This window comes from Nocardioides luteus, assembly GCF_015752315.1.
In the GTDB taxonomy this organism is placed as follows: Bacteria; Actinomycetota; Actinomycetes; order Propionibacteriales; family Nocardioidaceae; genus Nocardioides.
The window spans coordinates 5,752,672-5,807,900 of record NZ_JADOVJ010000001.1; the positions used below are offsets into that span (position 1 = coordinate 5,752,672).

Annotated in this window: 55 protein-coding genes (2 of these 55 only partly in view); 24 read left to right on the top strand and 31 right to left on the bottom strand. The window is 70.6% G+C overall.

The window, feature by feature from the left end:
- On the bottom strand, positions 1-559 hold the 5' portion of the coding sequence (locus HD557_RS27590) for a CE1759 family FMN reductase (RefSeq protein WP_231380485.1). The gene continues 128 nt to the left of window position 1, outside the view; 559 of the gene's 687 nt are visible here — the first part of the coding sequence; it begins with the start codon at positions 557-559; its stop codon lies beyond the left edge, outside the window.
- Entirely contained in the window at positions 559-1,746 is a 1,188-nt protein-coding gene (locus tag HD557_RS27595) for a CE1758 family FMN-dependent luciferase-like monooxygenase (protein WP_196876203.1), read from the bottom strand. The genes HD557_RS27590 and HD557_RS27595 overlap by 1 nt, the downstream gene beginning before the upstream one ends.
- 135 nt (positions 1,747-1,881) lie before the next feature.
- Between HD557_RS27595 and HD557_RS27600 the strand changes: the two genes are divergently transcribed.
- Genes HD557_RS27600 through HD557_RS27610 form a run of 3 tightly spaced genes read left to right on the top strand, consistent with a single transcriptional unit; the run spans position 1,882 to position 3,048 of the window.
- Positions 1,882-2,199 carry a GNAT family N-acetyltransferase gene (locus HD557_RS27600; protein WP_008355219.1) on the top strand — a complete coding sequence of 106 codons (318 nt, stop codon included), beginning with the start codon at positions 1,882-1,884 and terminating at the stop codon, positions 2,197-2,199.
- A gap of 2 nt (positions 2,200-2,201) precedes the next feature.
- Positions 2,202-2,438, top strand: coding sequence for a (4Fe-4S)-binding protein (locus HD557_RS27605; protein WP_008355218.1), 237 nt, complete (start codon positions 2,202-2,204; stop codon positions 2,436-2,438).
- 55 nt (positions 2,439-2,493) lie between these two features.
- Positions 2,494-3,048 (top strand): hypothetical protein, encoded by a 555-nt coding sequence (locus HD557_RS27610; protein WP_196876204.1) that lies wholly within the window; start codon positions 2,494-2,496, stop codon positions 3,046-3,048.
- Between the two features lie 62 nt (positions 3,049-3,110).
- Here HD557_RS27610 and HD557_RS27615 read toward each other — a convergent pair whose 3' ends face one another.
- A complete protein-coding gene (locus HD557_RS27615; RefSeq protein ID WP_040754820.1) occupies positions 3,111-3,863 on the bottom strand; it encodes an SDR family NAD(P)-dependent oxidoreductase in 753 nt (250 codons plus the stop codon).
- Positions 3,864-4,021: 158 nt separating this feature from the next.
- Here HD557_RS27615 and HD557_RS27620 point away from each other — a divergent pair, with 158 nt between their 5' ends.
- Both HD557_RS27620 and HD557_RS27625 read left to right on the top strand, forming a co-directional pair.
- Positions 4,022-4,960 carry an AraC family transcriptional regulator gene (locus tag HD557_RS27620; RefSeq protein ID WP_307785726.1) on the top strand — a complete coding sequence of 313 codons (939 nt, stop codon included), beginning with the start codon at positions 4,022-4,024 and terminating at the stop codon, positions 4,958-4,960.
- 22 nt (positions 4,961-4,982) lie between these two features.
- On the top strand, positions 4,983-6,305 hold the full coding sequence (locus HD557_RS27625) for a serine/threonine-protein kinase (RefSeq protein ID WP_196876206.1): 1,323 nt from the start codon (positions 4,983-4,985) through the stop codon (positions 6,303-6,305).
- On the opposite strand, the gene HD557_RS27630 is transcribed toward HD557_RS27625, so the two are convergent.
- Positions 6,302-6,730, bottom strand: coding sequence for an anthrone oxygenase family protein (locus tag HD557_RS27630; protein ID WP_196876207.1), 429 nt, complete (start codon positions 6,728-6,730; stop codon positions 6,302-6,304). The genes HD557_RS27625 and HD557_RS27630 overlap by 4 nt on opposite strands.
- Positions 6,727-7,515, bottom strand: coding sequence for an NAD(P)H-binding protein (locus HD557_RS27635; RefSeq protein WP_196876208.1), 789 nt, complete (start codon positions 7,513-7,515; stop codon positions 6,727-6,729). The genes HD557_RS27630 and HD557_RS27635 overlap by 4 nt, the downstream gene beginning before the upstream one ends.
- Before the next feature lie 73 nt (positions 7,516-7,588).
- On the opposite strand from HD557_RS27635, the gene HD557_RS27640 reads away from it, so the two are divergent.
- Entirely contained in the window at positions 7,589-8,500 is a 912-nt protein-coding gene (locus HD557_RS27640; RefSeq protein ID WP_196876209.1) for an AraC family transcriptional regulator, read from the top strand.
- A gap of 3 nt (positions 8,501-8,503) precedes the next feature.
- Here HD557_RS27640 and HD557_RS27645 read toward each other — a convergent pair whose 3' ends face one another.
- Both HD557_RS27645 and HD557_RS27650 read right to left on the bottom strand, forming a co-directional pair.
- A complete protein-coding gene (locus tag HD557_RS27645; RefSeq protein WP_008355202.1) occupies positions 8,504-9,730 on the bottom strand; it encodes a TerC family protein in 1,227 nt (408 codons plus the stop codon).
- A 47-nt stretch (positions 9,731-9,777) separates the two neighbouring features.
- A complete protein-coding gene (locus tag HD557_RS27650) occupies positions 9,778-10,398 on the bottom strand; it encodes a TetR/AcrR family transcriptional regulator (protein WP_008355201.1) in 621 nt (206 codons plus the stop codon).
- A gap of 61 nt (positions 10,399-10,459) precedes the next feature.
- On the opposite strand from HD557_RS27650, the gene HD557_RS27655 reads away from it, so the two are divergent.
- Together HD557_RS27655 and HD557_RS27660 are read left to right on the top strand one after the other, a co-directional pair.
- Positions 10,460-13,153: an MMPL family transporter gene (locus tag HD557_RS27655; protein WP_196876210.1), complete on the top strand. Its 2,694-nt coding sequence runs from the start codon at positions 10,460-10,462 to the stop codon at positions 13,151-13,153.
- The gene (locus HD557_RS27660) at positions 13,150-15,243 is read left to right on the top strand and encodes a YhgE/Pip domain-containing protein (protein ID WP_196876211.1); all 2,094 of its coding nucleotides are present in this window, start codon (positions 13,150-13,152) and stop codon (positions 15,241-15,243) included. The genes HD557_RS27655 and HD557_RS27660 overlap by 4 nt, the downstream gene beginning before the upstream one ends.
- Before the next feature lie 111 nt (positions 15,244-15,354).
- Here HD557_RS27660 and HD557_RS27665 read toward each other — a convergent pair whose 3' ends face one another.
- Positions 15,355-16,047 carry a nitroreductase gene (locus tag HD557_RS27665; RefSeq protein ID WP_008355195.1) on the bottom strand — a complete coding sequence of 231 codons (693 nt, stop codon included), beginning with the start codon at positions 16,045-16,047 and terminating at the stop codon, positions 15,355-15,357.
- 217 nt (positions 16,048-16,264) lie between these two features.
- Here HD557_RS27665 and HD557_RS27670 point away from each other — a divergent pair, with 217 nt between their 5' ends.
- The 3 genes from HD557_RS27670 to HD557_RS27680 all read left to right on the top strand — a co-directional run bounded on the left by HD557_RS27670 (position 16,265) and on the right by HD557_RS27680 (position 19,227).
- Positions 16,265-17,152, top strand: coding sequence for a hypothetical protein (locus HD557_RS27670; protein WP_008355193.1), 888 nt, complete (start codon positions 16,265-16,267; stop codon positions 17,150-17,152).
- Between the two features lie 80 nt (positions 17,153-17,232).
- Positions 17,233-18,000, top strand: a complete 768-nt coding sequence (locus tag HD557_RS27675; RefSeq protein WP_196876213.1) for an SDR family oxidoreductase — start codon at positions 17,233-17,235, stop codon at positions 17,998-18,000.
- 9 nt (positions 18,001-18,009) lie between these two features.
- Complete coding sequence (locus tag HD557_RS27680; RefSeq protein ID WP_196876214.1) at positions 18,010-19,227, top strand: acetyl-CoA C-acetyltransferase; 1,218 nt, start codon at positions 18,010-18,012, stop codon at positions 19,225-19,227.
- A gap of 27 nt (positions 19,228-19,254) precedes the next feature.
- On the opposite strand, the gene HD557_RS27685 is transcribed toward HD557_RS27680, so the two are convergent.
- Both HD557_RS27685 and HD557_RS27690 read right to left on the bottom strand, forming a co-directional pair.
- Entirely contained in the window at positions 19,255-19,506 is a 252-nt protein-coding gene (locus HD557_RS27685) for a type II toxin-antitoxin system RelE family toxin (protein WP_008355188.1), read from the bottom strand.
- A complete protein-coding gene (locus HD557_RS27690) occupies positions 19,503-19,763 on the bottom strand; it encodes a ribbon-helix-helix protein, CopG family (protein WP_040754613.1) in 261 nt (86 codons plus the stop codon). The genes HD557_RS27685 and HD557_RS27690 overlap by 4 nt, the downstream gene beginning before the upstream one ends.
- An 83-nt stretch (positions 19,764-19,846) precedes the next feature.
- Between HD557_RS27690 and HD557_RS27695 the strand changes: the two genes are divergently transcribed.
- Entirely contained in the window at positions 19,847-21,439 is a 1,593-nt protein-coding gene (locus HD557_RS27695; protein WP_040754612.1) for a cation:proton antiporter family protein, read from the top strand.
- Positions 21,440-21,490: 51 nt separating this feature from the next.
- Here the strand turns inward: HD557_RS27695 and HD557_RS27700 are convergent, their stop codons facing one another.
- Positions 21,491-24,313 (bottom strand): FG-GAP-like repeat-containing protein, encoded by a 2,823-nt coding sequence (locus HD557_RS27700; protein ID WP_196876215.1) that lies wholly within the window; start codon positions 24,311-24,313, stop codon positions 21,491-21,493.
- Between the two features lie 71 nt (positions 24,314-24,384).
- Positions 24,385-25,920 (bottom strand): AMP-binding protein, encoded by a 1,536-nt coding sequence (locus HD557_RS27705; RefSeq protein ID WP_307785727.1) that lies wholly within the window; start codon positions 25,918-25,920, stop codon positions 24,385-24,387.
- A gap of 46 nt (positions 25,921-25,966) precedes the next feature.
- Here HD557_RS27705 and HD557_RS27710 point away from each other — a divergent pair, with 46 nt between their 5' ends.
- Positions 25,967-26,584, top strand: a complete 618-nt coding sequence (locus HD557_RS27710; RefSeq protein WP_008355178.1) for a TetR/AcrR family transcriptional regulator — start codon at positions 25,967-25,969, stop codon at positions 26,582-26,584.
- A 178-nt stretch (positions 26,585-26,762) separates the two neighbouring features.
- Here HD557_RS27710 and HD557_RS27715 read toward each other — a convergent pair whose 3' ends face one another.
- From HD557_RS27715 to HD557_RS27740, 6 genes are read right to left on the bottom strand one after another with little or no spacing between them, the layout of a single operon-like run.
- Positions 26,763-27,512, bottom strand: a complete 750-nt coding sequence (locus HD557_RS27715) for a CoA-transferase subunit beta (protein WP_008355176.1) — start codon at positions 27,510-27,512, stop codon at positions 26,763-26,765.
- The gene (locus HD557_RS27720) at positions 27,509-28,333 is read right to left on the bottom strand and encodes a CoA transferase subunit A (protein WP_196876217.1); all 825 of its coding nucleotides are present in this window, start codon (positions 28,331-28,333) and stop codon (positions 27,509-27,511) included. Before HD557_RS27720 ends, HD557_RS27715 begins: the two co-directional genes overlap by 4 nt.
- Entirely contained in the window at positions 28,330-29,283 is a 954-nt protein-coding gene (locus HD557_RS27725; RefSeq protein ID WP_196876218.1) for an acyl-CoA dehydrogenase family protein, read from the bottom strand. Before HD557_RS27725 ends, HD557_RS27720 begins: the two co-directional genes overlap by 4 nt.
- Positions 29,280-30,242: an acyl-CoA dehydrogenase family protein gene (locus tag HD557_RS27730; protein ID WP_196876219.1), complete on the bottom strand. Its 963-nt coding sequence runs from the start codon at positions 30,240-30,242 to the stop codon at positions 29,280-29,282. Before HD557_RS27730 ends, HD557_RS27725 begins: the two co-directional genes overlap by 4 nt.
- A complete protein-coding gene (locus HD557_RS27735; RefSeq protein WP_196876220.1) occupies positions 30,239-31,366 on the bottom strand; it encodes an acyl-CoA dehydrogenase family protein in 1,128 nt (375 codons plus the stop codon). The genes HD557_RS27730 and HD557_RS27735 overlap by 4 nt, the downstream gene beginning before the upstream one ends.
- A complete protein-coding gene (locus HD557_RS27740; RefSeq protein WP_196876221.1) occupies positions 31,363-32,193 on the bottom strand; it encodes an enoyl-CoA hydratase in 831 nt (276 codons plus the stop codon). The genes HD557_RS27735 and HD557_RS27740 overlap by 4 nt, the downstream gene beginning before the upstream one ends.
- Positions 32,194-32,240: 47 nt before the next feature.
- Here HD557_RS27740 and HD557_RS27745 point away from each other — a divergent pair, with 47 nt between their 5' ends.
- From HD557_RS27745 to HD557_RS27755, 3 genes are read left to right on the top strand one after another with little or no spacing between them, the layout of a single operon-like run.
- Positions 32,241-33,419, top strand: coding sequence for an acyl-CoA dehydrogenase family protein (locus tag HD557_RS27745; protein ID WP_196876222.1), 1,179 nt, complete (start codon positions 32,241-32,243; stop codon positions 33,417-33,419).
- Positions 33,416-34,225 (top strand): SDR family oxidoreductase, encoded by an 810-nt coding sequence (locus HD557_RS27750; RefSeq protein ID WP_196876223.1) that lies wholly within the window; start codon positions 33,416-33,418, stop codon positions 34,223-34,225. Before HD557_RS27745 ends, HD557_RS27750 begins: the two co-directional genes overlap by 4 nt.
- A gap of 15 nt (positions 34,226-34,240) precedes the next feature.
- Complete coding sequence (locus tag HD557_RS27755) at positions 34,241-35,389, top strand: acetyl-CoA C-acetyltransferase (RefSeq protein ID WP_196876224.1); 1,149 nt, start codon at positions 34,241-34,243, stop codon at positions 35,387-35,389.
- Positions 35,390-35,459: 70 nt separating this feature from the next.
- Here the strand turns inward: HD557_RS27755 and yidC are convergent, their stop codons facing one another.
- Genes yidC through HD557_RS27780 form a run of 5 tightly spaced genes read right to left on the bottom strand, consistent with a single transcriptional unit; the run spans position 35,460 to position 39,048 of the window.
- Positions 35,460-36,272, bottom strand: coding sequence for a membrane protein insertase YidC (gene yidC / locus HD557_RS27760; RefSeq protein WP_196876225.1), 813 nt, complete (start codon positions 36,270-36,272; stop codon positions 35,460-35,462).
- A 56-nt stretch (positions 36,273-36,328) separates the two neighbouring features.
- Positions 36,329-36,616: a hypothetical protein gene (locus HD557_RS27765; RefSeq protein ID WP_196876226.1), complete on the bottom strand. Its 288-nt coding sequence runs from the start codon at positions 36,614-36,616 to the stop codon at positions 36,329-36,331.
- A 35-nt stretch (positions 36,617-36,651) separates the two neighbouring features.
- Entirely contained in the window at positions 36,652-37,221 is a 570-nt protein-coding gene (locus HD557_RS27770; RefSeq protein ID WP_196876227.1) for a GNAT family N-acetyltransferase, read from the bottom strand.
- A 16-nt stretch (positions 37,222-37,237) separates the two neighbouring features.
- Entirely contained in the window at positions 37,238-38,308 is a 1,071-nt protein-coding gene (locus HD557_RS27775; RefSeq protein ID WP_196876228.1) for an NAD(P)H-dependent flavin oxidoreductase, read from the bottom strand.
- The gene (locus HD557_RS27780; RefSeq protein ID WP_196876229.1) at positions 38,305-39,048 is read right to left on the bottom strand and encodes an enoyl-CoA hydratase family protein; all 744 of its coding nucleotides are present in this window, start codon (positions 39,046-39,048) and stop codon (positions 38,305-38,307) included. Before HD557_RS27780 ends, HD557_RS27775 begins: the two co-directional genes overlap by 4 nt.
- A gap of 112 nt (positions 39,049-39,160) precedes the next feature.
- Between HD557_RS27780 and HD557_RS27785 the strand changes: the two genes are divergently transcribed.
- Positions 39,161-40,042 (top strand): SDR family oxidoreductase, encoded by an 882-nt coding sequence (locus HD557_RS27785; protein ID WP_196876230.1) that lies wholly within the window; start codon positions 39,161-39,163, stop codon positions 40,040-40,042.
- Between the two features lie 111 nt (positions 40,043-40,153).
- Here the strand turns inward: HD557_RS27785 and bla are convergent, their stop codons facing one another.
- Complete coding sequence (bla, locus tag HD557_RS27790) at positions 40,154-41,032, bottom strand: class A beta-lactamase (RefSeq protein WP_196876231.1); 879 nt, start codon at positions 41,030-41,032, stop codon at positions 40,154-40,156.
- A 107-nt stretch (positions 41,033-41,139) separates the two neighbouring features.
- Between bla and HD557_RS27795 the strand changes: the two genes are divergently transcribed.
- The 3 genes from HD557_RS27795 to HD557_RS27805 all read left to right on the top strand — a co-directional run bounded on the left by HD557_RS27795 (position 41,140) and on the right by HD557_RS27805 (position 44,393).
- Positions 41,140-42,018, top strand: a complete 879-nt coding sequence (locus HD557_RS27795; RefSeq protein ID WP_196876232.1) for a LysR family transcriptional regulator — start codon at positions 41,140-41,142, stop codon at positions 42,016-42,018.
- On the top strand, positions 42,015-42,938 hold the full coding sequence (locus tag HD557_RS27800; RefSeq protein WP_196876233.1) for a serine hydrolase: 924 nt from the start codon (positions 42,015-42,017) through the stop codon (positions 42,936-42,938). Before HD557_RS27795 ends, HD557_RS27800 begins: the two co-directional genes overlap by 4 nt.
- A gap of 159 nt (positions 42,939-43,097) precedes the next feature.
- Entirely contained in the window at positions 43,098-44,393 is a 1,296-nt protein-coding gene (locus tag HD557_RS27805) for an MFS transporter (protein WP_307785729.1), read from the top strand.
- On the opposite strand, the gene HD557_RS27810 is transcribed toward HD557_RS27805, so the two are convergent.
- Positions 44,390-46,450 carry an acyltransferase family protein gene (locus HD557_RS27810; RefSeq protein ID WP_196876235.1) on the bottom strand — a complete coding sequence of 687 codons (2,061 nt, stop codon included), beginning with the start codon at positions 46,448-46,450 and terminating at the stop codon, positions 44,390-44,392. The two genes, HD557_RS27805 and HD557_RS27810, sit on opposite strands and share 4 nt — an antisense overlap.
- 45 nt (positions 46,451-46,495) lie before the next feature.
- A complete protein-coding gene (locus tag HD557_RS27815; protein WP_196876236.1) occupies positions 46,496-47,803 on the bottom strand; it encodes a D-arabinono-1,4-lactone oxidase in 1,308 nt (435 codons plus the stop codon).
- 128 nt (positions 47,804-47,931) lie between these two features.
- Between HD557_RS27815 and HD557_RS27820 the strand changes: the two genes are divergently transcribed.
- The gene (locus HD557_RS27820; protein ID WP_196876237.1) at positions 47,932-49,140 is read left to right on the top strand and encodes an amino acid deaminase/aldolase; all 1,209 of its coding nucleotides are present in this window, start codon (positions 47,932-47,934) and stop codon (positions 49,138-49,140) included.
- A gap of 9 nt (positions 49,141-49,149) precedes the next feature.
- On the opposite strand, the gene HD557_RS27825 is transcribed toward HD557_RS27820, so the two are convergent.
- The gene (locus HD557_RS27825) at positions 49,150-49,755 is read right to left on the bottom strand and encodes a TetR/AcrR family transcriptional regulator (RefSeq protein ID WP_196876238.1); all 606 of its coding nucleotides are present in this window, start codon (positions 49,753-49,755) and stop codon (positions 49,150-49,152) included.
- Between the two features lie 97 nt (positions 49,756-49,852).
- On the opposite strand from HD557_RS27825, the gene HD557_RS27830 reads away from it, so the two are divergent.
- Positions 49,853-51,076: an alanine racemase gene (locus tag HD557_RS27830; RefSeq protein WP_196876239.1), complete on the top strand. Its 1,224-nt coding sequence runs from the start codon at positions 49,853-49,855 to the stop codon at positions 51,074-51,076.
- Positions 51,077-51,080: 4 nt separating this feature from the next.
- On the opposite strand, the gene HD557_RS27835 is transcribed toward HD557_RS27830, so the two are convergent.
- Entirely contained in the window at positions 51,081-51,983 is a 903-nt protein-coding gene (locus HD557_RS27835; RefSeq protein ID WP_196876240.1) for an endonuclease/exonuclease/phosphatase family protein, read from the bottom strand.
- Between the two features lie 120 nt (positions 51,984-52,103).
- On the bottom strand, positions 52,104-52,874 hold the full coding sequence (locus HD557_RS27840; RefSeq protein WP_196876241.1) for a hypothetical protein: 771 nt from the start codon (positions 52,872-52,874) through the stop codon (positions 52,104-52,106).
- Positions 52,875-53,076: 202 nt separating this feature from the next.
- Here HD557_RS27840 and HD557_RS27845 point away from each other — a divergent pair, with 202 nt between their 5' ends.
- Positions 53,077-53,259 (top strand): hypothetical protein, encoded by a 183-nt coding sequence (locus tag HD557_RS27845; RefSeq protein WP_008355133.1) that lies wholly within the window; start codon positions 53,077-53,079, stop codon positions 53,257-53,259.
- A gap of 74 nt (positions 53,260-53,333) precedes the next feature.
- Here HD557_RS27845 and HD557_RS27850 read toward each other — a convergent pair whose 3' ends face one another.
- Entirely contained in the window at positions 53,334-53,786 is a 453-nt protein-coding gene (locus HD557_RS27850; protein ID WP_008355131.1) for a carboxymuconolactone decarboxylase family protein, read from the bottom strand.
- A gap of 139 nt (positions 53,787-53,925) precedes the next feature.
- Between HD557_RS27850 and sigJ the strand changes: the two genes are divergently transcribed.
- Positions 53,926-54,807, top strand: a complete 882-nt coding sequence (gene sigJ, locus HD557_RS27855; RefSeq protein WP_196876242.1) for an RNA polymerase sigma factor SigJ — start codon at positions 53,926-53,928, stop codon at positions 54,805-54,807.
- 12 nt (positions 54,808-54,819) lie between these two features.
- On the opposite strand, the gene HD557_RS27860 is transcribed toward sigJ, so the two are convergent.
- Positions 54,820-55,229 carry the 3' portion of a maleylpyruvate isomerase family mycothiol-dependent enzyme gene (locus HD557_RS27860; RefSeq protein WP_196876243.1) on the bottom strand. The gene runs 250 nt beyond the window's last position, so only the last 410 of its 660 coding nucleotides appear in the window; its start codon lies off the right edge, out of view; the stop codon is at positions 54,820-54,822.

The window sequence follows — 55,229 nt, forward strand, 5'->3', positions numbered from 1 at the left end:
TCTGCTCGGCGATCTGCGGGCCGGTCCCGTTGCGTACGAAGACGGCCAGCTCGCCGGCGGCTCGGGCGATCCGATCGCCGAGCTCTGGTGAGCTCCAGTCGTCGGGGGCGGCGTACAGGGATGTCGGCATCGGGATCGCCCGCAGGAACGCGAACAGTGGTCGGAGCTGCTCGTCGACGACCATGGCGTGCCGGTCAGTGCCTCCGGTGGCGGCCAGGATGACCGGCTTGGCGATGAGCAGATCGTTGTCGAGAAGGTCCACGAAGGACTTGAACAGTCCGCTGATCCCCGCCTTGTAGACCGGGGTGCTCGCGATGATCGCGTCGGCGTCGGCGAGGTTCTCGATGGCGGCGCTGACCTGTCGGCTCGGCATGCCTGAGACCAGCGCCTGGGCGACGTCGACCGCGATCGTCGACAGATCGATCGAACGGAACGTCGCCCGCAGGTCGTACGCGCTCAGGGCGTCGGCCGTGCGTTGGGCTGCTCGGTCGGCGAGGAGCCGGGTGGAGGACGGGTCGCTGACACCGGCGGTGAGGACCGCGATGGTCACCTCGCTCATCACAGGGCCGCCGGGAACTGTGCTGCGATGTTCGGGTCGCTGTCGTGGTAGGGGGAGGGGCCGGACAGGTTGTCGCCACGATTCGGGTTCGGCCGGGGCTGGCGGGGTTCGCCGTCGCCGTACTTGGCGGCGACCAACGAGGCATGGGTCGGTGCCTCGGGGACGCCGGGTGCGCGGCGCGCCGCCATCTCCTTGCGCAGGACCGGGACCACCTCGGTGCCGAGGATCTCGACCTGCTCCAGTGCGACCTCGACCGGGAGGCCGAGGCCGTCGACGGAGAAGAGTTGGCGCTGATAGTCGCCGAAGCCCTCCTGGAACGTCAGGGTCTTGTCGATGACCTCCTGGGGGCTGCCGACCGTCAGCGGCGTACCCGTCATCCAGTCCTCCAGCCTCGCTCCGCGGAAGATGGGGAAGGCCTCGAAGTACGGACGGAACCTCTCGACCGCGTCCTGCGACCGGCGGGCGATGAAGGCCTGGCCGCCGAGGCCGACGATCGCCTGCGCCGCGGTGCCGTGGCCGTAGTGCTCGAAGCGCTGGCGGTAGAGGTCGACGAGCGGTTTGAAGGCGAGATTGGGAGCGAGGATGTGGTTGGCGAAGAAGCCGTTGCCGTAGTACGCCGCCTGCTCGGCGATCTCCGGAGTCCGGATCGAGCCGTGCCAGACGAACGGCGGGACGTCGTCGAGAGGTCGCGGCGTCGCGGTGAACCCCTGCAGCGCGGTCCTGAACTTGCCCTCCCAGTCCACGACGTCCTCACGCCAGAGCCGGTGGAGGAGGTTGTAGTTCTCCAGCGCCAGGGCAACGCCCTGGCGGATGTCCTTCCCGAACCAGGGATAGACCGGGACGGTGTTGCCCCGCCCGAGCATCACGTCGAGCCGGCCGCCTGCGAGGTGCTGGAGCATCGCGTAGTCCTCGGCGACCTTGACGGGGTCGTTGGTCGTCATCAGTGTCACCGACGTGCTGAGGATGATCCGCTCCGTGAGTGCCGCGATGTGACCGAGCAGGGTCGTGGGCGAGGAGGGGATGAACGGCGGGTTGTGGTGCTCGCCGATGGCGAAGACGTCCAGGCCCACCTCGTCAGCTCGCTGCGCGATGCGGACGAGGTTGCGGATGCGCTCGGCCTCGCTCTGGGTGTAGCCGGTGGTCGGGTCGCGGGTGACGTCCCCGACGCTGAAGATCCCGAACTGCATGCGTGGTCCTAACGATGGAAGGGAGTCTGCAGCTAATCTACTTGTGCGTGCAAACAAATAGATAGTAGCGTTGCGGGTGCTGGCACGTCGGCGCGCTGACCGACACCGATCCGAGACTTCGAGCAAGGACACGAGATGACAGACATCGACCTCGAGGTCGTACATGCGCCTGAGCGCCTGCGCTACGAGGCGCGGGTGGATGGATCCGTGGTGGGGTTCGCGGAGTACATCCTCGCCACCGACCTGATCGTGTTCACCCACACCGAGGTCGACCCTGCGTACGAGGGGAAGGGCGTCGGCTCCGCGATCGCGAGGTTCGCGCTCGACGACGTCCGCGACGGCAGCCAGCGCAAGGTGATGCCGCTGTGCCCGTTCATCAAGGGCTGGATCGCGAACCACCGCGAGTACGTCCCGCTCGTGAAGCGTGTGCCCGCGTCGACGGCGAAGGACTGACCATGGCACGCAAGACCTACACCGGGCCAGTGGTCGACGTCTCCTTCGACGGGGATGTGTGCCAGCACGCGGCCGAGTGCGTACGTGGGATGCCCACCGTCTTCGACACCGCCGCGCGGCCGTGGATCGACCCGGCCCGCGCCGATTCGGAGGGGACCGCTCAGATCTTGCGAGACGTGATCGGGCGCTGCCCCTCCGGCGCACTTCTCGTTCTCGAGCATTCAGGAGAGGAATCATGAGTCACAGGATTTCCGGCATCGCGCCGGCGTACGGCGAGGTTCGGACGTGGTCGGCATGAAGATCACCGTGATCGGCCGCGGCAACATCGGCGGTGGACTGGCGGATCTGTGGGAGCGCGCCGGCCACGACGTGAACAGGCTCGGGCGGGCCGGTGGCGACGCCGGCGGCTCCGAAGCGGTTCTGCTCGCCGTACCGGGAGCCGCGGTGGAGGCAGCGCTGTCGTCGGTTGCCGGGCTCGAGGGCAAGACCGTGCTCGACGCCACCAACCTCTACGGCGGTGCCCGCCCGCCGGCCGGGTTCGCCTCCAACGCCGAGTACGTCAAGTCGGTCACCGGCGGGGCCACGGCCAAGGTGTTCAGCACCAATTTCGCCTCGCTGTTCGGCCGGGTCGCCGACGCCCGCGTACGACCGAGCAACCTGTGGTCCGGCGACGACCAGGCCGAGAGCGTCGTCGGTCAGCTGAGCCACGATGCCGGATACGAGGCGGTCCGTCTCGGCGACCTGAGCATGGCCGCCACCCAGGAGGGCCTCGCGGGTGCGATCTTCGCGATCTCGCAGTCCGGCCTCGGCGAGTTCGTCTACCGGATGGCTCCACCCGAACAGCTCTGACCTACGGGTCAGCCGTGGCGACCACGTCCAGGGCGTCGTCGGCGGAAGGATTCGTGACCCTCTCAGATCTGGTTCGCTCCGCCGTCGACATAGAGGTTCGAGCCGACGACATAGCTGCTCTGCTCCGAGGCCAGGAACGCCACCACGGCGGCAGCCTCCTCGGGCCGTCCCATGCGGCCCTTGGCCACGGTCGCTTCGACGTGCTCCTTGATGGCCCGGGCGGTCTCCTCGTCGCCGAAGGCCGCGGTGCCGCCAGGGGTCTCGATCCACGCCGGCGAGACCACGTTGACGCGGATGCCGCGGTGCTTGAGCTCGGCGGACCAGGTCCGGGCGAACGAGCGCAGTGCCGCTTTCGACGCTGCGTACGCACCGAACGCCTCCATGCCACGGTCGGCCGCCGTGGAGCCGATCAGGATGACCGAGGCGCCGTCGTTGAGCAGTGGGAGCGCCTTCTGGACCGTGAACAGGGTGCCACGGGTGTTGATCCCGAAGATCTGGTCGAAGTGCTCCTCGGTGGTCTCCTCCAACGTCACGAACGTGCCGACCGCCGCGTTCGCCACGAGCACGTCCAGACCTCTCCCGCGGGCTCGGACCGCGTCGTAGAGCCGGTCGAGGTCGGCCAGCTCGGAGATGTCGCCGGTCACGCCCGTCGCCCGCTCCGGTCCGATGGCCGTGACGGCCGCCTCCAGCTCTGCCTCTCGCCGCCCGGTGACGAAGACGTACGCTCCTTCGTCCGCCAGCCGCAGTGCGGTGGCGAGACCGATTCCGCTGCTGCCGCCGGTGACCACCGCGGTCTTGCCGTCCAACTGTCCGATGTGGCTCTTCTCCATCGCTTCTCTCTCGATTCGTGTGCAGGTGATCTACCTACGAGATCGATACTGCGTCCGCTTCGGAGTAATATCCATAATTCAGAGTCCGCCATTCTTTATCGATCGTCCAGGAGGCGCCCTCGATGATCGGCTTTCGGGATCCCGTGGCTGACGCGATCGGACTGCTCAGGCCCCACACGGTGATCGGCCCCAGCCTTCGGGCCGTCGGTGAGTGGGCGTTGAGCTTCGACGCGTTCCTGCACGTGCGGATCGGCGGCCTCGTACGCGGCGAGTGCTGGCTGATCCTCGACGGGCGCGAGCCGGTGCTCCTGCAGGAAGGTGACACCTTCATGCTGGGCAACCCGCCACCGTACGTCCTGGCGAGCTCGCCCGACGCCGGCCGGCGACCAGAGGAGGCGGAGGCGGTGTGGGCGGGCGCCGAGGACGGGTTCGTCCGGATCGGTCCGGAGTCCGAGGACGATCTCTACCTCTGCGCCGGACACATCGGGTTCGACGAGGAGAACGCGGCCCTGCTGACCAATCTCCTCCCGACGCTCGTGATCGTCCGGGCGGGCGATCCTCATGGAGCGCGGCTCGCGCAGCTGATCGAGCACCTGGCCACCGAGGTGGGGATGGTCGCCGCCGGCGGACCGCTGGTGCAGAACCACCTCGCGCAGGTCCTGCTCGTGCACATGCTGCGCGCTCACGCCGGTCAGGCCGGCTGGGCCCGTGGCTGGCTGGGCGCCCTGAACGACGACGGCATCGGGGCCGCCCTGCGCGCCGTACACTCGGACCTGGCCCACTCCTGGAGCCTTCAGGAGCTCGCCGACATCAGCCACATGTCGCGCTCCGCGTTCGCCCAGGCATTCAAGGCGCACGTCGGGGTTCCGCCCTTGGAGTACCTCATCAACTGGCGCATGAGCCTGGCTCGCGACGCCCTCGTTCGCGACACACTGTCGATCTCCGACCTCGCACGAGCCACCGGCTACCAGTCGGAGAGTGCGTTCAGCACCGCGTTCCGCCGCGTGGTCGGCTCATCGCCCTCCAAGTTCCGTGCCGAGGCCCGCCGGCGCGCAGTCAGCGGTACGCGCCAACCCGCCTGACGATCGCCCCCATAATGTCCCGGTGACCCTTCCCCAGACCCTCGGGCGCCTGCGCCAGGTCAAGCCCCTCGGTTCCGGCGGTTTCGCGGAAGTGTGGCTCTATCACGACCCGGATCTCGACTCGCCTGTCGCCGTGAAGGTGCTCAGTGCGCAGTGGACCCAGGCGGCCGACATCAGGGAGCGGTTCCTGCAGGAGGCCCGGTTCCTCCGGTCGGTCGACTCGAGCCACGTCGTGTCGGTGCATGACATCGGCGAGACTCCGGAGGGTGCGCCCTACTTCGTGATGGCGTACGCCGACGCGGGCAGCGTCGCGGAGCTGATCGCCCAGCACCCGCAGGGCATGCCGCCGCAGCTGGTGGCCGATCTGGTGGCCCAGGCCGCATCCGGTCTCGATGCGCTGCACGTGCGCTCGGTCATCCACCGCGACGTGAAGCCGGCCAACATCCTGCTGGCCGGCGGGTCCGACGGCAGGCTGCGTGCGATGGTCGCCGACCTCGGCGTCGCACGTGCCCTCGACCAGCACACCGAGGTGACCAGGCAGATCGGGACGCCCGCCTACATGGCGCCCGAGCAGTTCGACGAGACGCTGCCGATCGACCATCGTGCCGACGTACGCAGCCTGGGTGCTGTCGCGTGGGCGATGTTCGCCGGCCGCTCGCCCGCGCCGGCGCTGACGGTCGCCTCCCGGGTGCCCGAGCTCGGCTCGGTCGCGCCCGTGCCGGCCACGGTGTCGGCGGTGATCATGCGCGCCCTCGAGCCGCGGGCCGAGGACCGCTGGCCGGACGCGGGCAGCTTCGCCGCGGCACTCACCGCTGCCGCTGAGGGACGGGCGGTCGCCGTACCTCCTCCTGCGGATGCTCAGACCGTGCTCCGTTCGCCGGGTCCGACCCCGCAGCCGGCGCGTCGCCGGCGCAACGTCGCCCTCGTCGCGGCCGCCGTCGGTGCCGCGCTGGTGCTGGGCGGCGCCGCGACCTGGTTCGTGGTGCGTGGCGGCCCGGCCGAGGTGCCGGCCGACGGCGGGGAGACCGCTGCGGGGCAGCCGGTCAGCGGAGCGGAGACCGCGGCCGTACGGTTCGTCGACGCGCTCCAGGCCGGTGACTGCGAGGCCGCGGGTCTCTACATGCCCGACCTTGACGACCCGGCCGCCTGGGACTGCACCGATGACGCCAACGGTGGCGACGGCTTCTACTTCCACATCCTCGAAGACCTCGACGCCGGCGGTGAGAGGCGGGTCGAGGACCTCGGGGACGGGCTCTTCCGAGTGGTCTGGGTCGATCAGGGCTACGTCAACATGCAGCGCCAGGAGGACAGCCTGTTCAAGGTGCAGCAGGTCGTCTGCTGCTAGGTCCGGGCGACCGCGGGCAGGCTGAGCAGGACGAAGGCGCTGGTGGCGGTGAGGGTTCGCAGGGTGTGGAAGATCAGCCACGGCCTCTCGAACGCGGCCACGGTGCCGCCGTTCGCCAGGGCGTCGTTCAGCGGCAGGTTCGCTGCGAAGGTGATGACGACGGCGGCGACGGCCAGGCAGGCGGCGGTGACGGAGAGCGGCGTCCGGTGCCAGCCGAGGAGGATCAGGGCGAAGAGCGGGGCACCGAGGAAGAAGGCCAGGAATGCCGGGTTGACGATGACCGCGTTGAGCCGGTTCATGACCCGTGCGTAGACCTCGTCGGGCTGGCCGTGCAGCGCGGGCATGAACGCGACGAGGAAGGCGATGTAGATCCCGGCGGTGACGCCGTTGAGCAGCCTCGCGCTCGTGAGCAGGACCTCGCTCATCGCCGCTCACCCCTGTGGAGATCGTCGACGCTTCGCGCAGGGCGGCCCAGGACCGACTCGACGTCGCGGGTCACGTAGGCGTTGCGTCCGTCGAGCACCTCCTCGAAGAGGTACGCCAGTCCGGCCGCGTCCGCTGCCGGCAACCCCGCCGCGATCAGAGTCGCGATGTAGTCCTCGGTCGGCACGGAGCGGTAGGTGACGGTCGGCCCGCCGATGGCCTGGGCCGCCTCTTCGAAGGTGACCAGCCGTGGTCCGGTGAGGTCCAGGACCCGGCCGACGTAGCCGGGGTCGAGCAGGGCCGCGACGGCGACCGCGGCGATGTCGTCGACGTCGACGAACGGCTCGGCGGCGGTGTGCTCGACCATGGTGAGCGACCCGGCGGCCAGCTCGTTCGTGAACACACCCTCGGTGAAGTTCTGCAGGAAGAAGGCCGAGCGCAGGATCGTCCAGTCGGCGCCCGAGGCCATCATGGCCTTCTCGGCACGCTCGGCACCGTCCTCGCCGCGACCGGAGAGCAGCACCAGCCGCGTGCAGCCCGCGGCGACCGCCTCGGCGGCGAACGCGCCGATGATCTCGTCCGCGTCCGGCAGGCCGAGATCGGGCTGGAAGGTCAGGTAGGCCGACTCGCAGCCGGCGACGGCCTCGGCCCAGGTGGTCCGGTCGTGCCAGTCGAACCGCGGGGTGGAGTGTCGGGTGACGCCGCGTACGTCGTGGTCGAGGGCTCGGAGACGGTGGACGACGCGCTGGCCGGTCTTGCCGGTGGCGCCGGTGATGAGAGTTGTCATGCCTCTAATCTGCTCGGGTACGAGCGACGATGGAATACGTGCGACTCCAGACAGGATGCGTTATCGTCTCACCATGTCGTCGCTGGATCTGCTGCTGGACGGTCCGCGGGCCCAGCGCGCGTTCCTGTTGAAGGCCGTGTTCGCCGGGGAGTGGTCGATCACGACCGAGGACGAGGCGCCGCTCACGGTCATCGCGATCGCGCGCGGCGACGCGGTCTTCACCGGCGGAGAGGGGCCGCAGGAGGTGGGCGCCGGCGACGTGATCGTGTGCCGCGGGCCGGCGAAGTACGTCGTCGCCGACTCGGCCGATCGCCCCACCGACATCCGGATCCTTCCCGGCCAGGTCTGCATCGACCCGAGCGGGGCGCTGCTGGACGAGGAGCTGGCGCTGGGCGTACGCACCTGGGGAAACAGCCGCTCGCCGGACTCGACCGTGATGCTGATCGGCACCTACGAGCGCGAGACGTCGGTCGGCTCGCTGCTGCTCTCCCGGCTGCCGAGGAGTGTGGTGCTGCGCGGCTTCGACACCGCCGTCGTGGACCTGCTGTCGACGGAGCTGGCGCGGGACGAGGCCGGCCAGACGGCCCTGCTCGACCGGCTGCTCGACGTACTCGTGGTCAAGGCGGTGCGTGAGGTGCTCTCCGCCTCCCCGGCTCTTCCCGCCGACGACGCGGTGGCCGCGGTGCTGCGCGCGATGGAACAGCACCCCGAGCTGCCCTGGACGGTGGCGGGCCTCGGCGAACAGGTCGGCCTCTCCCGCGCCGCCCTGGCCCGGCGCTTCACCGAGCAGGTCGGCGAGCCGCCGCTGGCGTACCTGACCCGGTGGCGGCTCGCCCTGGCCGCCGACCTGCTGGTCGGCACCGACATGACCCTGTCGGCGATCGCTTCCCGGGTCGGCTACGCCAGCCCGTTCGCCCTCAGCGCTGCCTTCAAGCGCCTCCACGGCACCTCGCCGGCCACCTTCCGGAGCCGCCACGCCGCCTGACGGCTACTCCTCGCGGAGGATCTTCGGCGGTCCCGCGGGAGTGGCCTCGCCGCGGTCCACGGCGGCGGAATGACTGGCGAGAGCGCGTTCGAGCAGCTCCATGAGCGGGGTCTCCTCGCGGGCGATCTGCAGGTACTTCGGGCCGAGGGCGACGATGATGTCGCGCTCGGCGAGGAGGGCGTTGTGGATGCGCTCGCGCTCGGCGGGGTCGGCGGTGTACTCCGAGTCGAGGTAGGCGGCGGCGTGCCGGCGGGCGTTGGCGATGGCGTTCTTCGCGCGGCCGCGCTTGCTGAAGAGGGAGGCGACGATGGTGACGACGAGTACGCCGAGGATGACGCTCAGGGACAGGCCGGTGCTGATCTCGACGACGTGCACGGGATCGCCGTCGTTGACGAACGGGATGTTGTTCTCGTGGAGCGCGTGCAGGATCAGCTTCACGCCGATGAAGGCGAGGATCGCGGCCAGGCCGTAGGACAGGAAGATGAGCCGGTCGAGCAGGCCGTCGAGCAGGAAGTAGAGCTGGCGCAGGCCCAGCAGCGAGAACGCGGTCGCGGTGAAGACGAGATAGACGTTCTGGGTGAGGCCGAAGATCGCCGGGATGGAGTCGAGGGCGAAGAGGATGTCGGTGCCGCCGATGGCCACCATCACGAGCAGCATCGGGGTCAGGATGCGCTTGCCGTCCTCGACCGTGAAGAGCTTGTCGCCGTCGTAGTGCTCGCTGACGTGGAACAGCCGCCGGGCCAGCCGGACGACGAAGTTCTCCCCGTGGGAGTCGTCGTCGGGCTTCAGCATGTTGCCGGCCGTCATCAGCAGGATCAGCCCGAACAGGTAGAAGACCCAGGCGAAGGTGTTGATCAGCGCGGCGCCGACGAAGATGAATCCGGTGCGGGCGATCAGCGAGAACGTGATCCCGAAGAGGAGCACCTTCTGCTGGTCCTCGCGGGGCACCCGGAAGCTGGTCATGATGATCAGGAAGACGAACAGGTTGTCGACCGAGAGCGCCTTCTCGGTGATGTAGCCGGCGAAGTACTCCCCGCCCATCGTGCCGCCGCCGAAGACCAGCACGCCGATGCCGAACAGCAGCGCGATCGCGACGTAGATCGCCGACCACGTGGCCGCTTCCTTGAGCGTCGGCGTGTGGGCCTTGCGTACGTGGAAGATGTAGTCGAACCCGAGCAGACCGACGATCGCGACGACGGTGACCAGCCACACCCATGTCGGTGCGCCCATAGCGAGAACCCCCTGAGAGTCGACCCGAGAGTGGGATCTGCCTCAGCCTAGGCGGAGGTCCTCGGGATGGACAGCCCATCGATGATCTGCGGGAGCGCGTCGTCGAGAAGCCGGTCGGCCCGAGGGTCGTCGGGGTGGATCGTACGCATCGTGAGGCTGTGCAGGAACACACCCATCAGCGTCTGGGCGAGAAGGTCCGTCGGCATCGTGGACGTGCGGTCGAGGCGGTCGAGGGCGAGCCCGACGACCTCGACGAGCTGCTCGCTGAGCGTCGTGAACGTCGCCGAGATGATGTCCCGCGCGTCGGGGTCGCGCAGGCTCTGCAGCACGACCTCGCTCTGCAGGACGAACCAGCGGTCCTGCATGGGGCCGACGGCGTCGAAGGCGGCGCCGATCAGCGATCCGCTCGACTCCGCGTCGGTCTGCTCGCCGACGGCGGTGCGTACGGCCTCGATCAGCCTCTCGGACTCCTCCTTGAACGCCTCGAGGAGCACCTCGTCGACGGTGTTGAAGTTGGAGTAGAAGGCGCCCCGTGTGTAGCCCGCGGCGCTGACCAGGTCGTCGACGGTGACCCGGCGCGCACCCCGCTCGACGAAGACGTCGACGGCGGCGGCCAGCAGTCGCGCGCGGGTGTTCGTACGTCGTCGGGGGGCCTTCACCTCGGTCATGTAGCCATCCTCACATACCCGGAAGATACATTTTTGTATTGAATGCATTATTGTATCGAACATGTCCTCCTACCTCTACCGGCTCGGCCGCCTGGTCGCGCGCCGCGCCAAGACCGTGCTGGCGCTCTGGCTCCTGCTCGCCGTGCTGCTGGGTGCGCTGACCATCTCGCTCGGCGGCAAGCTGCAGGACGACTTCACGATCCCGGGCACCGAGTCCCAGCAGGGGCTGGATGCGCTCACCCAGCGCTTCCCGGAGGTCTCCGGGACCTCGGCCCAGCTCGTCTTCGTCGCTCCCGAGGGCGAGAAGATCGAGGACCACCGCACGGAGGTCCGGGAGGTGCTCGACGCGGTCGAGAAGGTCGACCACGTCGCGACGGTCACCGATCCTCTGGCGAAGGACAGCAGGACGGTCAGCGACAACGGCCGGGACGCACTGGCGACCGTGCAGTTCGACCTCGACCTGGACGAGCTCCCGGAGGGCGTGACCGAGGATCTGGAGAAGGCCGCGGAGCTGCCGTCGGGATCGTCGCTGGAGCTGCACGTCGGCGGCGATGCGTACTCCGTCACCGGGGTGCACGTCAGCGCGACCGAGGGGATCGGGGTCCTCATCGCCCTGCTGGTCCTGGCGATCACGTTCGGGTCGCTGCTGGCCGCCGGTCTGCCGATCCTGACCGCGCTGCTCGGGGTCGGGATCGCGATGGCGGGGATCTTCTCGGTCGCCTCGGTCACCGACATCTCGGCGACCACCCCGACCCTCGCGCTGATGATCGGTCTCGCAGTCGGGATCGACTACGCGCTGTTCGTGATCGCCCGGCACCGCAGCCAGCTCGCTCACGGCCTGGAGGTGGAGGAGTCGATCGCCCGGGCGGTCGCCACCGCCGGCAGCGCGGTCATCTTCGCGGGTGTCACGGTCATCATCGCGCTGTGCGGCCTCGTCGTCGCGGGCATCCCGTTCCTCGCGGTCATGGGGTACGCAGCGGCCTCGGCCGTCCTGGTCGCCGTGCTCGTCGCGCTCACCGCCGTGCCGGCGCTGCTCGCGCTCGCGGGTGAGCGGCTCCGGCCGAAGCCCGGGTCTCGGGCCCACCGGCGTGAGGCTGTCGCGGAGGGACGGCCTCACGCCACCACTCTCGGGGCGCGCTGGGTGCGGCTGGTGACCAAGGTGCCGGTCCTCACCGTCGTGGTCTCGCTGCTGGTCATCGCCGTCCTGGCGATCCCGGCGCGCGATCTCGCACTGGGCCTCAACGACAACGGCAGCGCCGATCCGGGGTCGGCTCCGCGGGAGACGTACGACCTGATCAGCCGTGACTTCGGGCCCGGCTACAACGCGCCGCTGTTCGTGACCGCGGACATCATCGACACCACCGACCCGATCGGGGTGATGGACTCCCTGGGCAAGGCGCTGGGCGGCTATGACGGGGTGCAGAAGGTCGCGCTGGCCACGCCGAACCGGACCGCCGACCTCGGGCTCGTGGTGATCTACCCGACCACCGAGAAGAGCGACCCCGCGACCGCCGCGCTGGTCAAGGAGATCCGCGCGGACTCGGCCGACCTGGAGAAGCGGTTCGGGATCGAGGACGTCCGGGTCACCGGGCAGACCGCGGTCGCGATCGATGTGAGCGCGCGGCTCTCCGGGGCGATCCTGCCCTTCGGGGCCGTCGTCGTCGGGCTCTCCCTGATCCTGCTGACGATCGTGTTCCGCTCGATCGCGGTCCCGCTGAAGGCGACGCTGGGCTACGTGCTGTCGGTGGCGGCCTCGTTCGGAGTGGTCGCCGCGGTCTTCGAGTGGGGCTGGGGCGCCGACCTGTTCAACGTCGCCAAGGTCGGGCCGGTGATCGCGTTCTTCCCGATCATCCTGATGGGCGTGCTCTTCGGGCTCGCGATGGACTACGAGGTGTTCCTGGTCTCCCGGATGCGGGAGGACTTCGTACACACCGGCGACGCCCGACGCTCCGTGGACACCGGGTTCGCCGCCAGCGCCCGCGTCGTCACCGCCGCCGCGGTCATCATGATCGGCGTCTTCGCGGCCTTCGTGCCCCACGGCGACCCGATCGTGAAGCCGATGGCTCTCGGTCTGACCGTGGGTGTCCTGGTGGACGCGTTCCTGGTGCGGATGACGCTGGTGCCGGCGGTGCTCGCCCTGCTCGGGCGGGGTGCCTGGTGGCTGCCGCGCTGGCTGGACCGGCGGCTGCCGGTCCTCGACATCGAGGGTGAGGCGCTCGTCCACCACCTCGAGCACGCCGACTACGTCGCAGCTCACGGCGAGGTCGCGGTGCGGGCGCACGAGGTCGAGGTGCCGGGGGCGCTCGCGCCGCTCACGCTCGACCTTCGCCCGGGCGGGCTCGGGATCGTCCACGGGTCCGACCCGGTGGCGCGCTCCGCTGCGCTCGCCGCGATCACCGGGCGGCTCGGGTTCTCCGGGCAGCTGGTCGTGCTCGACCGGCTGCTGCCGGAGGAGGCGGGAGCCGTCCGCGCCCGGGCCGCGCTCGTCGACGACGTCGCGGCCGCGCTCCGGCTCGGGGGTGCGCGCCGTGTCCCGGCGCTGGTCGCGATCGACAGCCCCACCACGCTCGACCCCGGTCAGCTCGCGGCCCTGTCCGCGCTGACCTCGCGGGGCACGACGGTGCTGCTCGGCATGCCGTCGCTGCCCGCCGTACCGCAGGTCGCGGACGCCCTCGCGTGCGCCGAGCCTGCCCGCGCGCTTCCTGCGCTCACCGACCCCGCGGCTTCGGCCGCCGATCTGGAGACAGTCCGATGACACGTACGAAATCATGGTGGGGCGCTCGCCGCCTGGTGGCCGCCGCGATCCTGCTGCCGGTCGTCGTGACGGCGCTCGCGCTCGTCGCGCTCGGCGACCGCACCGACAACCTCGACAAGGTCCCCGCCGCGGTGGTGAACCTCGACAAGCCGGTGACGACGGGGAGCGGGAAGGACAAGCAGACGATCTACGCCGGGCGGGCGCTCGCCGCGGACCTGGTCTCCTCCTCGGGCTCCGGCTCGTCCGGGCCGACGCTCGGCTGGGAGCTCACCGACGAGGAGGACGCGCGCTCCGGCTATGCGGACGGGAAGTACGCCGCGGTCATCACGATCCCGGAGGATCTCTCCAAGACGCTGTCGGGGGTGCAGGGCAGCGACCCGAGCGCCGGCCGGGTGACCGTGGAGGCGTCCGACGCCTCCAGCGAGGTCACCGCCGAGATCGCGCGGCAGGTCGCGCGGCAGTCCGCGTCGACCCTGGGACGTACGGTGACGACCACCTACCTCGACGGGGTCCGGGACGAGACCGGGAAGCTCAAGACCAGCCTGACCGACGCCGCCGATGGTGCCGATCAGCTCGCCGACGGCACTGCTGCCGCCGACTCGGGTGCGGGGAAGGTCGCCGACGGTGCCCGCGCGCTGAGCTCCGGTGCCTCCGGCGCCGCCGACGGCGCCTCGCAGGTCGCCGGTGGCCTCGACTCGCTCGCCGGCGGGACCGCCCGGCTGGAGTCGGGTGCGGGATCGCTGGCGACCGGCGCGGGCAAGGCGTCGAAGGGTGCGTCCTCGCTGTCGGCCGGCGCCGACGAGCTCAGCAGCGGGCTCGACCGGCTGGAGAGGTCGACCGCGGAGCTCCCGTCGCAGACCTCGGCGCTCGCCACCGGTGCCGCGCAGGTGTCGGAGGGTGTGGACGGCTACACCCAGCTCGCCAAGGGCTGGGCCCAGGCGTGCGCGAGCGACCCGCTGCTCGCGGCCTCCAAGCCGCAGCTGTGCGGCGCGACCGCGCAGGCGGTCGGCTCCGGAGGCGCGCAGGCCGACCAGCTCGCGGCCGGGGCGGACCAGGTGGCCTCGGGTGCCTCCGCGCTATCGCAGGCGGCCCCCGAGCTGGCCAGCGGGATCTCGTCGGCGGCGGACGGTGCCGGGAAGGTCGCGTCCGGGGCGTCCCGGCTCGCTTCGGCCAACGCGCGTGTGGCCTCCGGGGCGCGGGAGCTCTCCGCCGGTGTCGGTGAGGCGAACGACGGCGCCACCGAGCTGGCCTCCGGGGCCGACCGGCTGGCGTCGGGGACCAAGCAGCTCGAGGACGGCTCGGCGTCGCTGGCCACCGGGGCCGACGATCTCTCCTCCGGGACATCCTCGCTGAACGAAGGTGCCTCCTCGCTGGCGTCTGGTCTCGACGACGGCGCCTCGCAGATCGCGGTCCCCGGTGAGAAGCAGGCCGAGGTCGTCGCCGACCCGGTGCAGGTCTCGGTCGCGTCCGCGGCATCGACCTCGGGAGCGACCCGGCTGGCGCCGGCGGTGATCGCGCTGGCGCTGTGGCTCGGGGCGTTCGCCGTCTACCTGCTCCGTCCGGCCTTCCCCGCCAAGCGGCTGCGCGAGGCTCTCACGGCACGCCGGCTCGCCTTCGTCGGGCTGTGGCCGGCGGCCCTGATCGGACTGGTGCAGGCGGCGCTCCTCGTCGGAGCGGCCCGTCTTCTCGGCGCGGATCTCGCGGAGCCGGTCGCCACGGTCGGGGTCGCGGTCCTTGCTGCGGTGGTCTTCGTCGCGGTCCACCAGGCCGTCGTCGCGCTCGCCGGCCAGCGTCGCGGCTGGCTGATCTCGCTCGCCTTCCTCGCCCTGCAGCTGGTCTCCCTCGGCGGGCTGCTGCCGGTCGCCACGGCGTCCGCGCCGTTCGGTGCGCTCGCCGGCATCCTGCCGGTCCCGCTCGCCGCCGAGGCGTTGCGCGGGGTCGTGGTCGCGCAGAGCGGTGCCGCGGTCGGTGCGCCGGTCGGGGGACTGGTCCTCTGGCTCCTGCTCGCGGTGGCGGTCAGCATCTTCGCGGCGGGTCGGGCGCAGCGTACGTCTGTGGCGGAGATCCGCGGGGTTGCGGCGGCCTGCTGAGCGGGGGCCGCACGTGTAACACGTCGTTCGTAGCACTATCCGGTCGTTCTGATAGGGCGAGAAGTACTACGAACGACGTGTTACAGCTTGTCTACAGCTCGGCGCGACCGATCAGAGCGAGGTGTCGTGCAGCACGATGTGCTCGTCGAGCGGGGCGCGGCCCATCGCGACGCGGTTGACCGGGGCCTCGGGGTCGGCGGTGCCGAAGGAGATGCCGTAGAGCAGCTTGAGGTCGGCCGGGAGGCCGAGGTGGGCGCGGACGGCGTCGGCGAACAGGCCGTGCATGCCCTGCGGGACACCGTGGTAGCCGCGGGCGGTGAGGGAGAGCAGGAAGTTCTGGGCGTACATGCCGACGTCGTTGGCCGCGCGTACGACATCGCCGAGCTCCGGCACGAAGAGCAGGGCGACGTGGGGCGCACCGTAGAAGCGGAGGTTCTCGGCGACGGCCTTGGTGCGCCCGTCGGCGTCGTCGCGAGCGATGCCCATGGCGCCGTAGAGGGCGGCCCCGGCACGCTGCGACCGCTGGACGTGGACGCTGTCGTCGTCTCCGTACGTCGTGGTGAAGTCGGGGCTCATCTGGCCGGCCTCGAACGCCTTGAGCATCGCGTTGCTGAGCTGGTCGCGGGCCTCGCCGGAGAAGACGTGGACCTCCCAGGGCTGGGTGTTGCTGTGCGACGGGGCGCGCTGGGCGTCCTCGAGCACACCGCGGATGTCGTCGGCCGGCACCGGGTCGGGCAGGAAGGCCCGCGCGGAGCGGCGGGACCGGATCACGTCCGTGAAGTTGTCGACGGCGGTCGTGCTCACAGGAAGGGTTCCTCTCAGGTCTGCCGAGGACTGATGGCCTCGGTCCACTCCTGAGGCAATACGGAGGGACTCTCCGGTATTCCGAGGGTGGAGCGAACGTGGCCCATCACACATCTCCGGGGGCCTACCCGGTTCGGGTGATACCCGAGGGCCGGACGGAAGCCTTTACCGGGTCGCGTCGAAGACTCGAGGTCCGACCTATCTGAGGGGGAAACCCATGATCCGAAAGCTCGTCTGTGCCGTCGCGGCGGGGGTCGCCGCGGCGGCGCTCTGGTCGATGCCGGCCTCGGCTGCGCCGCTGCTGCAGCTCTCCGGCGCGATCTTCACCACCGACGTCTCCGGCGCGCCTGTCAACCTCAACCACTACGCCGCCAAGCAGGACGTCTACCTCAACGGTGGTCCCGGCATCAACGCGCCCGATGACGCCGCCGGCCTGCCTGCCGGGATCTACGCCTTCCAGGTGACCGACCCGTCCGGCAAGACGCTGCTCTCCACCGACGCCGTCGAGTGTCGCCTGGTCCAGGTCGACGACAGCGGCCGCTTCGTCAGCGTCGCACCCAGCGGCGGCTGCGCGCACGCGACCGGCACCGACGCGGAGGACGGCGGCATCACCGTTCAGCTGTTCCCCTACCTCGACACCCCGAACAACGGTGGCGAGTACAAGGTCTGGCTGACGCCGTACGCCGCGCTCGACTCCACCGCGCCCGGCAACCGGCACGGCTTCGTCCCGTCCGACAGCAAGACCGACAACTTCAAGGTCCGGGCCCGGGCGATCGTCGAGATCGACACCCGGTTCTCGCGGCACGGCGGGCCGTTCATCGACGGTCTGGCTGCCGAGTGGACCGACACCCTGGGTGCGCACAACGTGAAGTACTCCGAGTACAACCCGGCGGTCCTCGCGTTCCACGAGGCGCACGTCGAGGCCGCGGAGGCGGGGTTGCACAAGATCACCGTGAGTGACCAGGCCGGCTGCGAGATCGATGACGTGCACTACGCCGGGCAGACCTTCCTGCCCGACGCGAGCGGCTCGGTCACCGTTCCGGTGCTGGTCAAGAAGCACATGAGCGGAGAGCACACCTACTGGGTGGACGTGCACTGCGTCTGAGGCTTCTGCCTCTGACTCTCAACCGGTCACCGTGACCATCAACCTAGCATTTGCTTGGTAGGCGCTCTAGACTGCCGGACATGGCAGTCGAGATCGACTTCAGCGGCAAGGTGGTCGCGGTGACCGGTGGCGCCCGCGGGGTGGGCGCCGGGATCGTCGCGCGGTTCCTCGAGGCCGGCGCGGAGGTCGAGATCTGCGGCCGGACGGCTCCGGCCGAGCTGCCGGTGATCGACGGTCGCAAGCCGGTCTTCTCCCAGGTCGACGTCCGGGATCCCGAGCAGGTCGCGGCGTGGATCGCCGCCATCACCTCGCGGCTCGGGCGGCTCGACGTGGTCGTCAACAACGCCGGTGGCGCGCCCTACGCCGACTTCGTGACCGCGTCGCCGCGCTTCCACGAGAAGATCTCGGCGATCAACTTCCTGGCCACCGCCTACGTCTGCCAGGCGGCGTACGAGGCGCTGAAGGCCTCCCGCGGGTCCATCGTCAACATCAGCTCGATCTCGGCACGGCGGCCCAGCCCCGGGACCGCGGTCTACGGTGCCGCGAAGGCGGCCGTGGAGAGCCTGACCGGGTCGATCGCGGTCGAGTGGGCTCCGGACGTACGCGTCAACGCCATCTCCTGCGGGATCGTCGCCACCCCCGGGTCCGAGGACCACTACGGCAGCCCGGGGCAGCGGGCTGCGGTGGCCGCGACCATCCCGCGCGGCGTCTTCGGGACCCCCGAGGAGATCGGCGACGCCTGCCTGATGCTCGCCTCCCCGCTCGCCACGCACATCACCGGTGCGGTCCTCGCCGTCGACGGCGGCGGGGAGTGGCCCGCCTTCCTCCAGCACACCCCCAACTCCTGAGGAGAAAACGTGCCCGAAGCAGTCATCGTCTCTGCCGCCCGCTCGCCGATCGGCCGTGCCTTCAAGGGATCGCTGAAGGACCTGCGTCCCGACGAGCTGGCCGAGCAGATCGTACGCAGCGCCCTCTCCTCCGTTCCGGAGCTGGACCCGGCGCAGATCGACGACCTGATGATGGGCTGCGCCCAGCCCGCGGGGGAGCAGGGCTACAACATCGGCCGGGTCGTCGGCGTACGTCTGGGCCTGGACGCCGTGCCAGGCACCACCGTCCACCGCTACTGCGCCTCGTCGCTGCAGACCACCCGGATGGCCTTCCATGCGATCCGCGCCGGCGAGGGGGACGCGTTCGTCTCCGCCGGGGTCGAGTGCGTGTCGCGCTACGAGCGCGGCAAGGCCGACGGGATGCCGGACACGAAGGCCGAGGAGTTCCTCAAGGCGGGCGAGCGCGGTTCCGCGCGGGTGGCGGCGGGGACCGGCTGGACCGATCCTCGCGAGTCCGGCGAGCTGCCCGACTACCACCTGGCGATGGGTGAGACCGCCGAGAACGTCGCCGAGCTGTGCGGCGTCACCCGGGAGGCGCAGGACGCATGGGGCGTACGTTCCCAGAACCGCGCCGAGGCCGCCGCCGCCCGCGGCTTCTGGGAGCGCGACATCACCCCGGTGACGCTGCCGTCCGGCGAGGTCGTCTCCACCGACGACGGGCCCCGGGCCGGGGTGACCCTCGAGAAGGTCGCCGGGCTGGCGCCGGTGTTCCGGGAGAACGGCACCGTCACCGCCGGCAACTGCTGCCCGCTGAACGACGGCGCGGCCGCACTGGTGATCATAAGCGACACCCGCGCCGCCGAGCTCGGCATCACGCCGCTGGCCCGGATCGTCTCGACCGGGGTCTCCGGGCTCTCGCCCGAGATCATGGGCCTCGGGCCGGTCGACGCGTCCCGTCAGGCGCTCGCCCGCGCCGGGCTCTCGGCGTCCGACATCGACCTCGTGGAGATGAACGAGGCCTTCGCCGCCCAGGTGCTGCCCAGCATCGCCCAGATCGGTCTCGACCCCGAGCGGGTCAACGTCAACGGCGGCGCGATCGCCCTCGGCCACCCCTTCGGCTCCACCGGTGCCCGCCTCACCACCACGCTGCTCCACGGTCTGCAGGAGACCGGCGGCCGCTACGGCCTGGAGACGATGTGCGCCGCGGGTGGCCAGGGCATGGCGCTGGTCATCGAGCGGCTGTCCTGATCCCGCCGAATCGGTAGAAGCGGCGGGTCAGACGCTCCGCCGGCCGAGGTGGATGACCGCGACAGTGATCCGGCGCTCCTCGACGACGTAGACGATCCGGTAGCGGCCGACGCGGAGGCGGTAGCGGTCCTTGCCCCAGGCGTAGGCACCGACATCGCGCGGGGTCTCGGCCAGGGTGTCGACGGTGTCGAAGACCTGGATCAGGCCGATCGGGTCGTCGTCGACGTACGCCTCGGCCGACTGCAACGCTTCGTCGGCCCAGACGACCTGATAGGTCACTCGCCGAGCGGGCGGTCGAGACCGAGGGCGCGGCGGGCCTCGGCGTGCGGGGTGTAGCGGACCTCGCCGAGCTCGCGGCGCAGCGAGTAGCGCGCGATGGCGAGATCGTCCTCGAGGTCCTCGATGCGCCGGTCGTGGTCGTTGAGGTAGGCCCGGATGGCCTCGCGGGCGATCTCCTGCTTGGACCGGTTCTCCGTCCGGGCGCGGTCGGTCAGCAGCCGGTCGTCGGCCTCGCTGAGTCGCAGAGTCATAGCCATGGACCCAGCGTAACCCGAAGTGGTATCACGCGGTATCGTACGTGCGTCGGAACGTCGAGTTTCAGCCTGGGGGATATCCGAACATGTCGCTGACCGCGCTCTATCTGCTCGTCGCACTGGGAGCGGGGCTGGTCGCGATGTTCCTCCGGCTCCCGCCGCTGGTCGGCTTCCTGGCGGCCGGGTTCGGGCTGCACGCCGCCGGCGTCGGCGAGCTGGAGGGCCTGCACACGCTGGCCGACCTGGGCGTCACGCTGCTCCTGTTCGGCATCGGCCTCAAGCTCGACGTGAGGTCGCTGCTCCGGCCCGACGTGTGGCTGAGCACCTTCGCCCACCTCGGTTTCAGCGTGATCATCGGCGTCGGGCTGCTGGCCGGCATCGCGCCGCTCGGCTTCGCGCTCCTCGCCGACGCCGACCTGGGCGAGATGGCGCTGATCGCGTTCGTCCTCTCCTTCTCGAGCACCGTGTTCGCGATCAAGGTCCTCGACGAGCGCCACGACAACAACACCCTCTACGGCCGGATCGCCATCGGTGTGCTGGTCATGCAGGACATCGTCGCGGTCGCGTTCCTGACGATCTCCAAGGGTCACTGGCCCTCGCCGTGGGTCTTCGCGCTGGTGCTGCTCCTCCCCGGCGCCTGGCTCGCCCACCGCATCTGGGACCGGATCACCTCCGCCGAGCTGACCGCTCTGTTCGGCCTGGCGATCGCGCTCGTGCCGGGTTACTGGCTCTTCGAGACCGTGGGGCTCAAGGGCGACCTCGGGGCACTGGTCGTCGGCGTACTCCTCGGGTCGCACGCGAAGGCGCCGGCCCTGGCCAAGCTGCTGTTCAGCACCAAGGAGCTCTTCCTCATCGCGTTCTTCCTGAGCATCGGGCTGACCGGGGTGCCCTCGCTGGAGGACCTGGCGCTGGCCTCCGTGCTGCAGATCCTGCTGCCGCTGCAGGCCGCGGCGTACGTCGTGATCTTCACCGTCATGGGGCTGCGCTACCGCACCGCGACGCTGGCCTCGTTCACGCTGACCAACTACTCCGAGTTCGGGCTGATCGTGATCGTCATCGCCTCGGCGACCGGGCTGGCCTCGGCGCAGTGGCAGACCGTGCTCGCGGTCGCGACCTCGCTCTCGTTCCTGGTGGCCGCCGTCTTCAACGCGTACGCCGCTAAGCTCATCAACCTGCTCAACCGCCTGCTGCCGGAGCGGAGGCCGGAGCGGCTCCAGGAGGCCGACCGGCCGATCAACCTGGGCGACGCCAAGGCGCTGGTGGTCGGGATGGGCCGGGTGGGACGTACGACCTACGAGGAGCTGCGCGACACCCAGGGCTACCACGTGCTGGCGGTCGAGCACGACTCGCTGCGGGCGGCCTCGCTCAAGGAGGAGGGCTTCGACGTCGTCGAGGCCGACGCCACCGACCAGGACTTCTGGGAGCGGGTCAAGAAGGGCGCCGGCATGGAGCTGGTCGTCCTCACGATGCCCTTCCACGGCGACAACCTGCTCGCCATGGACCTGCTCCGCAAGCTCGGGTTCAAGGGCACGGTCGCCGCCATCGCGCTGCGCCCCGAGGAGCGCGACGAGCTCAAGAAGCGCGGCGCCCACGCCGTCCTGAACCTGTACGCCTCGGCCGGCTCCGATCTCGCCGAGAAGGCGCTTCGGGTCAACCAGGAACGCCAGCTCTCCGCGTGAGCTGTGAAGCCGAGAGTGACCCAGGGGCCACTCTCGGCTTCACGGCTCGGGTCAGCCCAGCAGGTTGTAGCCCGACAGCGCACCCAGGTAGGTGCGGGTCACGCCGGTGCCGGCGCTGTTGCGCTCCAGCGCGTAGATGTAACTACCCGACCGCACGATCAGGTCGCCGCCCGAGGAGGCCCGCAGATCGCGTACGCCGAGCACCGCGTCATAGCCGGACAGGTTGATCGACAGGGTCTGCGTGGAGACCAGGCCGCCGGGCCCGTTGCTCTCGTGGACGACCGTGCTGGTGCCGTTGACGAAGAGCACGTCGGGGGTGTTGCTGCTGTTCCAGCGCCCGACGCCGACCAGGCGGGTGCCCGCTGCCGAGGTGCGCATCACGATCGAGGCGCCGACCTGGGTCGAGCCCTTGCCCGGCCACAGCTTGATCGTGCCACCGGAGACGCGGCCCATCAGGTCCGGATAGCCGTCGCCGGTGACGTCGCCGACCGCGTCGATGACGCTGACCGTGCCGAGCCCGGTCGCGATCGTGACGGGGCTGGCGAACTTGCCGGTGCCGTAGCCGCGGTAGAGGCGTACGGAACCGTCGGACATCTTGGCCAGGAAGTCGCCCTTGCCGTCGCGGTTCCAGTCGCCGGCGTTCATCAGCGCGGTGGCGCTCGTCAGGGTGATACCGCTGTCGACCGGCGCGGCCAGGCTGACCCGGCCGCTGTTCGGCTTGACGTAGAGCGTCGAGCCGGACTTCAGCACCAGGTCAGGAAGGCTGTTGCCGACGAGGTTGACCGCGCCGACGAGGGTGCGGTTGACGTCCGCGTACGGCCCCAGCGGCTTGCCGAAGCCCGAGCCGGAGGCCGGGTAGATCCACCCGCGGTTGGACGAGTCCCGGCCGATCAGGTCGCCGCGGCCGTCGCCGGTGAAGTCGCCGTAGCCGCTGAGCTGGACCAGCGAGGACCACGACGGGCTCTGGGTCGAGAGCTTGACCGGCGAGCCGAACGTGCCGGAGCCGGAACCCTTGAAGTAGTAGAGCGCACCGGACTTGCGGCCGATCAGGTCGCGCTTGCCGTCCTTGTTGACGTCACCGGTCGCGGCGAGCTTGTCGAAGCCGCTCAGCGAGCGCGTGCTGCCTGCCCGGGTGAACCCGCCGGAGCCGTTGCCGGTGTAGCGGACCAGGTAGCCCTTCGCGTTCTTGCCGACCAGGTCGTTGGCCGAGGTGCCGCCGATGTTGCCGGTCGCGGTGATCTTGGAGACGCCGGAGAACGTGCTCCTGCCGAGGTTCTTGAAGACCGCCGCGAAGGTGCCGTCGCCGCGGCCCTTGCGGATGCCGGCCGAGCCGTCGTCGCGGACCTGGATCAGGTCGGCCTTGCCGTCGCCGGTGATGTCCGGGGTGACCACGGCCTCGCGCACGGTGCTGCCGACCGTCGTGGACGTCCTGGTCGAGCTGAACCCGGCGAACCCGCCCGTACGCAGCGTGAAGATCCGGCCGTCGGACGCCCGTCGTGCCACGAAGTCGGAGTGGCTCGTGCCGGCGATGTGGGACTCCAGGTCGCGGCCGCTCCAGCTCTTCTGCAGGCTGGCGGCGAGCGTACGGATGTCGGGGAGCTTGGCCTGGAGGTTCGCGCCCGGGCACACGGTGGTGCCCGCGTCGCGGTGGCCGTTGATCGCGTGCGGGAAGACCGTCTTGGTGCCGTCGGTCTTGGTCAGGGTCACGTTGGTGGCGTTGGCGGTGACGCCGTGGAGCGAGAGCTTCCAGGCGTAGAGAGAGCCGTACGCCTGGATCATCGCGTCCGTGGGCTGGTTTTGCGTCGCGCCGGTGTCGTCAGGGCAGCCGGCCGCGACCGTGTCGAAGCAGCCGAGCGCGGACGCACCGAAGCTGTCGTAGTTGTAGCCGCTGGTGTGGGCGCCCTCGACCGGCAGCGCGACGCCGCCGTGGCGGCCCTCCCAGATGCGGCCGAACTTGTCGACGAAGAAGTTGTAGCCGACGTCGCGGTAGCCGCGGGTCTTCACGTGGAACTCGTAGACGCCCTGGATGATGCTGGGGACGTCGGTCTCGGTGTAGTCGTTGGTGCCCGCGGTGTGGTGGACGAAACCGCCGTGGATCTGGCGGTAGCTCGGGGCCGTCTGCTCGCGGATCGTCTCGTCGGCGCCCCACTGCGCACGGCTGTAGATCGTCGGGCTCGAGGTGTAGGTGGACGCGACCAGGTTGAGGTCGGAGTCCTTGCTGCCGGCGTGGACGCTGGTCGCCCGGGGCTTGTCCTTGTCGGTCTCGATCTCGGGGAGCTCCTCGACCGTGTCCTCAGGCTTCCCTGGCTCGATCACCGCGAGCTCGAGGTCGCCGGGGATCTCGGCGGCGTTGGGGACGATGATCCGGGTCTGCACCTGGTCGACGTGCCCGGCCAGGAACTCGTCGGTGCCCGGGCGGACCCCCTTGGCTTCCGCGGTGCCGGCGTCCGGACCGTGGTCCTCGACATCGACGACCATCGGGCTCCACGAGGACCACACGCCGTCCTTCAGGGTGCGGACCTCGGGGCGTACGCCGTCGGCGATCTCGCCGGACCAGGTCACGCCGACGACGCCGAAGCCGGTGACGTCCTGCGGGTCGCTCTTGATGACGTCGGTGCGGGGCTTGTCGACCTTCGTCGCGTGCTCGGTCGCCTTGCCGGTCGAGGTGGTCAGTGCGACCTCCTCGAGGTGGGACTCGACCGGGCCGGCGGGAAGGGTGGACGGCTCCCGGTTCGCGGCGTCGAACGCGGCCAGCGGGCCGGACGTGGTCGGCTCGGCGGTGGCGGAGTTCAGCGTCAGCGGGATCGCGACTGCGGCCACGCCGAGAACGAGGGTGGTGCCGGAGATGGACGCGATCTTGGCGCGTCGGGGCATCGAAGGCCTCCGTGGGGGAAAGTAAATACGGGCTGAGGAAACCTATACCCCCGCCCCGAAGGGTGTCCTGCCTATATCGAGGTGTGGCGCAGATCCGTCTTCAGCACCTTGCCGCTGGCGTTGCGCGGGAGGCTGTCGACCAGCACGTACGCCCGCGGCTGCTTGTAGTTGGCCAGGCGGTCCTTGAGCCAGGTCGCGATGGTGTCGGGGTCCAGGTCGTCACGTACGACGACGAAGGCCTTGCCCACCTGACCCAGGCGCGCGTCGGGGACGCCGATGACCGCGGCCTCGACGATGCCGGGATGGCCGGCGAGGGTGTTCTCGACCTCGGCCGGATAGACGTTGAAGCCGCCGACGGTGAACATGTCCTTGATCCGGTCGGTGATCTTCAGGCAGCCGTGCTCGTCGAGGTAGCCGACGTCGCCGGTGTGGAGCCAGCCGTCCTCGTCGATCGCCTCGGCGGTGGCCTCCGGGTTCTCGAAGTAGCCGAGCATGACGTTGTCGCCGCGGATCCAGACCTCGCCGTCCTCGCCGGGCTCGGCGTCGTCGCCGGTCGCGGTGACGGTGCGGATCTCGAGGCCCTCGACGGCCGGGCCGACGACCTTGGCGACGTGCTCGGGGTCCTCGCCGGGGCGCGTCGTGGTCGCGACCATGCACTCGGTGAGCCCGTACGCACCCTTGACCTCGTCGATCCCGAGGATGTCGCGCATGTCGGCGAAGAGGCTCTCCGGGACGCTCGCGGCGCCGGCGATCGCGAAGCGCAGCGAGGAGAGGTCGTACGCCTTCAGGTCGGGGTGGTTGATGAGCGTGGTGAAGATCGTGGGGGCGCCGGGGAGGACGGTGATCCGCTCGTCCTGGATCAGCTTCAGCGCCTGGGCGGGGTCGTAGGTCGCGATCGGGTAGACCGTGCTGCCCGCGGTGAATGCGGCGATGAAGCCGGCCTTGTAGCCGAAGCCGTGGAAGAACGGGTTGACGATGGCATAGCGATCGTCGGGGGAGAGCGCGGCGCCGCGGGCCCAGACGTCGGCGACGCCGATCGTCTGGCGCTGGGCGCTCATCACGCCCTTCGGCTTGCCGGTGGTGCCGGACGTGAACAGCAGGTCGGCGAGGGTGTCGGGGGTGACGGTCGCTTTGGCGTCCGAGAGACGCTTTTCGGTCGTGTCGTCGCCTCTCACCAGGAACTCGTCCCAGCCGCTCGCCAGGTCTACGACGGTGAGCAGGTGCTCCGGGAGCGGGCCGGCGTCGTGGAGCATCTGGACGTAGTCGGTGCCGAGGAAGCCGTTGACGGTGATGAGTGCGGTCGCGCGGGACCGTTCGAGGATCTCGCGCGCCTCATGGCCCCGGTAGCGCGTGTTCAGCGGCACCACGGCCGCCCCGATCGTCTGGGCGCCGAGGACCGCGACCGGGAACTCCCAGCGGTTGGGCGCCCAGATCGCGACCCGGTCGCCGCTGCGTACGCCGCTGGCGAGGAAGGCACGCGCCGCCTTCTCCGCCGCGTCGGCGAGCTCGGTGTAGGTGAGCGTCGTGGGGCCGTCGACGATCGCCGGCTGGTCGGCGTACGTCTGCTTGGCCTTCTCGAGCAGGGCGGGGATCGTGCGCGGGGTCACCCGGGCAAGCGTAGTTGAGCAACTGCTTGTTTGGTAGACTTCGTCCATGACTGACACGGGGGTTGCGCCGAGAAGGCGGGGGACGGCGTCGGGGTCGTCGCGGCGGGCCGAGCTGCTCACGCTGGCGGCCGAGATGTTCGCGACCAAGGGGTTCTCCCAGACGACCGTACGCGACATCGCGGACGCCGCGGGGATCCTCTCGGGCTCGCTCTACCATCACTTCCGCTCCAAGGAGGCGATGCTGACCGAGGTGCTGTCGGGCTTCCTCGACGGGCTCAACGCCCGGTTCACCGAGATCGTCGAGTCCGGTGTCGACCCCCAGGCCGACCTGGACGGGCTGATCGCGGAGTCCTTCCGGACGATCCACAACGAACGGCTCGCCGTCGCGCTCTACCAGAACGAAGCGTCCTTCCTCGCGACCGTCGAGGGCTTCGAGTTCGTCGCCGAGCGCTCGCGTGACAACGAGGCGCTGTGGATCCGGGTCATCGAGGCCGGCCAGGCCTCGGGCGTCTTCCAGGCCTCGCTCGATCCCGCGCTGACCTACCGGTTCATCCGCGACGGCGTCTGGTCCACCGTCTCCTGGTATCGCCCCGGCGGGCGGCACACCCCCGAGACGCTCTCGGAGCAGTATCTGAAGCTGCTCCACGCGGGCATCCTCGCCTGACCCCCACCGCTGGTCGAGCCGCGAGGCCGCTTCCACCGCTGGTCGAGCCGCGAGGCCGCCTGCGGCCGAGCGTGTCGAGACCAACACGGTCCCCTCTGCGCTCGATGGCACCGTGTTGGTCTCGACACGCCTCCGCCTAGCGGCTCCGGCGGCTCGACCGGCGGGGTGGGGCGAGGGGTTAGTGGACTTCCTTGAAGCGGAGGCCCTTGGGGTCTTCCGCCTCGATGATCTTCAACTCGTCCGGAGTGGGCTCACGGGTGAGGGGTGCGTCGGCGGCGTCGATCGGGAATCCGGTGGCCTCCTGCAGTTCCTCGGGGGCCACGCCGGGGTGGATCGAGACGACCTTGACGAGCCCGGAGTCGTCGTAGCCGAAGACGGCGAGGTTGGTGACGATGACGCCGAGGTCGTGGAAACGGGCCGCGGTGCCAACCGCGCGGTCGTTGCCGACGCCGCTGGCGACGTCGACGCGGTCGACGAAGATCCGGGCGGAGTGCTTGGCGACCCAGTAGTCGACACGGTGGTTGACGGTGTTGCCCGGAGCGCCGCGTACGCCGATCAGTTGACGCTTGGGCTGCCGCCAGTCGCCGATGGAGGAGATGTTCTGGTTGCCGTAGCGGTCGATCTGGCTGGCGCCCATCATCGAGTGTCGGCGGCCGCTGGCGACGATGTCGAAGATGCTGCGGAACGGTACCCAGGCCTCGGGGGTGCCGCCGGCCGCCGCGGTCTTCAGCAGCGGGGGAGCCTCGGCCATCATGAACGCCTCGCCGTCGCTGAGCGCGAGCTCGGGGGTGTGGGTGGCCTTGGCCAGGCGTACGCCGATGGCCGGCACGATCCCGACGGCGTGGGCGAGCACCTCGCCGGAGCCCTTGAAGGCGTCGGAGACGGCGGCGACGCAGATGTCGGCCCGCGTGATGGTCTGGGTGGTCACAGGTAGCGCTCCTCGAACTCGGTCCAGTCGCTGTCGGACTCTGACTTGGCTGCCGCCACGTACGCCTTCTGGAACTCCTCGTCGCGACCGTAGTCGGGGTCGCAGCTGGTGAAGTGGGCGCCGCCGGGCGCCTCGACGACGTGGTTGACGAAGATGCGGGGGACCAGGAGGGTCTGCGGCGGGGCCTTGGCGGTGAGATCGTCGGTGGAGACGATCTGCTCGACCGACAGGATCGTGGTGTCGGCGGCCATCGCGAAGAGGTCGTCGAAGTAGGGGTCGGGGCCGAGGTACTGCCCGTTGCCGGCCGCGTCGGCGCGGTTGAGGTGGATGAGCGAGACGTCGAGGCGGAGGCCGGGGACGGCGACGTACTCCTCGTCGTCGTAGGGCGACCTCACCGTCTCGAGGTCGGGGTTCATCGCCATCACGTCGCTGCCGAGGCCGGCGCGGATGGGCTGGAAGCTGAGCCGGTTCGCCCCGGCGCGAAGGCCGGCGACGAACATGCCCTCGTCGTACTCGCTCGTCTCCGGGATCTCGCCGCGCTCGCGGGCGCGGGTGAAGTTGGGGTCGAGCGGGATCGAGTCGAGGCTGACGAAGCCGTAGACCAGCTTGCGGATCTTGCCGGCGCGGGCGAGCAGGCCGACGTCGGGGCCGCCGAACGCGACCACGGTGAGGTCGGTGACGTCGCTGCGGAGGATCTCCTTGACCAGGGCCATCGGCTTGCGGCGCGAGCCCCAGCCGCCGATCCCGATGGTCATCCCGGACTCGAGCTTGCCGGCGACCTCGGTGAGGGGCAATGTCTTGTCGAGCGGAGTCTTGTTCACGTGTCTCCTCGGAAGAGCTGGGCGGTGGCGTGGGCGCGCTTGAAGTAGAGGTGGGCGTCGTGCTCCCAGGTGATCGCCACCCCGCCGTGCAGCTGGATCATCTCGGCCGCGACCTGCGAGAACGCGTCGGAGCACCAGGTCTTGGCGGCGTGGACGAGACGTCGATCGGGTGCGGGCTGGGTCAGCTCCCAGGCTGCGGCCCAGCTCATCGTCCTGGCCGTCTCGACCTGGACGAGCAGATCGGCGCAGCGCTGCTTGAGCGCCTGGAACGAGCCGAGCGGGCGACCGAACTGGTGGCGCTCCTTGAGATAGGCGACCGTACGCTCCAGCGCCTCGCGTGCGGCTCCGGCCTGGAGGGCGGTCATCATGGTGGCGCCCACGGTGGTGACGTACGCCGGGTCCACCGTGCCGATGGGGTCGCCGGGAGCGTCGACCGTGACCGTCGCGAACCTCCAGGTCGGGTCCATCGCGGGGGTCGCGCTGACCGTGACCGCCGAGGGATCCACCGCGTGGACCTGGTCGCCGCGCAGCACGAGGAGGATCTCCGCGCCGACGGCGTCGATGACGAGGTCGGAGCCGGGGACCACCACGGCGGCCGTGGTCCCGGCGGCGATCCGCTCCAGCAGCTCACCGGCGGCCGGGATCCCGGCGGCCGCCAGGACCTGGGTCGCCAGCAGCGTGCCGACGAACGGCGACGGCGTGAGCGTGGCGCCGAGCTCCTCGAGGACGAGATGCGCCTCGATGTAGGAGCAGCCGACCCCGCCGTACGCCTCGGGGACCGCCAAGGCGGTCACGCCGATCTGCTCGGTCATCGTCTGCCACAGGGTGGTGTCGTAGCCCTCGGGGGTCGCGATCGCCGCCCGCAGATCCATCGACGCGGCCCGCTTGGCGATCAGCGTGTGCACCGTCGCGACCAGGTCGGTCTGTTCCTCGGTCAGCGCGAACCTCATCGCGCCTCCACCAGTGACTCGAGGATCCGCGCGCGGTGCTCGGCAGGGGTGCCCCAGGCGCCCACCAGCGCGCGCACCTTGAGGATCCACAGGCTCAGGTCGAACTCGCGGGTGTAGCCGATCGCGCCGTGGACCTGGAGCGCGGTGCGCGAGGCGAGGTAGGCGGCGTCGCCGGTCGCGACCTTCGCGGCCGAGACCGCTCGGGCCGCCGTCGGCGCTTCGGCGTCGAGCTCGACGGCCGCGTTGTGCACCAGCGGAGCCGCGAAGTCCAGGGCGACGCGTACGTCGGCGAGCAGGTGCTTGACCGCCTGGAACTCGCCGATCGGGCGCCCGAACTGCGTGCGCTGCTTCACATAGGCGACCGAGTCGTCGAGGAGTCTCAGTCCCGCGCCGAGGAGCTGGGCGGAGCAGGCGAGCGTGCCGAAGTCGAGTGCCGGCGCCGGGTCGATCGTGGCGATCTCCTCGCCGGCGGTGACCTCGAAGAGCCGCCGGGTCGGGTCGACCGACGTCCGCTCGGCACCGGGTTCCGCTCGGCGGAGAGTCGCGCCGAGTGCGTAGGTCCGCTCGGCGACATCGGCGTCGAGCGCCCGTGTCCCCGGGGCCACCGAGACCAGCGCTTCGCCCGATGCCAGCCGTGCGAGGAGCTCCGCGTCGGGAGTGCCGGGCAGGAGTCGCGGAGCGACGGCGACGGACTCGATCCAGGGGCCGGGAACGCCGTGGTAGCCGAGCCGTTCGAAGGCGACGGTCAGGTCTACGGCGGATGCGCTCAGGCCGCCGTCCTCCTCCGACACCAGCAACCCGGTGACACCGAGCTCGGCGAGCCGCTGCCACAGCTTCAGCCCCGCCGAGTGGTCACCGGTCGCCCAGGCGCGCGACGCCGCCGGGACGTCGGCGGCACCGAGCAGGTCGTCGAGTGCTTCCGAGAAGGCGTGCTGCTCCGGCGTACGTCCGAATCTCATCGGCCACCCCTCGGCAGGCCGAGCACACGCTCGGCGACGATGTTGCGCTGGATCTGGTTGGTGCCGGCGTAGATCGGGCCGGACAGGGAGAAGAGGTAGTCGTCGACCCACCGACCGGCGAGCTCCGCGTCCGCGCCGAGCAGGGAGAGCGCGGTCTCGTGGAGCGAGAGGTCGAGGTCGGACCACCACAGCTTGTTGATCGAGCCCTCCGCGCCGACCGAGCCGCCGGCCTCGACGTGGGTGACGGTGCCCCAGGTGTAGAGGCGGTAGGCCTCGGCGCCGATCCAGGCGTCGACGACCTGGTCACGCAGGTGCGGCTGGGGGTCGGCCTGCCACAGGTCGAGCAGGCGGTCGGCGGCGGCGCAGAAGCGGCCCGGCGAACGCAGCGACAGACCGCGCTCGTTGCCGGCGGTCGACATCGCGACCTTCCAGCCGTCACCGACGCCACCGAGCACGTCGTCGTCGGGCACGAAGACGTCGTCGAAGAAGATCTCCGCGAACCCGGGCGTCCCGTCGAGCTGGTCGATCGGCCGGACCGTGACGCCGTCGGCGTCGAGCGGAAACAGGAAGTACGTCAGGCCCCGATGCCGCTCCGCGGACGGATCGCTCCGGAAGAGGCCGAAGCCGCGATCGGCGAACGGTGCCCGGCTGCTCCAGGTCTTCTGCCCGTTGAGCCTCCAGCCACCCTCGACCTGCGTCGCGGTCGCCCGGAGCGAGGCCAGGTCCGACCCCGCCTCCGGCTCGGACCACGCCTGCGCCCAGACCAGGGTGCCGTCGGTCATGTCGCGCAGGTAGCGCTCCTTCTGCGCCTCGGTCCCGTGCCCGAAGATGATGGGCGCGAGCAGCGAGATGCCGTTCTGGCTGATCCTCGTCGGGGCGCCGGCGAGGTAGTACTCCTCCTCGAAGATGACCCACTCGGTGAGCGACGCGTCGCGACCGCCGTAGGCCTCGGGCCAGGTGACGACCGACCAGCGGCCGGAGGCAAGGGTGCGCTCCCACTCCCGGTGCGCCGCGGCGCCCTCGGCGGTGTCCATCGACGGCAGCCGGCCGGGGTTGTGGGCGGCGAGCCACTCGCGCGCCTCGAGCCGGAAGGCCTCCTCAGCCTCGGTGAACTCCAGGGTCATGACTTCATCGACCTCGCGTCCATCCCGGCGAGCGAGTCCTTGCCGACCTCGGCGTTGTGCGCGTGCGCGGCGTGGTGGAGGCCGAAGACGGAGTCCATCCCGGCGCGCATGCCCATCAGGTCCTCGGCCTGGTTGACCGCCTTCTTGGCGAGGGCCAGGCCCAGGCGCGGCATCTCGGCGATCCGCCCCGCGAGCGCCAGCGTCTCGGACTCGAGGTCGTCACGGGGTACGACGTGGTTGACCATGCCCCAGGTCTCGGCCTGTGAAGCGGAGAAGCGGCCGCCGGTGAAGAGCATCTCCTTGGCGGCGCGGGGGTTGGTGACCCACGGGTGGGCGAAGTACTCGACGCCGGGGATGCCCATCTTGACCACCGGGTCGGAGAAGAAGGCGTCGTCGGAGGCGACGATGAAGTCGCAGGACCAGGCCAGCATCAGGCCGCCCGCGATGCACGCTCCCTGCACCATCGCGATGGTCGGCTTCGGCAGCTCCCGCCAGCGGCGGCACATGCCCAGGTAGACCTCGGACTCGCGCGCGAAGCGCGAGTCGACGCCCTCCTTGCCGACGTGGTCCCACCACATCACGGCCTTGCGCTCGAAGCTCTCGTCGACGTCACGGCCCGGTGTGCCGATGTCGTGGCCGGCGCAGAAGTGCTTGCCGTTGCCACCGAGGACGATCACCTTGATCTCGTCGTCGTTGGTCGCCCGCGTGAACGCCGCGTCAAGTGCGTAGGTCACCTTCGAGTTCTGGGCGTTGCGGTATTCGGGCCGGTTCAGCCGCACCACCGCTACGGGCCCGTGGCTCTCGTACGTCACGACGTCCTCAGTCATGCCGCAGACGCTACCAAACAAGTGCTTGGTTTGGTAGGTTGTCCGGCATGGACCTGACCTACTCCGCAGAGGACGAGGCGTTCCGTGCCGAGGTGCGCGAGTGGCTGGCCGACCATCTGACCGGCGAGTGGGCGGCGCTGCGGGGCACCGGCGGCAACGGGCGCGACCACGAGTCGTACGAGGGCCGGCTGGCGTGGAACCGCTACCTGGCGTCACACGGATGGACGTGCCTCGGCTGGCCCGAGGAGCACGGCGGGCGCGGCCTGCCGCTGTTCCAGCAGGTGATCTTCCACGAGGAGTACGCCCGCGCGGATGCCCCGGTCCGGATCAACCACCTCGGCGAGGAGCTGCTCGGGCCGACCCTGATCGCGCATGGCACCGCGGCCCAGCAGGAGCGGTTCCTGCCCAAGATCGTCGCGGTGGAGGAGCTGTGGTGCCAGGGCTACTCCGAGCCCGGCGCCGGCTCCGACCTGGCCGGCGTGCGCACCCGCGCGCGGCTCGACGGCGACCGGTGGGTCGTCGACGGCCAGAAGGTCTGGACGTCGAACGCCCACCTGTCCGACTGGTGCTTCGTCGTGTGCCGCACGACGCCCGGCTCCGAGCGCCACCACGGGCTGTCCTACCTGCTCGTGCCGATGGCGCAGGACGGGGTCGACGTAAGACCGATCCAGCAGCTCACCGGCACCTCCGAGTTCAACGAGGTCTTCTTCGACGGCGCGGTCACCGCCGCGGACCTGGTGGTCGGCGAGCCCGGCGACGGCTGGAAGGTCGCCATGGCGACCCTCGGGTTCGAGCGCGGCGTCTCCACGATCGGCCAGCAGGTCGGCTTCGCGCGCGAGCTGGAGACGGTCGAGGAGGCCGCGCGTGCCAACGGCACCATCGACGACCCCGGCATCGCCGCGCGACTCGCCCAGGCCCATGTCGGGCTGGAGGTGCTCCGGTTGCACGCGCTGCGGACGCTGTCGGCGTACGACTCCGGCTCCTCGGGCCCCGAGGCGAGCGTCTCCAAGCTGCTCTGGGCCCGGTGGCACCGCGACCTCGGCGAGCTGGCGATGGACGTCCTCGGCCTCGCCGGGCTGACCACCGGCGAGGACTACGCGCTCGACCGGCTGCAGTCCCTCTACCTCTTCTCCCGCGCCGACACGATCTACGGCGGCTCGGACGAGATCCAACGGAACATCATCGCCGAGCGCGTCCTCGGCCTGCCACGAGAGGCCCGTGCATGAAGTCCCCACAAGTAAGGGCGGAACAGCCCACCCCTGCGTACGTCCCCGGCCACTCGCTCCTGGAGGGGCGGGTCGTCGTCGTGACCGCCGCCGCCGGTGCGGGCATCGGGGCGGCGGTCGTGCGGAAGGTGCTCGAGGAGGGTGCGAAGGCGGTCGTCATGTCCGACACCCACGACCGGCGGCTCAAGGAGTCCGTCGATGCGCTCGCGGAGGAGTTCGGGGCAGACCGGGTCGCCGCTGTGACCTGCGATGTCACCCAGGAGGACCAGGTCCAGGCGCTGCTCGACGCCGCCGAGCCTCTCGGTGGCGTCGACGTGATGATCAACAACGCCGGCCTCGGCGGCACCGCGTCGGTGCTCGAGATGACCGACGAGCAGTGGTCGAAGGTTCTCGACATCACGTTGACCGGGACGTTCCGGTGCATCCGGGCGGTCGGACAGCGGTTCGTGGCCGCCGGGAAGCGCGGCGTGATCGTCAACAACGCCTCCGTGATCGGCTGGCGGGCGCAGGAGGGGCAGGCGCACTACGCCGCGGCCAAGGCCGGGGTGATGGCGCTGACCCGCTCGGCCGCCGCTGACCTCGCACCGCACGGCATCCGGGTCAACGCGGTCTCGCCGTCCCTGGCGATGCACCCGTTCCTGGAGAAGGTCACCTCGCCCGAGCTGCTCGTCGAGCTCAAGGGCCGCGAGGCGTTCGGCCGCGCCGCCGAGCCGTGGGAGGTCGCCAACGTCATGGTCTTCCTGGCCAGCGACTACTCGTCCTACATGACCGGCGAGGTCGTGTCCGTCTCCAGCCAGCGCGCCTGATCGAGAGGATCACCGATGCCTGAGGCATTCATCATCGACGCGGTTCGTACGCCTGTGGGAAAGCGAGGCGGGGCGCTGGCAGGGATTCATCCGGCCGACCTCGGCGCCCACTCGCTGGCCGCGCTCGTGGACCGCACCGGGATCGACCCGGGGGCCGTCGACGACGTGATCATGGGCTGCTGCGACACCATCGGCGGACAGGCCGGCGACGTCGCGCGGACGGCGTGGCTGGTGGCCGGGCTGCCCGACCACGTACCCGGCGTGACCATCGACCGGCAGTGCGGCTCCTCGCAGCAGGCGGTGCACTTCGCGGCTCAAGGGGTGATGTCGGGTACGCAGGATCTCGTCGTCGCCGGTGGGCTGCAGAACATGTCCGCGATCCCGATCTCGGCGGCGATGCTGGTGGGAGCGCAATATGGCTACACCACCCCCTTCGCCGAGTCGCCCGGCTGGGTGAAGCGCTACGGCGACCAGGAGGTCTCCCAGTTCCGCTCCGCCGAGATGATCGCGGAGAAGTGGGACATCTCGCGCGAGGACATGGAGGCCTATGCGCTGGCCTCGCACCAGCGCGCCAAGACCGCGATCGCCGAGGGACGGTTCGACCGGGAGATCGTGCCGGTCGGTGACTTCGCTGTCGACCAGTGCCCGCGCGAGACCTCGCTCGAGAAGATGGCCGCGCTGGAGCCGCTCGCTCCCGGTGGCCGGATCACCGCGGCCGTCGCCTCGCAGATCTGCGACGCGTCCTCGGCGCTGCTGGTGGCCTCGGCGGCGGCCGTACGCACCTTCGGCCTGACCCCGCGAGCCCGGATCCATCACCTCTCGGTCCGCGGTGACGACCCCGTCTGGATGCTCACCGGCCCGATCGAGGCCACCCGGCACGCCCTCGCCAAGACCGGCCTCACGGTCGACGACATCGACCTGTTCGAGTGCAACGAGGCCTTCGCCTCGGTCGTCCTGGCGTGGATGAAGGAACTCGACGTCCCGCACGAGAAGGTGAACGTCAACGGCGGCGGCATCGCCCTCGGCCACCCCATCGGCGCCACCGGCACCCGCCTGATGACGACCCTCCTCAACGAGCTCGAGCGCACCGGCGGCCGCTACGGCCTGCAGGTCATGTGCGAGGGCGGCGGCCAGGCGAACGTCACCATCATCGAGCGTCTCTGATGGTTGGAGTTGTGAAGCTGAGAGTGACCTATAGACCACTCTCAGCTTCACAACTGCGGGACCGGCCGGGTCAGGCCGGCTGCAGCCTGAGGGTTCGGCGCTCGGCGGCGGGGGAGCCGGGGGTGGGGAACCAGTGGTGGATGACCGCGGCCTGGCCGGCGGTCCACAGGCCGCTGATGACCCAGTAGACGAGCAGGGCGAGCGGGACGCTGCTGCCGGCGAGGAGCATGCCGCCGGCGGAGATGACGGGCATGAGCTCCTGGATCCGCAGCATCGACTCGGGCACGTCGGTGCGGACCATGTTGGGCAGCACCCACAGCCGCTGGCTGAGGTAGCTGACCGCGGCGGCGGTCGCGGCGAGGCCGAGGGTGATCACCAGGTGGGTCGTGTCGCCGGAGAGATAGCCGTGCCCGGTCAGCGGCGTGCCGAGGAAGGTCGCGGCGCCGAGCGAGTCGACCAGCGAGTCGTTCATCGCGCCGACCGCGTTGCTCCGGCTGACGTCGGAGAGCAGGTGGTAGAGCGCCAGGAAGATCGGCAGCTGGGCGAAGGCGGCGAGCATGGCGAAGCGGGGTACGCCGTGCTCGTCGTTGATCTTCCGGCGCTCCTCCATCATCGCCATCATGTCGGCCTGGCTGGCGCTGCCCTTCGCCGTCTTCTTCTGATACTTCTTCGTCAGTGCCTGGAGCTGCGGGCGGGCCCGGGCGGAGGCATGGGCGTGGCGTACGCCGCGGATCGCGAGCGGCAGCAGGACGAGCCTGACCAGCACCACGACGGCAGCGATGGCCAGCAGCCAGCTGACGTTGGGTCCGACGAAGGACAGGACGTGATGGGCGCCGGCGAGGACGGCGGCGAGGGCGTGCGACAACGGGGCGAGAACGGACATGGGTTTGCTCCTGACGTGAGTGGGTAGGGCTGACGGGCTCGCCGGTGGGCGAGCGGTCAGTCCTGCTCAGGAGCGCGCGGTCGGCGCGGGGAGCAGACCGGGTCGGTGACCCGGGCAGCTAGATGGTGAGGTCCGTCGGACGCGTCTGACGGGACCGTCGAACGGGCCCTGACCAGGGCGAACGCGCTGATGCCGTGGAGCGATCCGACCGCGACGGCCGCGAGCGCGGTCGAGACGGCTATGGTGAGCAGTGCCTGCTCGGGGTCGACGCTCATCAGCGCCGGGAGCATCAGCGTGAAAAGTGCGACGAGCGCAATGCGTACGCGGCTCGTCTCGGTGTTCACGCAGGTCAGTGTAGCGATCCTGGTCAACCGGGTCGTCAGCTCAGGTCGCGCCGCATCAGCACGCGTGGGTGACCTGCCAGGACCGAGGTCGTGTCGGCGGCCCAGGTGAAGCCCGCCGCCTCGAAGTTCTTGCGGAGCCCGGCGTACGCCATCGTCAGGTCGACCTTGGCGCCCTGGTTGTCGAGCGGGTAGGCCTCGATGGCGGGGGCGCCGCGGTCGCGCGCGAACTCGACCGCACCCTCGATGAGCGTGTGGGAGATGCCCTGGCCGCGGTGGCCCGGCCGGACCCGGATGCACCACACCGACCACACCGGCAGGTCGTCGACGTGCGGGATCTTCCGGTTGCGGGCGAAGGTGGTGTCCGCGCGCGGGGCGACGGCGGCCCAGCCGACCGGCTCGTCGCCGTCGTAGGCGAGCACGCCCAGCGGACCGTCGGAGAGCAGGTTTCGTACGTACTCCCCGCGCTCCTGGCCGCGCATCTTGTTGTTGATCGTCGACGGGATCCGGTAGCTCAGGCACCAGCACACGCTGGCGTCGGGGCGCTTGGGTCCGACAAGGGTGCGTACGTCCTCGAAAACCTCTGCCGGGCGGACCTCGATCACCATGGCGCAAGCGTGCTGCTCAGGCGCGGCTCGCGTCCAGACAATTGAGGCGATCGACGGCGCCGGCGATGATCCGGTCGACCAGCTCCTCGCAGGTGGGCAGGTCGTCGAGGAGGCCGACGACCTGGCCGCTGGAGAGCATCCCGGCGGAGGTGTCGCCCTCGACGAGTCCGGCGCGCAGCAGCATGGGGGTGTTGGCGGCCAGGACGACCTCAGCCCAGGTGCGGTCGCCGCCGTGGACCATGCTCCGTCCGTCCTTGATGAGGGTCCGCCAGGGCAGGCCGGACATCTCCTTGAACTGCCGGGTGCGCTTGAGGGTGCGGAGGAGCTTCGCGGTCACGCCCTCCTTCTCGAGCGTGTCGATGAACTCCGTGCGCAGCAGGCGGTGAGGCATGCCGTCGGCCTTCGTGGTGACGACGGTTCCGTCGAGGCCGAAGGTCAGGTAGCGCTTTCGTACGTCCTCGGGAACCGCGGAGTCGGCGGTGAGCAGGAACCGTGTGCCCATGCCGATGCCGGCCGCGCCGTAGGAGAGGGCCGCGGCGAGACCGCGGCCGTCGAAGAAGCCGCCCGCCGCGACGACGGGGATGTCGACGGCGTCGAGGACGCTCGGGAGGAGGAGGGTCGTCGGGACCGCACCGGTGTGGCCGCCGCCCTCGCCACCCTGGATCATCACCATGTCGGCGCCCCAGCCGGCGACCTTCTTGGCGTGCTTGGCCGCGCCGATCGACGGCATCACGACGATGTCGTGCTCCTTGAGCTTGCTGATCAGCTCGGGCTTGGGCGCGAGGGCGAAGCTCGCGACCTTCACGTCGTGGTCGATGAGCAACTGGCAGCGGTCGGGAGCGTCGGAGGCGTCGGCGCGCAGGTTGACGCCGAACGGCTTCTCGGTGCGCCCCTTGACCTCGACGATCGCCTTCTCGAGCTCGTCGAGGGTCATCGTGGCCGAGGCCAGGATGCCGAGCGCGCCCGCGTTCGCGGTGGCCGAGACGAGACGCGGGCCGGCGACCCAGCCCATGCCAGTCTGCACGATCGGGTGGTCGACACCGGTCAGGTCCGTCAGCGGCGTACGGAATGTCTGTGCGGTGCTCATCGTCCGTCCTTCACGAAGGCGTCGCGGCGCTCGTCGGCGACGCCGGCGAGGTTGAGCTCGAAGGTGAAGCCCTGCTCGAAGCGGTAGGAGGCGTTCACGTCGACCGGGTCGATGCCGTTGAGCGCGGCCTTGGCCGCCCGGATCACCTGCGGGTCCTTCTTCGCGATCTGCCTGGCGACCTCGAGCGCGGCCTCGTCGAGCTCATCCCGCGGGACGACCTGATGGACCGAGCCGAGCTCGTGCAGGCGCTGCGCGGTGATGGTCTGCGCGGTGAAGTAGAGGGTACGCAGCATGTGCTGCGGCACCAGCCGGCTCAGGTGGGTGGCGGCGCCGAGGGCTCCGCGGTCGACCTCGGGTACGCCGAAGAAGGCGTCGTCGCTGGCCACGATCGTGTCCGCGTTGCCGACCAGCCCGACCCCTCCGCCGAGGCAGAAGCCGTTGACAGCGGCGATGACCGGGACCGGGCACTCGTAGATCGCCTTGAAGGCGGCGTAGCAGCCGCGGTTGGCGCCGAGGATGCCCTCGAACCCCTCGATCTGCTGCATCTCCTTGATGTCGACGCCCGCGTTGAAGCCCTTGCCCTCGGCGCGCAGGATCACGACCCTCGCGCCGTTCTGGGCGGCGGTCGTGACCGCGTCGGCGACCTCGAACCAGCCCTTCACCGGCAGCGCGTTCACCGGCGGGTGGTTCATCGTGACGACGGCGATCTGCTCGTCGGTGATCTCGGTGGAGATGCCCATGGCGTCCGTCCTTGACTCTGCACTGCCTAACCTAGCGATTGCTTGGTAGCCTAGCAGTTGCTTGGTTCAAGCTGGCAAGGACGACGTACGTATCGACGCAGGGAGCACTCACATGACCGGACTGTTGGACGGCCGGATCGCGATCGTCACCGGAGCGGGGCGGGGGATCGGCCGGGCGCACGCGCTCGAGCTCGCCCGCCACGGCGCGAAGGTGGTCGTCAACGACTTCGGGGTCTCGCTGGCGGGTGAGGGCACCGGTGAGTCGCCCGCTTCGCAGGTCGTTGACGAGATCGTCTCTGCAGGTGGGGAGGCGGTTGCCAACGCCGCCGACGTGGCCGACTTCGCGGCTGCCGAGGCGATGGTGCGACAGGCCGTCGAGACGTACGGCGGGCTGGACATCCTCGTCAACAACGCCGGTTTCGTACGCGACCGGATGCTCGTCAACACCTCCGAGGAGGAGTGGGACGCGGTCATCCGGGTGCACCTCAAGGGCCACTTCGCGACGCTGCGGCACGCGGGTGCGTACTGGCGGGCGGAGTCGAAGGCCGGACGTCAGCGGGAGGCCCGGGTCGTCAACACCTCCTCCGGCGCGGGTCTGCAGGGCTCGATCGGGCAGGGCACCTACTCGGCCGCCAAGGCCGGGATCGCCGGGCTGACGCTCGTGGCCGCCGCCGAGATGGCCCGCTACGGGGTCACCGTCAATGCCATCGCACCGGTCGCGAAGACCCGGATGACCGAGGGCGCCTTCGACACCTCCGCGATGGCGCTCCCCGAGGACAACTCACCGGTCGTCGCCTGGCTCGCCTCCGAGGACGCCCGCGACATCACCGGCCGGGTCATCGAGATCGACGGTCCGCAGATCACCGTCGAGAACGGCTGGGCCCACGGCCCCTCCGCCGACGCTGGGGCTCGGTGGGTGGCTGGCGATGTCGGTCCCGCGCTCCGCAAGCTGCTGGGTGAGGCGCCGGAGCCGGAGCCGGTGTACGGGGCTTAGGCCGGCCGAGATCCGACCGCCGCACGTGTAACACGTCGTTCGTAGGACTATCCGGTCGTTCTGATAGGGCGAGAAGTCCTACGAACGGCGTGTTACAGCTCGCGCGGCCGATCAGCCGAGCTCCGCACAGACGGTCGCCGCGATGTCTGCGAGCGGGGCGTCGAGCGGCGCAGCGGTGGGGTCGTCGGAGCGAGTGAGGGCGGCGATGACGATCGGGGCACCGTCGGGGGTCCAGGTGACGCCGACGTCGTTCCGCGAGGCGTAGTCGCCACCGCCGGTCTTGTCGGCGAGCCGCCAGGCGACGGGAACCCCGGCACCGAACCGGGTGACGGTCGACTGGTTGGCGAGCATCCAGGTGATCAGCTGGTCCCGGTCGCCGCGGTCGAGGGCGTCGCCGAGCACCAGCTTCGTGTAGGTCCGGGCGATCGCGCGCGGCGAGGTGGTGTCGCGGGGGTCGCCCGGGATCGCGCTGTTGAGGTCGGGCTCCCAGCGGTCGAGCCGGCTGACGGTGTCGCCGAGCGACCGGGCGAAGGAGGTCACACCGGCCGGGCCGCCGATGAGCTCGAGCAGCTCGTTGGCGGCGGTGTTGTCGGACCGCGTCATCGTCGCCTCGGCGAGCTGCGCGACGGTCAGGCCGTTACGGACCGTGAGCGAGGTGATCGGCGAGTTCACGACGACGTCGCTCGCCTCCCACGTCAGGCGCTGCTGGAGCGTACGCGCCGGCAGGTCGCGCAGGATCGCCGCCACGAGCAGCGTCTTGAAGGTCGACAGCATCGGGAAGCGCTCGTCGGCTCGGTGCTCGATGACGCGTCCGGTCCGGATGTTCTTCGCCCAGACGCCGAGGTGACGCTGGTGCTTCTGCTCCAGGGCGGCGATCGAGGGGCTGTCGGCGGCGTACGCCACGGAGCTGCCGGCTCCGGTCGCGGCGACGGCGGCGGCTGTGGCGGCTCCGCCGAGAAGGGTGCGGCGGCTGAGGATCGGGTGAGTCATGCGGGCATCGTGACCCCGTCGCCGCGACGGCGTCCAAGGACGATCCGGCATGGACGTATGCATCGCCGACATGGGACGAGGTGGCGGCGATCAGCCATCCTGTACGCGTGGACCTACTGCTTCACCTGCGCGGCTTCACCGCGGTCGCCGACGAGATGAGCGTCTCCGAGGCCGCCCTGGAGCTGGGTGTCGACCAGCCGCTCCTCAGCCGTCGCCTGCGTGCCCTCGAGCGGGAGCTCGGCGTGGAGCTGCTCGACCGCAGCCGGCGCCAGATCGCGCTGACCCCGGCCGGTGCGGCGCTGCTGCCGCGGGCCCGGCACCTGATCGATCAGGCGGACCACCTGCTCCGGAGCATCCGCCGGCACGACCGGGAGCCGTTCGTGGTGGCGGTGCCGTCCGGCTGCGATCCCGCGCCCCTGGCACGGTTGGTCGCGCTGCTGGAGGAGGAAGGCGTCGAGGTACGCCTCGCGACCTCGTCCGACGAGACGCCCGAGTCGGCGGGCTGGACGGTCGAGGCGTGCGACCCCGACGCGGCCACCTGGATCACCCCGCTCGGCGCCGCGACCGCTCCCGCCGCTTCCGGCCCCGCGGCAGGCTCGGTGTCGTTGAGCGCGCTCCGGCCCCGCCGAGCCGGAGGGCGAGGGCGTACGCAGGTGCTGGCCCTCCCACGAGACCTGGACGACCCCGACGACCGTCTCCGACGACAGGCGGACCGGGCCGGCATCGGACCGGCCGCCCTGCGCCGCTTGCCGCACCCGCTCGCGGTGGCCGAGAGCCTGGCGGGACGCGGGACTCTGATCTGTGCGCGGCACGAGGCGGTGACGTACGGGTTGAGCTGGTCGCCCTTCGCCGACCCGGTACGCCGCGGCCACCGGCTGGTCGAGCAGCCGCCGGTGCCGGGACCGGCGGCCGCCGGGCCCGTGCGGGAGCAGGCGCTTGCGCTGCTCGGCGCGAGCATCGGTGCCCTTGAGGCAGGTGCCGAGTGAGCCCGCTGGTCGGCAGCGACCGAGGTCTGATCGACCTGGCCGAGATCGCCGCGGAGCGCTTCCGGGACCTCCAGGTCCGGGCTGCCTTCCTGGCCCGTGACATCGATACCGGCCTCGAGGTCGGGATCGGCGTCGACCGGCCGATGCCGCTGGCGTCGGTGGCCAAGGTGCCGCTGGCCCTGGTCGTGGCCGACAGGATCGCCGGTGGCGAGATCGACGGCGCCACGATGGTGACGCTGGCCGCGGCGGAGCGGAGCTACGGGCCGTACGGCCTCTCGGCCTTCACCCACGACGCGACCTGCTCCGTCGCCGACCTGATGCTGATGATGCTCGGCCTCAGCGACAACGCCGCCGCGGACGCGCTCTTCGATCTCGTCACCCCGCGGGAGGTCGACGAGCAGCTCGCCGAATGGGGCGTCGAGGGGCTGCGGGTGCGGCACCGGATGCAGCCGATGTACGACTACGCCACCCGCGTCGCCGGCCACGACTTCGCCCTCGCCACCCAGCTCGCGGTCGAAGGACGGCGGCCCCGCGGTCGGCACGTCATCGACTCGCTCGACGTCGAGCGCGCCACGGTGGGCTCGCCGCGCGCCTGCGTCGACCTGCTCGAACGCATCTGGCGGGACGAGATCGCCAAGCCGGAGGCGACCGAGATGGTGCGACGCCTGATGGGCAAGCAGGTCTTCACCCATCGGATCGCCGCCGACCTGCTCGCCGACGACATCCAGTTCGCCGGCAAGACCGGCGGCTTCCTCACCCTGCGGCACGAGATCGCCGTCGTCACCCACCCCGGCGGCCGGGTCGCCATCGCCGTGCTCACCGACTCCGACCGCACCGCCCGGATCCAGAACGACGTCGACCTCGCCATCGCCGCCACCGCCCGCGACGCCGTCGAAGCTCTCGCCTCCCGCCGCCCCTGAGCCGAGGCGTCACGTACGTCGGCCGAGACGTCACGTACGTCGGCCGAATCGTCACCCGATGCCACCTCGGCCGACGCACCTGACGCCTCGGCCGACGGGGCCGACGCCTCGGCAATAAACCGGATGCTTCTCGTCCGGTAGCGGTGATGGAATATGCCGGTGCCCGCATTGCCCGGTTTCCTCCACAACCTGATCCCGCCGACGCCGTTGTCGAAGCGTCTGGCGACGCAGTCGCTGCTCTTCGCAGCGGGGGACGGGACGTTCAACACCGCGGCCGCGTTCTACCTCGTCGCGTTCGTCGGCCTGAGCCCGGCGCAGATCGGTGTCGGGCTGACCGTCGCCGGGATCGCGAGCTTCCTCACCGCCTACCCGATGGGCCGGCTGGCCGACGTCATCGGCCCGAAGCGGATCTGGGCGATCAGCGCCCTGATCAGCGCGTTGATGTTCGCGACGATGCCGTTCATCCACGGCTTCTGGGCCTACCTCGCCGTCATCGTCGTCTTCGAGGTGGTCAACAATGCGGGCGGCGCCGGCCGGAACGCGTACGTCCTCGATGTCCTCCCCGACAAGGAGCGGGTCGAGACGCAGGCGTTCATGTACTCCAGCCTCAACCTCGGCTTCACCATCGGTGCCCTGATCGCCGGCATCGCGCTCGCGATGGACACCGACGCGGTGCTCAAGTGGGGCGTGCCGTTCTTCGCGCTGGCGATCGGGATCGCCAACTCGGTCTGGATCACCCGGCTGCCGAAGGCGCCCCACGACGAGCGCCGCGCGGCCGGCGAGGTCACCGAGAAGCTGCCCGGTCCGGGCGCCCTGCGCAACGTCGGCTGGCTCCTGGTGACGACCTTCACCGGCACGCTGTGGTCCAACCAGGTGCTGCTGCACACCGTGATCCCGCTGTGGCTGGTCGAGTACACCGACTCGCCGCGCTGGCTGCTGGCCTGGCTCTTCGCGACCAACACGGTGCTGTGCATCATCCTCCCGGCCTACACCTCGAAGGGCGTCCACAGCGTCCGCGACGCGTTGCGGCGCGTCTGGTGGAGCAGCGCGTTCTTCGTCGCCGCCTGCGCGATCACGCTGGTCACCCACGACACCCGCGGCATCCTCACCATCTTCCTGGTCTGGGTCGGCCACGTGGCCGTGACCGGCGCCGAGCTGGCCATCGGCTCGGCCGGCTGGGCCTTCCAGGCCGAGCTCATGGACCCGGCCAGACGAGGTGAGTACGAGGGCGTCGCCGGCATCGGCCGCCAGCTCGGCGGCGCCTGGGCGCCGGCCCTGTTCACCTTCCTCGCGATGGGCTGGCACCCCGAGTTCTACAGCGGTGCCGGCTGGATCGTGATCGGCGCGATCATCGTCGCCGCCGCGGCCGCGATGGGTCCGTCGACCCGGATGGCCGTACGTTTCAAGGAGACCCACTTCCCGCGCGAGAACGAGCCCGAGCCGGCCGCCGCCTAGCTCGAACCGGGGGATCGGCGCAGGATCCGGGCGATCCGCTCGCCGAGGTAGGGCGCCAACGTCTCCGCGTAGAGCGGGGAGATGTGGAAGCCGTCGAGGTAGACCTCCAGGTTGCCGACGACGGGCGAGCACCGCCTCTTCGCGCAGAAGTAGGAGGTGAGGTCGACGTGATGGGCGTTCTCGGCCAGCCGGGTGGCGCCCAGGCTCCCGTCGTCGCGTACGACCCTGCCGCGTCTCCGTGAGCACTCGGCCGAGGCCGCCAGCCCGTGGTCGTCGACGCACGGCTGGACCACGCGGGCGAAGAGCGCGCTGCTGCCCTCGAAGATGGGCGAGTCCTGGACCGCGATCACCGGCACCGACGGGTCCGGCCTGGTCGCCCACGCGTCCGCCATCCCGCGGCTGAGCGCCTCGACCTCGCTCTCACCGGGCGAGGCCTCGACCTTCACCAGGCTGGAGTGGACCACGACGTACGCGTCGATCCCCTCCTCCGAAGCGATGTACGCCGCCAGCTTCCGCTTCCACTGGTTGCACAGCTCGACGCTCGCCTCGGGTGTGCCGACGCGGTCCCGGGCGTTCCAGTGGCAGCCGGCCCGGCCGGCCACGTCGATGCGCCAGCCGCGGCTCTCGGCGATGGCGCGGTAGGCGGGTACGAACTGGTGGTTGTGGGAGTCGCCGATGGCGAGCAGCCGGCGCGTGTAGCCGGTCTTCGGGCCGAGCGTGCACATCCTCAGCTCGACCGGCCGCTCCTTGTTGGACCAGCACGCCGACCCGTCCGGAGCCTGGTAGCCCAGGCTCGCGTCGACCAGCGTCGACGGGCGCTCGCAGTCGGTGAGCGCCGGGTCGAGCGCGGCGGCGCCGATGCAGCCCGCGTAGCGCTCGGCGGCCTCGACCGCGGCCGCCTTCCGGGCGGCATCCTGGCGTTCCACCTCGCTGGTGACCACCAGCGTGCCGCCAACAACCAGGCCGAGCACCACGGGGACCGTCACGAGCCGCACCACGCCGGTGAACGGTGCCCCGATCCGGGTGACCGGCCGCTCGACGTACCGATGGGTGAGCCAGGCCAGCACCGCCGATCCGGACAGGACCACGACCGCTGCGAGCACGTTGGTGCGGGTCGCGTACGTCCAGCTCAGCCACGCCACCAGCAGCGGCCAGTGCCACAGGTAGAGCGGGAAGGAGATGTCGGCGACGAACCGCAGCGGCCTGACAGCGAGGAGATGCTGCGGGCCCCATCGAGCAGAGGACCCGGAGCCGATCACGACCAGGAGCGCCCCGCCGACCGGCCACAGCGCCCAGGGGCCGGGGAACAGGGCGGCGCCGTCGAGCACGAACCCCGAGCTCGCGACGAGTGCCAACCCGAGCCAGGCGAGCACCGGACGCACCACCACCGGCGGGCGCAGGCGGTCGAGCCCGAGCGCGATCAGCGCGCCCGCACCGAGCTCCCAGAAACGCGCCCAGGAGTGGAAGTAGGCCACCTGCTGATCGGCCGCCCCGAGCCGCCAGGCGAAGACGAACGAGGCGACCGTCGCCAGCGCGACGGCGACGGCCATCACCAGCCGGAGCCGCCGCGCCAGCCGTCCGAGAACGACCACGACCAGCGGCCAGACCAGCAGGAACTGCCCCTGCACCGCCAGCGACCAGAAGTGCTGGAGCGGGCTGGCGCTCGGCCCGGCGGCCCCGTAGGCGAGCTGGGACCGGATCATCTCCCAGTTCAGGACGTACGCAGCCGACGCAGCGATCTCCCGCAACGTCGAGCTCCACATCGACCGCGGCATGACCGCCACCATCAGCACCGCCGTCCCGGCCAGCACGATCAGCATGGGAGCCGAGAGCCGCAGGAACGTACGCCCGTAGTGGTCGGCCAGATGGAGCTCCGACGAGGTGACCCGGCGGACCAGCGACCGGGTGACGAGGAACCCGGTCAGCGCCAGGAAGACGTCGACGCCACCGGAGACCCGGCCGTTGCCGAAGAGGTGGAAGACCACCACGAGCGCCAGCGCCAGCCCCCGCAGCCCGTGGATCTCGGCGATGCGCTGAGACGACGGCGGCTGCGGCATCGGGTCACGGTAAGGGTGGCCGGTGACCCGGGGGAGAAGGCCAGGTTAAGAGCCGAGGACCTGCTCCAGATAGGGGTTGGCGAAGGTGCGGGACGGGTCGAGCTTGTCGCGCAGTGCGACGAAGTCACCGAACCGCGGATAGCGTTCGGCCAGGTCGGCGTCGGAGAGCGTGTGCATCTTGCCCCAGTGGGGACGACCACCGGCCTCGCCGGCGATCCGCTCGAAGGCCGCGAAATAGTCCTTGCGCCACGGCGAGGACGGGGCGGTGTGGATGGCGATGTAGACGTTCTCGCGCTCGAACCCGGTGGACAGCGGGATGTCGTCGGCGCCCGCGACCCGGACCTCGACCGGGAAGGAGATGTTCCACGAGGACGCCTCGACCGTGCGCTGCAGCTCGGCGAGGACCTCCATGCCGACGGCGCGCGGGACGGCGTACTCGCTCTCCACGAACCGCACCTTCCGCTGCGAGGTGAAGACCCGGTAGGAGATGTCGGTGAACTCGCGCGGCGAGAGGGCCGAGGCGGCGAAGCGGGCCAGGGGCTTGACCAGGCCGGGGACACGGAGACCGAGCCCGACGGTCGCGCCGAACGCGGTGTTGGAGAGGAGCTCGTCGTCGAACCACCCTCGCACCCGGCCGACCGGGTCCAGCGGCGTCTCCGGCAGCGGCAGCCGGGTGTTGTGCTTGGTCAGCACCCGGGTGGTGTGCGGGAACCAGTAGAACTCGAAGTGGTCGGTGCCCGAGGCGTGCTCATCGAAGGCGCTCATCACGTCGGCGAGCTCGCCGTTGCCCTCGCGCGCGTTCAGCGCGAACAGCGGCTCGGTCTGCAGCGTGACCTCGACGATGATCCCGAGCGCACCGAGCCCCACGCGAGCGTGGTCGAAGACCTCGGGATTCTCCGTCGGCGAGCACGAGAGGACGGAGCCGTCGGCGAGGAGCAGCCGGAGGCCGCGTACCTGGGTCGCCAGGCCGCCGAAGCGCGCCCCCGTGCCGTGGGTGCCGGTCGAGATCGCACCCGAGATCGACTGCTCCTCGATGTCGCCGAGGTTGGTCATCGACAGCCCGAGCGCCTCGAGCGCCCGGTTGAGCACCTTGAGGCGGGTGCCGCCGCGGACCGTCACCAGACCGGTGGTCGAGTCGGCCCGCACGATCCCCGAGATCCGGTCGAGGCTGACCTGGACGTCCACCGGCGATCCGATCGCGGTGAACGAGTGGCCCGCGCCGATCGGCTTGACCCTCCGGCCGGCCTCGGTCGCGGCCACGACGACCGCGGCGAGCTCCGCCTCGTCGCGAGGCACGACGACCTCGATCGATCCCGCGTGCTGGTTCCCTGCCCAGTTCTGCCACTCACTCACGCGGCAAAGGGTGTCGCCTCGGAGGCGTTCGGTCAACGACTTCGGCCAGATCCGTTTGGACCGCGCGGTGGCACAGTTGGTTACCTGCCGTTGACGCGGGTGCCGCGCGGGGCATAGACACTTGGGTCGTGGTTACCACTTCCCACCATCTCTCGGCCCAGCAGCACGAACGGCTCGACCGCGCCACCGCGGCTCTCGACGGACCCGTCGGGGCGGTCGACCTGGAGGCGTTCGACGCCAACGCCGACGACCTCGTGCGCCGAGCGGCCGGCACCCCGATCCGCGTGGCCAGCAAGTCCGTACGCTGCCGGGCGCTGATCGACCGCGTGCTCGCCCGCGAGGGCTACGAGGGGATCCTGGCCTTCACGCTGTCCGAGGCGCTGTGGCTGGCCGAGACGCACTACGACATCGTGATCGGCTACCCGACCGTCGACCGGGCAGGGCTCGCCGCGCTCGCGAAGGACGAGGAGAAGCTCGCCCGGATCACGCTGATGGTGGACAGCGCCGAGGGGCTGTCGCTGGTCAAGGCCGCGATCGGCACCCCGGCCGCCCCCGTACGCGTGGCCATCGACCTCGACGCCGCGCTGGTCATCGCGCGCCGCATCTGGCTCGGCGCGCGCCGCTCCCCGGTCCGTACGCCCGAGGACGCCGTCGCGCTGGCCCGGATCGTCGCCGAGGACCCGGACTTCCAGCTGGTCGGGCTGATGGCCTACGAGGGCCAGGTCGCCGGCACCGTCGACCGCCCGCTCGGCGGCAACCCGCCCGCGCCGGTGATCCGCCGGATGAAGAAGGCCTCCATCGCCGAGATCACCGAGCGCCGCGGGAGGATCGTCGCGGCCGTACGCTCCCTGACCGACCTCGAGTTCGTCAACGGCGGCGGCACCGGCTCGATCGAGTCCACCCGCGCCGACGCCTCGGTGACCGAGATCGCGGCCGGGTCCGGCCTCTACGGCCCGACCCTCTTCGACCGCTACGACGGGTTCACCCCGCACCCGGCGGCCTACTTCGGGCTGAGCGTCGTGCGCCGTCCGGCCCCCGGCATCGTCACCGTCGCCGGTGGCGGGTGGATCGCCTCCGGACCGCCGGGACTCGACCGCGTCCCCAGCCCCACCTACCCCTTCGGCCTGGAGTACGTCGGCACCGAAGGCGCCGGGGAGGTCCAGACGCCGCTGCGTGGGCACGCCGCCGACGAGCTCGCGATCGGCGACAAGGTCTGGTTCCGCCACGCGAAGGCCGGTGAGGTGTGCGAGCGGCTCGACACCCTCCAGCTGATCGAGGGCGACTCGATCATCACCGTGGCGCCGACCTACCGGGGCGAGGGCCAGACGTTCCTGTGACCGGCCGGGTCACACGCCCAGCAGCTGGAACCAGCTCTCGGTGACCAGCTCGCACATGCGGTCGTGCTCGACACCCCAGAACCCGTCCGTCCAGCGCTGGAACAGATAGTCGAGCTGGCCGACCGCCAGTGCGCCGCGCAGCCGCCTGCTGTCGGCGTCGAACCGGTCGGCCTTGTCCAGACCCGCGCTGACGTCCTCGATCGTCTCGTCCGTCCAGGCATCGACGATGTGAGTGAGATCGGGATCGACGGCCTGGGCGGCCCGGGCGATCGTGACGATCGGCCGCACGTCCGGCCACCGCGCCATGGCCTGCCGGATCCAGGCACCGAGCTGCTCGCGGGTGCCGGCCGCCACCGCATCGGCGAGACCGCCGAGCGAGCTGCCGTGTGGGCAGCGGAGCTGGGTCAGCTCGCCCTCGAGGCGCTCGGCGACCAAGGCCTTGATGACCTCGGACTTCGAGGGGAAGTAGGCATAGAACGTCACCCGGGTGGTGCGTGCCGCCGAGGCGATCTCGTCGATCGTCGTGGCCGCGTAGCCGCTCGCGACGAACCGATCCATCGCTGCATCCAGCAGGAGCTGGCGAGTCATCGCCCTCTGAGCCGCACGGTTGGCCATGGCGTCACGATAGGCGACGCCGATACCTCCCAGGAGATTTCCAAGTTTTCTCGAAACCCCGTGTCCGGCCGACAGGCCGTCGGTAGGTTCGGTCCCGATGGACGATCATGTGACCTGGGCGGACAAGGGCTTCATGGAGCCGGGAGAAGCCGTCGATCTCACCACGTACGCAACCTCCGGCCGCAACCTCTTCGACGGCTCGTTCACCTGGCCGGTGATGGTGCTCAAGAAGAGCGCGCTGGAGCACAACATCGCGACCCTCGCCGGGTTCACGGAGGAGCACGGGCTGCTGCTCGCCCCGCACGGCAAGACCACGATGGCACCCTCGCTCTACCAGCGGCAGCTCGACGCCGGCGCGTGGGCGATCACCGTCGCCTCGCCCAGCCAGGCGCTGGTCGCCCGCCACGCCGGCGTACGCCGCGTCCTGGTCGCCAACGAGATCCTCGACCACAGCGCGCTGAGCTGGGTGGCCTCCGAGCGGGCGGCCGACCCCGAGTTCCTCCACCTGCACTGGGTGGACTCGGTCGAGGGCGTCGAGGCGGCGGCCGAGGCGTCGGCCCTCGTGGGCGTCGAGGACCGGCCGCTCGCGGTGCTGATCGACCTGGGCTTCCCCGGCGGTCGCACCGGCTGCCGCTCCGTCGGGGAGGCCGTCGAGCTCGCCCGGGTGGTGGACTCGACTCCCGGCGTACTCCTGGCAGGGGTGGCCGGCTACGAGGGCGGCCTGGGGACGGCCGAGGCGGTCGGCGACTACTTCGACCGCCTCAAGGAGCTCGCCTCGACCCTGTTCACCGAGGGCCTGGTCCCTGCCGATGCGATCGTCTCCGCAGGTGGGAGCGCCTTCTTCGACGTCCTCGCCGAGCGCTGGTCCGCCGGCTGGCCCGACGGGATGACGCCTCGCAAGGTGCTGCGCAGCGGGACGTACGTCACCCACGACCACGGCCTCTACGCCGACACAACGCCCTACAACCGCATCGAGGGCACCCTGGATCCGGCGATCGAGGTCTGGGCCCAGGTGGTCTCAGCCCCGGAGGAGGGCCTCGTCATCGTCGGCATGGGCCGGCGGGACGTGCCCTACGACAACGGTCTGCCGACCCCGCTCACGGTGCGGCGCAACGGCTTCGGCGGTGCGGAGAAGCTCGAGGGCACCGTCGAGAAGCTGGCCGACCAGCACGCGTTCCTGCGCACCGACGCCGGGCTCCGGCCGGGCGACCTGGTCAGCTTCGGGATCTCGCACCCGTGCACGGCCTTCGACAAGTGGCGGCTGATCCCGGTCGTCGACCTCGACTACACCGTGACCGACCTGGTCCGGACGTACTTCTGAGGGGTCAGGCGAGGCCCGACAGCCGCACCCTGACCTGGTAGAACGCGCCGTGGTCGGTGGCTCGGCGGGCCGACGGACCGGAGTAGACCTGGTAGCGGTCCGGCCGCAGCGACGGGCTGAGGAAGGCCTGGTCGATCGGCGCCCGGCGTCCGGTGGCGCAGTCCTCGTGCTTCGCGAGGGGGCTCACCAGCCCGGTGCCGGGGGAGGTCAGGTCGCACAGGATGTCGTTGCGCTGGTTGAAGTCGCCGGCGACGACCATGGGCACCTCGGTGCTCGCGACCACGTCCTTGACGATCCCGGCGTTGAGGTCGCGCCACTTCTTCTGCCTGGGGGCCGCGGGGATGCTCGCCGGGAAGTGCACGGGCAGCACGCCGACGCGCTGACCCGAGGAGCGCTCCTCGAGCACCACGACGGGCGCAGTGACGCGGGCGCCGTGACGGTAGTACATGGCGACCGTGTCCTTGCTGACCAGCCGGAACACCGAGCGGCGGTAGAAGACCGCGTCGTCGGTGGCGTCGGGCGTGGAGACGAGGGCGTACTCCCGTCCGAAGGACTCGAAGGCCTCCCGCTGCGGCGCCTCCACCTCGGCAAGGACGCCGAAGTCGACGGCCGTACGCCGCAGGTGGCCCACCACGATCCGCATCCGCGGCACACCGTCGAGCCGGCCGGCCGCGGCACCTCCGGGCGCGGTGTGGTGGTCGGCCCAGGCGTTGAGCCAGGCGAAGCGCTGGAAGCCCGGCTGAACCGGTTCCGCCTGGGCGACCTTGACGGTCGGGCCTGCCGTGGCCGTCGTCGGGACGAGGAAGCTCAGGGCGGCGCCGAGGACGCCGCACAACGCGACGGCGGGGACGAGGGCGCGCAGCAGGGCGGCCCGGCTCGGACCCGAGGTGAGCAGCGTGGGGGACACGCCTACCGAAGGTATGGGCGGGCAGTGTGCGCACGGCCAAACGCGTTCGAATACCGCGAAACCCCAGATGAACGACCAGGGAACCAGGCCCAGGCCCGTGTCCGGCGGGTCGCGCGGCGCCTACAGGTCCATGAAGATCAGGGCGCCCGCGATGTCGGCGGTGCCGTAGTGGAGGTAGTCGTCGACGGTCGTCTCCGACACGCCCTTCTGCGCGGTCACGAAGCCGACGACGACCGCCTTGGAGGAGTCCTTGGCGACCCACTTCCCGATCACGTCGTCCTCGATGAGGCTGCCGGTGGGCAGGTCGAAGTCGGTCTCCTCGACCGACTCCGCGGCCGTCGTCGCCTTCGCCTCGCTGTCGAAGACGTAGATGACCCGGAGCATCCGCAGTTTGCCGCCCTCGGCGTCGTGGATCCCCATCGCGGCGTAGCGGCAGCCCTTCCGGTCCAGGGCGGCCGACGCGATCGGCCCGCAGTCGGGGTAGTCCTGGGAGGCCACGTACGTCGCGTTCATGCTCACGTCGCCGAGCTTGAACCTCCAGTCACCCTCGAAGAGGTCGGCGGCCAGCCCGCCCGGGGCGGGAGCCGCGAAGGACGGGTCCGGCGACGTGGTCGGGGTCGCGGTGACCGTCACCGGTCCTGGCCCTCCGGTCGGGTCCTCCTCGCCCCGGAGGATGACGATGCCCGCGGTGATGATCACGCCGATGATCAGGACACCCGCGATCGCCCCGAGCCCGATGACGATCGGCCACGGGTTGTGCGGCTTCTCCGGCGGAGGCGGGGCTCCCGTGCCGAACGAATTTTCGTTCGGCGGCCAGCCGCCCTGGAGGTTCGGCGCAGGCGGCATCGCCCCGTACCCGTCCGGCGGCGGTGGTGGTGTCGGTGTCGTCATCGGTCCCCTGCCCGAGTAAAGAATCCCGTAGGAGAAGCGTTTCCCCGCGGTTCCACGATTCTCTCGTACGTCCCCGCCACCGCTGCTACTTTCTGCGATGCGCCGACGGGTGGGCGCCCTCTCGGCCCCTCACGCTCCGCACAAAGGATCCCTCATGTCTCCTCGCCCGACCACGTACGCCTCCGATCGTGTGAGCCGCTAGATGGAGACCAGGTGGAAGGTCCTCATCGTCGCCGGGGCCGTCGTGGCGATCTGGGTGATCCTCGAGCTGCTCGGGTTCTTGGCCGACGTGGTCCTCGGCGGCTTCCTACGGAGCTATCCGGTGGCCCTGGCGATCGTCGCGCTCGCGGTCGGCTACCTGCTCGGCCGCGACAGCAAGCGGTAGGTCGTCGAGGACGCCGGGGCGTCCCGGTCCACGCACCGGCAGGTACGGACCGGAACGCCCCGAGCCGTCGCGCGTCAGGGGGCGACGGGGTAGTGGCTGGAGATCGCGATGCGGTTCCAGGCGTTGATGGCGATCGCGACCCAGGTGATGGCGGCGATCTGCTTGGCGTCGAGGATGCTCTCGACGTCGACCTTCGGGGCGGCGGCGGTGTGCAGGTCGCCGATGCGGGTGATCTGCTCGGCGATGGTGAGCGCGGCCTGCTCCTCGGGGGTGAAGTACTGCGACTCCCACCAGGCGGCGACGAGGGCGAGGCGGTCGGTGGTCTCGCCGTTCTTGAGGGCGTCCTGGGTGTGCATCCGCAGGCAGAAGGCGCAGCCGTTGATCTGCGAGGCGCGGAGCTTGACGAGGTCGACGGTGAGCCGGTCGACGCCGGCGACGGTGATGGCCTCCTCGACCGCCTCCTCGACGGCCATCTGGGCCTTGTACGCAGCGGGGAACAGCTTGGTCACGTTGACGTTGGCGAGCATCGTGGTCCTTCGGGTCGGCCCGCCACAGCGCGGGCATTCACACTGCTTGACGAGACGTCCGAGACGAATGTGAGGTCGCCACCTCACATTCACGCTGTCTGGCTCGTCACACTGGGTGAACCCGTGAGGAGCTGCCACGATGCCTGACATGGACGACCTGGGCGAGGTGATGATCGAGCGCCGTCGCCTGATCGCGCTCGCCTACCGACTGCTCGGCACGCTCGAGGAGGCCGAGGACGCGGTCCAGGAGACCTACCTGCGCTGGTACCGCCTCACCGACGACGAGCGGGCGGCGATCGACAACCCGTCGGGCTGGCTGAGCCGCGTCACCAGCAGGGTCTGCCTCGACGTACTCAAGTCGGCGAGAGCCCGCCGGGAGAGGTACGTCGGGCCCTGGCTCCCCGAGCCGGTCCGGCCGGGTTTCCTCGCCGCCCCCGAGGATCCGGCCGACCGAGCGACTCTCGACGACACGGTGAGCACGGCGCTGCTGGTCGTGCTCGACGCGATGACTCCGGCCGAGCGGGTGGCGTTCGTGCTCCACGACATCTTCGCGGTCCCGTTCGGCGACATCGCCGGCATCGTCGGCCGCTCCCCGGCCGCGGTTCGTCAACTGGCCGCCTCGGCCCGGCGCCGGGTCGCCGAGCAGCGCGACGACGTGGCCCCGCTGCCGGAGCACGACGACGTCGTCAGAGCTTTCGTCTCGGCCACCGCCGGCGGGGACCTCGGCCGACTGGTGACGCTGCTGGACCCCTCGGTCACGCTCCGTTCCGACGGCGGCGGCCGGGTCAGTGCAGCCCTCAACCCGATCGAGGGTCCGGAGAAGGTGGCTCGGTTCCTGCTGGGTGTGCTCACCAAGCGGCCGACCTGGACGATCCGCACGGAGCCCACCGCCGACGGCCTCGGGTTCACGCTCGTCGAGGACGGCGCTCACCGAGGTGTCGCGAACCTGCGGGTCGCCGGCGGCCGGGTCACCGACGTCTGGATCGTCCTCAACCCGGACAAGCTCGCCCGCTGGAGCTGATCCCAGGGATGGTCACAGCCAGGGCCCGAGCTCCGGCGCCTCGATGAGGCCGTGCGGCCGCCCGGCGAGCCAGGCTGCGACCTCGGGGAGCGGACCGGCGACGCCGCGCAGGTCCTCGTCGGAGAGCCCCCGCTTCGTACGGATCTCGTCGGCGAGGGCGAGCAGGAAGTCCTCGGGCAGGTCCGCGAAGGTGATCCCGACACCGAGGTCGACGGCGTGGATGAAGACCTCACGAGCGCGCATCCACGGGATGTCGCTGGCCTTGCGGGGGACGAGCTGCGCGGTGATCACCTCGTGCTCCCACTGCTCTGCGGTCAGCCGGTCCATGGCCGCGTCGAGCTCGCCGGCCGCGCGAAGATACCACTCGCGGAGCTCCTCGGCCGGACGCGTCGCAGCGGCCTCGATGTCGGCGTTGCGCTGTT

What these genes read in the sequence shown, in the direction of transcription:
- bla (WP_196876231.1), bottom strand. Translation starts at nt 41,032, where the DNA reads ATGACTCACCCGATCCTCAGCCGCCGCACCCTTCTCGGCGGAGCCGCC.
- HD557_RS27775 (WP_196876228.1), bottom strand. Translation starts at nt 38,308, where the DNA reads ATGAGCACCGCACAGACATTCCGTACGCCGCTGACGGACCTGACCGGT.
- HD557_RS27700 (WP_196876215.1), bottom strand. Translation starts at nt 24,313, where the DNA reads ATGCCCCGACGCGCCAAGATCGCGTCCATCTCCGGCACCACCCTCGTT.
- HD557_RS27695 (WP_040754612.1), top strand. Translation starts at nt 19,847, where the DNA reads ATGTCGCTGACCGCGCTCTATCTGCTCGTCGCACTGGGAGCGGGGCTG.
- HD557_RS27825 (WP_196876238.1), bottom strand. Translation starts at nt 49,755, where the DNA reads ATGGCCAACCGTGCGGCTCAGAGGGCGATGACTCGCCAGCTCCTGCTG.
- HD557_RS27645 (WP_008355202.1), bottom strand. Translation starts at nt 9,730, where the DNA reads ATGGGCGCACCGACATGGGTGTGGCTGGTCACCGTCGTCGCGATCGTC.
- HD557_RS27780 (WP_196876229.1), bottom strand. Translation starts at nt 39,048, where the DNA reads ATGGGCATCTCCACCGAGATCACCGACGAGCAGATCGCCGTCGTCACG.
- sigJ (WP_196876242.1), top strand. Translation starts at nt 53,926, where the DNA reads ATGCCTGACATGGACGACCTGGGCGAGGTGATGATCGAGCGCCGTCGC.
- HD557_RS27655 (WP_196876210.1), top strand. Translation starts at nt 10,460, where the DNA reads ATGTCCTCCTACCTCTACCGGCTCGGCCGCCTGGTCGCGCGCCGCGCC.
- HD557_RS27745 (WP_196876222.1), top strand. Translation starts at nt 32,241, where the DNA reads ATGGACCTGACCTACTCCGCAGAGGACGAGGCGTTCCGTGCCGAGGTG.
- HD557_RS27690 (WP_040754613.1), bottom strand. Translation starts at nt 19,763, where the DNA reads ATGGCTATGACTCTGCGACTCAGCGAGGCCGACGACCGGCTGCTGACC.
- HD557_RS27730 (WP_196876219.1), bottom strand. Translation starts at nt 30,242, where the DNA reads ATGAGATTCGGACGTACGCCGGAGCAGCACGCCTTCTCGGAAGCACTC.
- HD557_RS27750 (WP_196876223.1), top strand. Translation starts at nt 33,416, where the DNA reads ATGAAGTCCCCACAAGTAAGGGCGGAACAGCCCACCCCTGCGTACGTC.
- HD557_RS27755 (WP_196876224.1), top strand. Translation starts at nt 34,241, where the DNA reads ATGCCTGAGGCATTCATCATCGACGCGGTTCGTACGCCTGTGGGAAAG.
- HD557_RS27840 (WP_196876241.1), bottom strand. Translation starts at nt 52,874, where the DNA reads ATGACGACACCGACACCACCACCGCCGCCGGACGGGTACGGGGCGATG.
- yidC (WP_196876225.1), bottom strand. Translation starts at nt 36,272, where the DNA reads ATGTCCGTTCTCGCCCCGTTGTCGCACGCCCTCGCCGCCGTCCTCGCC.
- HD557_RS27650 (WP_008355201.1), bottom strand. Translation starts at nt 10,398, where the DNA reads ATGACCGAGGTGAAGGCCCCCCGACGACGTACGAACACCCGCGCGCGA.
- HD557_RS27845 (WP_008355133.1), top strand. Translation starts at nt 53,077, where the DNA reads ATGGAGACCAGGTGGAAGGTCCTCATCGTCGCCGGGGCCGTCGTGGCG.
- HD557_RS27595 (WP_196876203.1), bottom strand. Translation starts at nt 1,746, where the DNA reads ATGCAGTTCGGGATCTTCAGCGTCGGGGACGTCACCCGCGACCCGACC.
- HD557_RS27605 (WP_008355218.1), top strand. Translation starts at nt 2,202, where the DNA reads ATGGCACGCAAGACCTACACCGGGCCAGTGGTCGACGTCTCCTTCGAC.
- HD557_RS27830 (WP_196876239.1), top strand. Translation starts at nt 49,853, where the DNA reads ATGGACGATCATGTGACCTGGGCGGACAAGGGCTTCATGGAGCCGGGA.
- HD557_RS27640 (WP_196876209.1), top strand. Translation starts at nt 7,589, where the DNA reads ATGTCGTCGCTGGATCTGCTGCTGGACGGTCCGCGGGCCCAGCGCGCG.
- HD557_RS27630 (WP_196876207.1), bottom strand. Translation starts at nt 6,730, where the DNA reads ATGAGCGAGGTCCTGCTCACGAGCGCGAGGCTGCTCAACGGCGTCACC.
- HD557_RS27735 (WP_196876220.1), bottom strand. Translation starts at nt 31,366, where the DNA reads ATGACCCTGGAGTTCACCGAGGCTGAGGAGGCCTTCCGGCTCGAGGCG.
- HD557_RS27675 (WP_196876213.1), top strand. Translation starts at nt 17,233, where the DNA reads ATGGCAGTCGAGATCGACTTCAGCGGCAAGGTGGTCGCGGTGACCGGT.
- HD557_RS27635 (WP_196876208.1), bottom strand. Translation starts at nt 7,515, where the DNA reads ATGACAACTCTCATCACCGGCGCCACCGGCAAGACCGGCCAGCGCGTC.
- HD557_RS27770 (WP_196876227.1), bottom strand. Translation starts at nt 37,221, where the DNA reads ATGGTGATCGAGGTCCGCCCGGCAGAGGTTTTCGAGGACGTACGCACC.
- HD557_RS27850 (WP_008355131.1), bottom strand. Translation starts at nt 53,786, where the DNA reads ATGCTCGCCAACGTCAACGTGACCAAGCTGTTCCCCGCTGCGTACAAG.
- HD557_RS27660 (WP_196876211.1), top strand. Translation starts at nt 13,150, where the DNA reads ATGACACGTACGAAATCATGGTGGGGCGCTCGCCGCCTGGTGGCCGCC.
- HD557_RS27670 (WP_008355193.1), top strand. Translation starts at nt 16,265, where the DNA reads ATGATCCGAAAGCTCGTCTGTGCCGTCGCGGCGGGGGTCGCCGCGGCG.
- HD557_RS27785 (WP_196876230.1), top strand. Translation starts at nt 39,161, where the DNA reads ATGACCGGACTGTTGGACGGCCGGATCGCGATCGTCACCGGAGCGGGG.
- HD557_RS27710 (WP_008355178.1), top strand. Translation starts at nt 25,967, where the DNA reads ATGACTGACACGGGGGTTGCGCCGAGAAGGCGGGGGACGGCGTCGGGG.
- HD557_RS27740 (WP_196876221.1), bottom strand. Translation starts at nt 32,193, where the DNA reads ATGACTGAGGACGTCGTGACGTACGAGAGCCACGGGCCCGTAGCGGTG.
- HD557_RS27600 (WP_008355219.1), top strand. Translation starts at nt 1,882, where the DNA reads ATGACAGACATCGACCTCGAGGTCGTACATGCGCCTGAGCGCCTGCGC.
- HD557_RS27810 (WP_196876235.1), bottom strand. Translation starts at nt 46,450, where the DNA reads ATGCCGCAGCCGCCGTCGTCTCAGCGCATCGCCGAGATCCACGGGCTG.
- HD557_RS27725 (WP_196876218.1), bottom strand. Translation starts at nt 29,283, where the DNA reads ATGAGGTTCGCGCTGACCGAGGAACAGACCGACCTGGTCGCGACGGTG.
- HD557_RS27610 (WP_196876204.1), top strand. Translation starts at nt 2,494, where the DNA reads ATGAAGATCACCGTGATCGGCCGCGGCAACATCGGCGGTGGACTGGCG.